This is a genomic window from Streptomyces mayonensis (assembly GCF_018982965.1).
In the GTDB taxonomy this organism is placed as follows: domain Bacteria; phylum Actinomycetota; class Actinomycetes; order Streptomycetales; family Streptomycetaceae; genus Streptomyces; species Streptomyces mayonensis.
The window spans coordinates 56,725-113,045 of the sequence record NZ_JACBYP010000006.1; the positions used below are offsets into that span (position 1 = coordinate 56,725).

At 71.8% G+C, this 56,321-nt stretch carries 51 protein-coding genes and 1 pseudogene (2 of these 52 only partly in view); 28 read left to right on the plus strand and 24 right to left on the minus strand.

The window, feature by feature from the left end:
• From HZS56_RS03605 to HZS56_RS03630, 6 genes are all read left to right on the plus strand, one after another.
• Positions 1–477: the 3' portion of a F0F1 ATP synthase subunit delta gene (locus HZS56_RS03605; protein WP_216719243.1), read on the plus strand. The gene continues 339 nt to the left of window position 1, outside the view; the window shows 477 of its 816 coding nt (coding positions 340–816); its start codon lies off the left edge, out of view; it ends in the stop codon at positions 475–477.
• Between the two features lie 177 nt (positions 478–654).
• Complete coding sequence (atpA, locus tag HZS56_RS03610; protein ID WP_216719183.1) at positions 655–2,244, plus strand: F0F1 ATP synthase subunit alpha; 1,590 nt, start codon at positions 655–657, stop codon at positions 2,242–2,244.
• A 21-nt stretch (positions 2,245–2,265) separates the two neighbouring features.
• Entirely contained in the window at positions 2,266–3,183 is a 918-nt protein-coding gene (locus HZS56_RS03615; RefSeq protein ID WP_216719184.1) for a F0F1 ATP synthase subunit gamma, read from the plus strand.
• Positions 3,183–4,619, plus strand: coding sequence for a F0F1 ATP synthase subunit beta (atpD, locus tag HZS56_RS03620; protein WP_216719185.1), 1,437 nt, complete (start codon positions 3,183–3,185; stop codon positions 4,617–4,619). The genes HZS56_RS03615 and atpD overlap by 1 nt, the downstream gene beginning before the upstream one ends.
• Before the next feature lie 128 nt (positions 4,620–4,747).
• Complete coding sequence (locus HZS56_RS03625; RefSeq protein WP_064729863.1) at positions 4,748–5,122, plus strand: F0F1 ATP synthase subunit epsilon; 375 nt, start codon at positions 4,748–4,750, stop codon at positions 5,120–5,122.
• A gap of 144 nt (positions 5,123–5,266) precedes the next feature.
• Positions 5,267–5,713 carry a DUF2550 domain-containing protein gene (locus tag HZS56_RS03630; protein WP_216719186.1) on the plus strand — a complete coding sequence of 149 codons (447 nt, stop codon included), beginning with the start codon at positions 5,267–5,269 and terminating at the stop codon, positions 5,711–5,713.
• Positions 5,714–5,867: 154 nt separating this feature from the next.
• On the opposite strand, the gene HZS56_RS03635 is transcribed toward HZS56_RS03630, so the two are convergent.
• The 3 genes from HZS56_RS03635 to HZS56_RS03645 form a co-directional block, all read right to left on the minus strand.
• Positions 5,868–7,691, minus strand: a complete 1,824-nt coding sequence (locus HZS56_RS03635; protein WP_216719187.1) for a glycoside hydrolase family 18 chitinase — start codon at positions 7,689–7,691, stop codon at positions 5,868–5,870.
• Between the two features lie 134 nt (positions 7,692–7,825).
• The gene (locus HZS56_RS03640) at positions 7,826–8,467 is read right to left on the minus strand and encodes a response regulator (RefSeq protein WP_216719188.1); all 642 of its coding nucleotides are present in this window, start codon (positions 8,465–8,467) and stop codon (positions 7,826–7,828) included.
• Positions 8,464–9,678: a sensor histidine kinase gene (locus tag HZS56_RS03645; protein ID WP_216719189.1), complete on the minus strand. Its 1,215-nt coding sequence runs from the start codon at positions 9,676–9,678 to the stop codon at positions 8,464–8,466. The genes HZS56_RS03640 and HZS56_RS03645 overlap by 4 nt, the downstream gene beginning before the upstream one ends.
• A 152-nt stretch (positions 9,679–9,830) precedes the next feature.
• Here HZS56_RS03645 and HZS56_RS03650 point away from each other — a divergent pair, with 152 nt between their 5' ends.
• Positions 9,831–10,421, plus strand: a complete 591-nt coding sequence (locus tag HZS56_RS03650; RefSeq protein ID WP_216719190.1) for a hypothetical protein — start codon at positions 9,831–9,833, stop codon at positions 10,419–10,421.
• Complete coding sequence (locus HZS56_RS39030) at positions 10,418–10,705, plus strand: DUF5708 family protein (protein ID WP_374201066.1); 288 nt, start codon at positions 10,418–10,420, stop codon at positions 10,703–10,705. Before HZS56_RS03650 ends, HZS56_RS39030 begins: the two co-directional genes overlap by 4 nt.
• On the opposite strand, the gene HZS56_RS03655 is transcribed toward HZS56_RS39030, so the two are convergent.
• Genes HZS56_RS03655 through HZS56_RS03665 form a run of 3 tightly spaced genes read right to left on the minus strand, consistent with a single transcriptional unit; the run spans position 10,609 to position 12,776 of the window.
• A complete protein-coding gene (locus tag HZS56_RS03655) occupies positions 10,609–11,181 on the minus strand; it encodes a cob(I)yrinic acid a,c-diamide adenosyltransferase (RefSeq protein ID WP_216719191.1) in 573 nt (190 codons plus the stop codon). The two genes, HZS56_RS39030 and HZS56_RS03655, sit on opposite strands and share 97 nt — an antisense overlap.
• A 13-nt stretch (positions 11,182–11,194) precedes the next feature.
• Positions 11,195–11,944 (minus strand): ABC transporter permease, encoded by a 750-nt coding sequence (locus tag HZS56_RS03660; RefSeq protein WP_216719192.1) that lies wholly within the window; start codon positions 11,942–11,944, stop codon positions 11,195–11,197.
• A 49-nt stretch (positions 11,945–11,993) separates the two neighbouring features.
• The gene (locus HZS56_RS03665) at positions 11,994–12,776 is read right to left on the minus strand and encodes an ABC transporter ATP-binding protein (protein WP_216719193.1); all 783 of its coding nucleotides are present in this window, start codon (positions 12,774–12,776) and stop codon (positions 11,994–11,996) included.
• Positions 12,777–12,856: 80 nt separating this feature from the next.
• Here HZS56_RS03665 and HZS56_RS03670 point away from each other — a divergent pair, with 80 nt between their 5' ends.
• The 4 genes from HZS56_RS03670 (at position 12,857) to HZS56_RS03685 (ending at position 18,009) form a co-directional block, all read left to right on the plus strand.
• Positions 12,857–13,498: a TetR/AcrR family transcriptional regulator gene (locus tag HZS56_RS03670; RefSeq protein ID WP_216719194.1), complete on the plus strand. Its 642-nt coding sequence runs from the start codon at positions 12,857–12,859 to the stop codon at positions 13,496–13,498.
• Between the two features lie 138 nt (positions 13,499–13,636).
• Positions 13,637–14,485, plus strand: a complete 849-nt coding sequence (locus HZS56_RS03675) for a 3-hydroxyacyl-CoA dehydrogenase family protein (RefSeq protein WP_216719195.1) — start codon at positions 13,637–13,639, stop codon at positions 14,483–14,485.
• Between the two features lie 190 nt (positions 14,486–14,675).
• Complete coding sequence (locus HZS56_RS03680) at positions 14,676–14,999, plus strand: STAS domain-containing protein (protein WP_216719196.1); 324 nt, start codon at positions 14,676–14,678, stop codon at positions 14,997–14,999.
• 415 nt (positions 15,000–15,414) lie between these two features.
• Positions 15,415–18,009, plus strand: coding sequence for an ATP-binding protein (locus HZS56_RS03685; RefSeq protein ID WP_216719197.1), 2,595 nt, complete (start codon positions 15,415–15,417; stop codon positions 18,007–18,009).
• Positions 18,010–18,099: 90 nt separating this feature from the next.
• Here HZS56_RS03685 and nucS read toward each other — a convergent pair whose 3' ends face one another.
• The gene (gene nucS / locus HZS56_RS03690) at positions 18,100–18,771 is read right to left on the minus strand and encodes an endonuclease NucS (protein ID WP_216719198.1); all 672 of its coding nucleotides are present in this window, start codon (positions 18,769–18,771) and stop codon (positions 18,100–18,102) included.
• A 281-nt stretch (positions 18,772–19,052) separates the two neighbouring features.
• Here nucS and HZS56_RS03695 point away from each other — a divergent pair, with 281 nt between their 5' ends.
• Entirely contained in the window at positions 19,053–19,445 is a 393-nt protein-coding gene (locus tag HZS56_RS03695) for an SCO5389 family protein (protein ID WP_216719199.1), read from the plus strand.
• A gap of 148 nt (positions 19,446–19,593) precedes the next feature.
• On the opposite strand, the gene HZS56_RS03700 is transcribed toward HZS56_RS03695, so the two are convergent.
• The gene (locus HZS56_RS03700) at positions 19,594–20,622 is read right to left on the minus strand and encodes an LLM class flavin-dependent oxidoreductase (protein WP_216719200.1); all 1,029 of its coding nucleotides are present in this window, start codon (positions 20,620–20,622) and stop codon (positions 19,594–19,596) included.
• Positions 20,623–20,875: 253 nt separating this feature from the next.
• Between HZS56_RS03700 and HZS56_RS03705 the strand changes: the two genes are divergently transcribed.
• Positions 20,876–21,208: an Rv1322 family protein gene (locus tag HZS56_RS03705; RefSeq protein WP_216719201.1), complete on the plus strand. Its 333-nt coding sequence runs from the start codon at positions 20,876–20,878 to the stop codon at positions 21,206–21,208.
• Between the two features lie 787 nt (positions 21,209–21,995).
• Here the strand turns inward: HZS56_RS03705 and HZS56_RS37995 are convergent.
• The 6 genes and pseudogenes from HZS56_RS37995 to mce form a co-directional block, all read right to left on the minus strand.
• A pseudogene (locus HZS56_RS37995) lies at positions 21,996–23,213 on the minus strand (ABC transporter ATP-binding protein); the annotation flags it as partial.
• 200 nt (positions 23,214–23,413) lie between these two features.
• Positions 23,414–24,184, minus strand: coding sequence for an ABC transporter permease (locus tag HZS56_RS03715; protein ID WP_216719203.1), 771 nt, complete (start codon positions 24,182–24,184; stop codon positions 23,414–23,416).
• Between the two features lie 2 nt (positions 24,185–24,186).
• Positions 24,187–25,176 carry an ABC transporter ATP-binding protein gene (locus HZS56_RS03720; protein WP_216719204.1) on the minus strand — a complete coding sequence of 330 codons (990 nt, stop codon included), beginning with the start codon at positions 25,174–25,176 and terminating at the stop codon, positions 24,187–24,189.
• Positions 25,177–25,280: 104 nt separating this feature from the next.
• Positions 25,281–26,213: a coiled-coil domain-containing protein gene (locus HZS56_RS03725; protein WP_216719205.1), complete on the minus strand. Its 933-nt coding sequence runs from the start codon at positions 26,211–26,213 to the stop codon at positions 25,281–25,283.
• A gap of 207 nt (positions 26,214–26,420) precedes the next feature.
• Complete coding sequence (scy, locus tag HZS56_RS03730) at positions 26,421–30,401, minus strand: polarized growth protein Scy (protein ID WP_216719206.1); 3,981 nt, start codon at positions 30,399–30,401, stop codon at positions 26,421–26,423.
• A 233-nt stretch (positions 30,402–30,634) separates the two neighbouring features.
• The gene (mce, locus tag HZS56_RS03735) at positions 30,635–31,075 is read right to left on the minus strand and encodes a methylmalonyl-CoA epimerase (RefSeq protein WP_216719207.1); all 441 of its coding nucleotides are present in this window, start codon (positions 31,073–31,075) and stop codon (positions 30,635–30,637) included.
• Positions 31,076–31,224: 149 nt separating this feature from the next.
• Between mce and HZS56_RS03740 the strand changes: the two genes are divergently transcribed.
• Positions 31,225–32,469 (plus strand): acetyl-CoA C-acetyltransferase, encoded by a 1,245-nt coding sequence (locus HZS56_RS03740; RefSeq protein WP_216719208.1) that lies wholly within the window; start codon positions 31,225–31,227, stop codon positions 32,467–32,469.
• Between the two features lie 60 nt (positions 32,470–32,529).
• A complete protein-coding gene (gene meaB, locus HZS56_RS03745) occupies positions 32,530–33,486 on the plus strand; it encodes a methylmalonyl Co-A mutase-associated GTPase MeaB (RefSeq protein WP_216719209.1) in 957 nt (318 codons plus the stop codon).
• Between the two features lie 193 nt (positions 33,487–33,679).
• Here meaB and HZS56_RS03750 read toward each other — a convergent pair whose 3' ends face one another.
• Complete coding sequence (locus HZS56_RS03750; protein ID WP_216719210.1) at positions 33,680–34,483, minus strand: PepSY domain-containing protein; 804 nt, start codon at positions 34,481–34,483, stop codon at positions 33,680–33,682.
• Positions 34,484–34,607: 124 nt separating this feature from the next.
• Here HZS56_RS03750 and HZS56_RS03755 point away from each other — a divergent pair, with 124 nt between their 5' ends.
• Positions 34,608–35,330 (plus strand): response regulator transcription factor, encoded by a 723-nt coding sequence (locus tag HZS56_RS03755; RefSeq protein ID WP_374201067.1) that lies wholly within the window; start codon positions 34,608–34,610, stop codon positions 35,328–35,330.
• Positions 35,327–36,811 carry a sensor histidine kinase gene (locus HZS56_RS03760; RefSeq protein WP_216719211.1) on the plus strand — a complete coding sequence of 495 codons (1,485 nt, stop codon included), beginning with the start codon at positions 35,327–35,329 and terminating at the stop codon, positions 36,809–36,811. The genes HZS56_RS03755 and HZS56_RS03760 overlap by 4 nt, the downstream gene beginning before the upstream one ends.
• Before the next feature lie 95 nt (positions 36,812–36,906).
• Here HZS56_RS03760 and HZS56_RS03765 read toward each other — a convergent pair whose 3' ends face one another.
• The 4 genes from HZS56_RS03765 to HZS56_RS03780 form a co-directional block, all read right to left on the minus strand.
• Positions 36,907–37,383, minus strand: a complete 477-nt coding sequence (locus HZS56_RS03765) for a MarR family winged helix-turn-helix transcriptional regulator (RefSeq protein WP_216719212.1) — start codon at positions 37,381–37,383, stop codon at positions 36,907–36,909.
• 102 nt (positions 37,384–37,485) lie between these two features.
• On the minus strand, positions 37,486–38,262 hold the full coding sequence (locus HZS56_RS03770) for an AIM24 family protein (protein WP_216719213.1): 777 nt from the start codon (positions 38,260–38,262) through the stop codon (positions 37,486–37,488).
• Positions 38,259–38,909: an AIM24 family protein gene (locus tag HZS56_RS03775; RefSeq protein ID WP_216719245.1), complete on the minus strand. Its 651-nt coding sequence runs from the start codon at positions 38,907–38,909 to the stop codon at positions 38,259–38,261. Before HZS56_RS03775 ends, HZS56_RS03770 begins: the two co-directional genes overlap by 4 nt.
• A gap of 1 nt (position 38,910) precedes the next feature.
• Positions 38,911–39,543, minus strand: coding sequence for an AIM24 family protein (locus tag HZS56_RS03780; protein WP_216719246.1), 633 nt, complete (start codon positions 39,541–39,543; stop codon positions 38,911–38,913).
• 251 nt (positions 39,544–39,794) lie between these two features.
• Here HZS56_RS03780 and HZS56_RS03785 point away from each other — a divergent pair, with 251 nt between their 5' ends.
• The 5 genes from HZS56_RS03785 to icmA all read left to right on the plus strand — a co-directional run bounded on the left by HZS56_RS03785 (position 39,795) and on the right by icmA (position 43,434).
• On the plus strand, positions 39,795–40,139 hold the full coding sequence (locus HZS56_RS03785) for a DUF3817 domain-containing protein (protein ID WP_216719214.1): 345 nt from the start codon (positions 39,795–39,797) through the stop codon (positions 40,137–40,139).
• The gene (locus HZS56_RS03790; RefSeq protein ID WP_216719215.1) at positions 40,136–40,429 is read left to right on the plus strand and encodes an MTH1187 family thiamine-binding protein; all 294 of its coding nucleotides are present in this window, start codon (positions 40,136–40,138) and stop codon (positions 40,427–40,429) included. Before HZS56_RS03785 ends, HZS56_RS03790 begins: the two co-directional genes overlap by 4 nt.
• 294 nt (positions 40,430–40,723) lie before the next feature.
• On the plus strand, positions 40,724–41,233 hold the full coding sequence (locus tag HZS56_RS03795; protein ID WP_216719216.1) for a MarR family winged helix-turn-helix transcriptional regulator: 510 nt from the start codon (positions 40,724–40,726) through the stop codon (positions 41,231–41,233).
• 65 nt (positions 41,234–41,298) lie between these two features.
• Positions 41,299–41,640: a DUF3817 domain-containing protein gene (locus tag HZS56_RS03800; RefSeq protein WP_216719217.1), complete on the plus strand. Its 342-nt coding sequence runs from the start codon at positions 41,299–41,301 to the stop codon at positions 41,638–41,640.
• Positions 41,641–41,733: 93 nt separating this feature from the next.
• Positions 41,734–43,434 carry a coenzyme B12-dependent isobutyryl-CoA mutase large subunit gene (gene icmA / locus HZS56_RS03805; protein WP_216719218.1) on the plus strand — a complete coding sequence of 567 codons (1,701 nt, stop codon included), beginning with the start codon at positions 41,734–41,736 and terminating at the stop codon, positions 43,432–43,434.
• Between the two features lie 31 nt (positions 43,435–43,465).
• Here the strand turns inward: icmA and HZS56_RS03810 are convergent, their stop codons facing one another.
• Positions 43,466–44,476 (minus strand): GlxA family transcriptional regulator, encoded by a 1,011-nt coding sequence (locus HZS56_RS03810; RefSeq protein ID WP_253913675.1) that lies wholly within the window; start codon positions 44,474–44,476, stop codon positions 43,466–43,468.
• Positions 44,477–44,546: 70 nt separating this feature from the next.
• Between HZS56_RS03810 and HZS56_RS03815 the strand changes: the two genes are divergently transcribed.
• Entirely contained in the window at positions 44,547–45,533 is a 987-nt protein-coding gene (locus tag HZS56_RS03815; RefSeq protein WP_216719219.1) for an NADP-dependent oxidoreductase, read from the plus strand.
• A gap of 376 nt (positions 45,534–45,909) precedes the next feature.
• Here the strand turns inward: HZS56_RS03815 and HZS56_RS03820 are convergent, their stop codons facing one another.
• A complete protein-coding gene (locus HZS56_RS03820; RefSeq protein ID WP_216719220.1) occupies positions 45,910–46,548 on the minus strand; it encodes a TetR/AcrR family transcriptional regulator in 639 nt (212 codons plus the stop codon).
• A gap of 233 nt (positions 46,549–46,781) precedes the next feature.
• On the opposite strand from HZS56_RS03820, the gene HZS56_RS03825 reads away from it, so the two are divergent.
• From HZS56_RS03825 to HZS56_RS03840, 4 genes are all read left to right on the plus strand, one after another.
• Positions 46,782–47,759, plus strand: coding sequence for a tetratricopeptide repeat protein (locus HZS56_RS03825; RefSeq protein WP_216719221.1), 978 nt, complete (start codon positions 46,782–46,784; stop codon positions 47,757–47,759).
• Between the two features lie 814 nt (positions 47,760–48,573).
• Positions 48,574–49,206 (plus strand): DUF6230 family protein, encoded by a 633-nt coding sequence (locus HZS56_RS03830; protein WP_216719222.1) that lies wholly within the window; start codon positions 48,574–48,576, stop codon positions 49,204–49,206.
• Positions 49,207–49,322: 116 nt separating this feature from the next.
• Entirely contained in the window at positions 49,323–49,976 is a 654-nt protein-coding gene (locus HZS56_RS03835) for a DUF6114 domain-containing protein (protein WP_216719223.1), read from the plus strand.
• Positions 49,966–51,423 carry a hypothetical protein gene (locus HZS56_RS03840; protein WP_216719224.1) on the plus strand — a complete coding sequence of 486 codons (1,458 nt, stop codon included), beginning with the start codon at positions 49,966–49,968 and terminating at the stop codon, positions 51,421–51,423. The genes HZS56_RS03835 and HZS56_RS03840 overlap by 11 nt, the downstream gene beginning before the upstream one ends.
• Before the next feature lie 120 nt (positions 51,424–51,543).
• On the opposite strand, the gene pyk is transcribed toward HZS56_RS03840, so the two are convergent.
• The 3 genes from pyk to pta all read right to left on the minus strand — a co-directional run.
• Positions 51,544–52,974: a pyruvate kinase gene (pyk, locus tag HZS56_RS03845; protein WP_216719225.1), complete on the minus strand. Its 1,431-nt coding sequence runs from the start codon at positions 52,972–52,974 to the stop codon at positions 51,544–51,546.
• A 73-nt stretch (positions 52,975–53,047) separates the two neighbouring features.
• A complete protein-coding gene (locus tag HZS56_RS03850) occupies positions 53,048–54,322 on the minus strand; it encodes an acetate kinase (RefSeq protein WP_308407983.1) in 1,275 nt (424 codons plus the stop codon).
• Positions 54,319–56,321 carry the 3' portion of a phosphate acetyltransferase gene (gene pta / locus HZS56_RS03855; RefSeq protein ID WP_216719226.1) on the minus strand. The gene runs 151 nt beyond the window's last position, so the window shows 2,003 of its 2,154 coding nt (coding positions 152–2,154); its start codon lies beyond the right edge, outside the window; it ends in the stop codon at positions 54,319–54,321. Before pta ends, HZS56_RS03850 begins: the two co-directional genes overlap by 4 nt.

The following is a 56,321-nucleotide window of genomic DNA, read 5'->3' on the forward strand; positions in this document are numbered from 1 at the left end:
CGGGGCCGGCTCGACAGCGTCGAGGACGAGCTGTTCCGGTTCGGCCGGATCGTCTCCTCGAACACCGAGCTGCGCGCCGCGCTGACCAACCGGTCGGCCACCGCGGCGGCCAAGGGCGAGCTGCTGCGCGGCCTGCTCGGCGGCCGTGCGGAGCGGACCACCGAGCGGCTGGTGACGCGCCTTGTCACCGCGCCGCGGGGACGTAGCCTGGAGTCGGGACTCGAATCCCTGTCCAAGCTCGCCGCCGAGCGGCGGGACCGGATGGTCGCCGTCGTCACCTCGGCGGTGCCGCTCAGCGACACGCAGAAGCAGCGCCTCGGCGCGGCCCTCGCGAAGGTCTACGGCCGGCCGATGCACCTCAACCTCGACGTCGACCCCGAGGTCGTCGGCGGGATCCGGGTGCAGGTCGGTGACGAGGTCATCAACGGCTCCATCGCGGACCGCCTGGAGGACGCCGGCCGCCGGCTGGCGAGCTGACGCCCCGCGACAAGAGCCAGCGACAAGAGCAGCGAAAACAGCACAGCAAGCAGTACGTACTTACGACGGCCCTGGTTGGGCCGTGCAGAGGATTCACCTCTTACTGGGGGGAGTCCCGAAACGTGGAATACCCCCCAAGTGAAACTTCGGGCCCAACAAGGAGAGCAGGGAACTCAGATGGCGGAGCTCACGATCCGGCCGGAGGAGATCCGGGACGCGCTGGAGAACTTCGTCCAGTCGTACAAGCCGGACGCGGCCTCGCGCGAGGAGGTCGGTACGGTCACCCTGGCCGGTGACGGCATCGCGAAGGTCGAGGGTCTGCCCTCGGCCATGGCCAACGAGCTGCTGAAGTTCGAGGACGGCACCCTCGGCCTCGCCCTCAACCTCGAGGAGCGCGAGATCGGTGCCATCGTCCTCGGTGAGTTCAGCGGCATCGAGGAGGGCCAGCCGGTCAGCCGTACCGGCGAGGTCCTGTCGGTCGCCGTGGGCGAGGGCTACCTCGGCCGCGTCGTCGACCCCCTCGGCAACCCGATCGACGGCCTCGGCGAGATCGAGACCGAGGGCCGCCGTGCCCTCGAACTGCAGGCCCCCACGGTCATGCAGCGCAAGTCGGTGCACGAGCCGATGGAGACGGGCTACAAGGCCGTCGACGCCATGACCCCGATCGGCCGCGGTCAGCGCCAGCTGGTCATCGGCGACCGCCAGACCGGCAAGACCGCCCTGGCCGTCGACACGATCATCAACCAGCGCGACAACTGGCGCACCGGCGACCCGAACAAGCAGGTCCGCTGCATCTACGTCGCCATCGGCCAGAAGGGCTCCACCATCGCGTCCGTGCGCGGCGCGCTGGAGGAGAACGGCGCGCTGGAGTACACGACCATCGTGGCCGCCCCCGCGTCCGACCCGGCCGGCTTCAAGTACCTGGCGCCGTACACCGGCTCGGCCATCGGCCAGCAGTGGATGTACGAGGGCAAGCACGTCCTGATCATCTTCGACGACCTGTCGAAGCAGGCCGACGCCTACCGCGCCGTGTCGCTGCTGCTGCGCCGCCCGCCGGGCCGCGAGGCCTACCCGGGCGACGTCTTCTACCTGCACTCCCGTCTGCTGGAGCGCTGCGCCAAGCTCTCCGACGCCGAGGGCGCCGGTTCGATGACCGGTCTGCCGATCGTCGAGACCAAGGCCAACGACGTCTCGGCGTTCATCCCGACCAACGTCATCTCCATCACCGACGGCCAGTGCTTCCTGGAGTCCGACCTGTTCAACGCCGGTCAGCGCCCGGCCCTGAACGTCGGTATCTCGGTCTCCCGCGTCGGTGGCTCCGCCCAGCACAAGGCGATGCGCCAGGTCTCCGGCCGACTGCGCGTGGACCTCGCCCAGTACCGCGAGCTGGAGGCGTTCGCCGCCTTCGGTTCCGACCTGGACGCGGCCTCGAAGGCGCAGCTGGAGCGCGGTCAGCGCATGGTCGAGCTGCTGAAGCAGAACCAGTACGAGCCGATGGCCACCGAGGACCAGGTCGTCTCCGTCTGGGCCGGTACCAACGGCAAGATGGACGAGGTGCCGGTCGCCGACATCAGCCGCTTCGAGAAGGAGCTGCTCGAGTACCTGCACCGCCAGGAGCAGGGCCTGATGACCTCCATCAAGGAGGGCGCCAAGATGTCGAACGACACCATCCAGGCCATCGACGACGCCGTCGCCGCGTTCAAGAAGCAGTTCGAGACCTCGGACGGCAAGCTGCTCGGCGAGGACGCCCCGTCCGCCGCCAAGTGACGTAAGGAAGGGACCTGACTCATGGGAGCCCAGCTCCGGGTCTACAAGCGTCGCATCCGATCCGTCACCGCGACCAAGAAGATCACCAAGGCGATGGAGATGATCGCCGCCTCGCGTGTCGTCAAGGCGCAGCGCAAGGTGGCGGCCTCCACGCCGTACGCGCGGGAGCTCACCCGCGCGGTCACGGCGGTCGGTACCGGGTCGAACACGAAGCACCCGCTCACCACGGAGGCCGAGAACCCGTCCCGCGCCGCGGTCCTGCTCTGCACGAGCGACCGCGGTCTGGCCGGCGCCTTCAACTCCAACGCCATCAAGGCGGCGGAGCAGCTGACCGAGCGCCTCGAGCGCGAGGGCCGGCAGGTCGACACGTACATCGTCGGCCGGCGCGGTCTGGCCCACTACAACTTCCGCGAGCGCAAGGTCGTGGAGTCGTTCGCGGGCTTCACCGACGAGCCCTCGTACGCGGACGCCAAGAAGGTCGCGGCACCGCTGATCGAGGCCATCGAGAAGGACACGGCCGAGGGCGGCGTGGACGAGCTCCACATCGTCTACACCGAGTTCGTCTCGATGATGACGCAGACGGCGGTCGACTCCCGGCTGCTGCCGCTGAGCCTCGACGAGGTGGCCGACGAGTCGGGAGCGAAGGACGAGATCCTTCCGCTGTACGACTTCGAGCCGTCGGCGGAGGACGTCCTCGACGCCCTGCTGCCGCGCTACGTCGAAAGCCGCATCTACAACGCGCTGCTGCAGTCGGCTGCCTCCAAGCACGCCGCCACGCGGCGCGCGATGAAGTCGGCCACCGACAACGCGGGCGAGCTGATCAACACGCTCTCCCGTCTTGCCAACGCGGCCCGCCAGGCCGAAATCACCCAGGAAATCAGCGAGATCGTCGGTGGCGCCAGTGCCCTGGCCGACGCGAACGCGGGGAGTGACAACTAATGACCACCACTGTTGAGACCGCGACGGCCACGGGCCGCGTCGCCCGGGTCATCGGCCCGGTCGTCGACGTGGAGTTCCCCGTCGACGCGATGCCGGACATCTACAACGCGCTGCACGTCGAGGTGGCCGACCCGGCCAAGGAGGGTGAGCTCAAGACGCTGACCCTCGAGGTCGCCCAGCACCTCGGTGACGGCCTGGTCCGCACCATCTCCATGCAGCCCACCGACGGTCTGGTCCGCCAGGCCGCGGTGACCGACACGGGCGCGGCCATCTCCGTCCCCGTCGGCGACTTCACCAAGGGCAAGGTCTTCAACACCCTGGGTGAGGTCCTCAACGTCGACGAGACCTACGACGGCGAGCGCTGGCCGATCCACCGCAAGGCGCCGAACTTCGACGAGCTCGAGTCGAAGACCGAGATGTTCGAGACCGGCGTCAAGGTCATCGACCTGCTGACCCCGTACGTCAAGGGCGGCAAGATCGGTCTGTTCGGCGGTGCCGGCGTCGGCAAGACGGTGCTCATCCAGGAGATGATCTACCGCGTCGCCAACAACCACGACGGTGTCTCCGTGTTCGCCGGTGTCGGCGAGCGCACCCGTGAGGGCAACGACCTCATCGACGAGATGAGCGAGTCCGGCGTCATCGACAAGACCGCCCTGGTCTTCGGCCAGATGGACGAGCCGCCGGGCACCCGTCTGCGCGTCGCGCTGGCCGGCCTGACCATGGCCGAGTACTTCCGTGACGTCCAGAAGCAGGACGTGCTGTTCTTCATCGACAACATCTTCCGCTTCACGCAGGCCGGTTCCGAGGTGTCGACCCTGCTCGGCCGCATGCCCTCCGCGGTGGGCTACCAGCCGAACCTGGCCGACGAGATGGGCCTCCTCCAGGAGCGCATCACCTCGACCCGCGGTCACTCGATCACCTCGATGCAGGCGATCTACGTCCCCGCGGACGACCTGACCGACCCGGCCCCGGCCACCACCTTCGCCCACCTCGACGCGACGACGGTGCTCTCCCGTCCGATCTCCGAGAAGGGCATCTACCCGGCCGTGGACCCGCTGGACTCGACGTCCCGCATCCTCGACCCGCGGTACATCGCGGCGGAGCACTACCAGGCCGCGATGCGCGTGAAGAACATCCTGCAGAAGTACAAGGACCTGCAGGACATCATCGCGATCCTCGGCATCGACGAGCTGGGCGAAGAGGACAAGCTCGTCGTCCACCGCGCCCGCCGCGTGGAGCGCTTCCTGTCCCAGAACACCCACGTCGCCAAGCAGTTCACCGGCGTCGACGGGTCGGACGTCCCGCTGGACGAGTCGATCGCGGCCTTCAACGCGATCTGCGACGGCGAGTACGACCACTTCCCGGAGCAGGCGTTCTTCATGTGCGGTGGCATCGAGGACCTGAAGAACAACGCCAAGGAGCTGGGCGTCTCCTGAGCCGCGGCTCGCGGTGAGCCCACGGCTCACACCGGAGGGGACGGGCGCGTCCCGTCCCCTCCGACACGCCCCTTAGACTTGTAACCAACACCCGGCTCTCCCGCCGGGTGGTGACCCGAGGAGCCACCTTGGCTGCTGATCTGCACGTCGCGCTGGTCGCGGCCGACCGAGAGGTCTGGTCCGGCGAGGCCACTCTGGTCGTCGCGCGCACCACGTCCGGCGACATCGGCGTCATGCCCGGTCACCAGCCGCTGCTCGGTGTGCTGGAGTCGGGCCCGGTGACCATTCGTACGAGTGACGGTGGGACGGTCGTCGCCGCCGTGCACGGCGGTTTCATCTCGTTCGCCGACAACAAGCTGTCGCTGCTGGCCGAGATCGCCGAGCTGTCGGACGAGATCGACGTCCAGCGGGCGGAGCGGGAGCTCGAGCGCGCGAAGGCGGAGGGCGACGCCCACGCCGAGCGCCGTGCGGACGTCCGACTGCGCGCGGCGGCGGGACGCTGATCCACAGCACAGTGCGATAGCGTCCTCCTGTGTGACGTCACTCAGCCGCGGCTGGGACCGGAGTGATCCGGACCCGGCCGCGGCTGAGGCAGATCCGGGTGGTTTTTCCGTTCCGTTACCTAGGAGACGAGGAGGTCGGTGTCGATGGCCCTCGCTCTGACTGTGTGCGGAATCGTTGTCGCCCTGGTGGTGATCGGGCTCTTCGTCTTCGGTCTGCGCCGCCGGCTGATCCAGCGTTCCGGCGGCACCTTCGACTGCTCCCTGCGCTGGGACGCCCCCAAGGAGGCCGACAGCGGCGGCAAGGGCTGGTCCTACGGGGTGGCCCGCTACAGCGGCGACCGGGTCGAGTGGTACCGCGTCTTCTCCTACTCCCCGCGCCCGCGCCGGGTGCTGGAACGCTCCGCCATCGAGGTGGCCGGCCGCCGGGTGCCGGACGGGGAGGAGGAGCTGGCGCTGCTCTCCGACGCCGTGGTCCTGACCTGTCTGCACCGCGGCACCCGGCTGGAACTGGCGATGAGCGAAGACGCCTTGACCGGGTTCCTCGCCTGGCTGGAGGCGGCCCCGCCCGGCCAGCGCGTGAACGTGGCCTGACCCGGCCGGGGCTCGGCACGCGGCGGGAGGGCGCCCGGCGCCGCCCCGCCTGCCCGCGGGCTGACTGCCGACGACGGCCGAAGCGCCCCCGGACGACGTCCGGGGGCGCTTCTGTGGGGGGTGGCGGTGACGGGCCGGCGGCTGCGGCCGACTGCTACTTCAGGCCGTTGCTGATGGCGCCGACCAGTTCGCCGTTCGAGGAGTCGCCGCTGAACTCCCAGAAGAACGCGCCGCCCAGGCCCTGGTTCTTGGCCCAGGTCATCTTGCCCGCGATGGTCGACGGGGTGTCGTAGGACCACCACTGGTTGCCGCAGTGCGCGTACGCCGTGCCCGCCACGGTGCCGGTGGCCGGGCAGGAGTTCTTGAGCACCTTGTAGTCCTCGATACCCGCCTCGTAGGTGCCGGGGGCCGCACCGGTCGCCGTGCCGCCGGGCGCGGACTGGGTGACGCCGGTCCAGCCGCGGCCGTAGAAGCCGATGCCCAGCAGGAGCTTGGCGGACGGCACGCCCTTGGCCTTGAGCTTGGCGATCGCGTCCGCCGAGTTGAAGCCGGCGGCCGGGATGCCGGAGTACGAGGTGAGCGGGGAGTGCGGGGCGGTCGGGCCGGTGGTGGCCCAGGCGCCGAAGTAGTCGTAGGTCATCACGTTGTACCAGTCGAGGTACTGGGCGGCGCCGCCGTAGTCGGCCGCGTCGAGCTTGCCGCCGGAGGAGCCGTCGCCGGTGATGGCGGCGGTGACGAGGTAGTCCTTGCCGAACTCGCTGCGCAGCGCCTGGCTGAGGTTTTTGAAGGCCGCGGCGCCCGAGGTGTCGCAGGTCAGGCCGCAGGCGTTCGGGTACTCCCAGTCGATGTCGATGCCGTCGAAGACGTCGGCCCAGCGCGGGTCCTCCACGACGGCCTTGCAGGACTTGGCGAACGCGGCCGGGTTCTGCGCCGCCTGGCCGAAGCCGCCCGAGTAGGTCCAGCCGCCGAAGGAGTACAGGACCTTGATGTTCGGGTACTTCGCCTTGAGCTGCCGCAGCTGGTTGAAGTTGCCGCGCAGCGGCTGGTCCCAGGTGTCGGCGGTGCCGCTGACGGACTGGTCGGCGGTGTACGACTTCTCGTACGCGGCGAAGGTGTCGTCGACGGTGCACTGACCGTTCTTGACGTTGCCGAACGCGTAGTTGATGTGCGTGATCTTCGAGGCGGAGCCCGAGGTCACCAGGTTCTTGACGTGGTAGTTGCGCCCGTAGACGCCCCACTCGGTGAAGTAGCCGAGGTTGACCTTGCCGCTCGGGCCGGGCTCGTTCCCGCCGTCGCCGGTGGTGCGGACCTTGACCGCGCCGCTGACCGGGCCGGTCTGGTCGGCGGTGTCGCGGGCCTGGACGGTGTACGAGTAGTCGGTGCCCTTGCTGAGGCCGGTGTTGGTGTAGGTGGTGCCGGTGACGGTGGCGACCTTGGCGCCGTCGCGCAGGACGTCGTAGTTCTTGATGCCCTTGTCGTCGGTGGCGGCCGACCAGGACAGCTTCACCGAGGTGTCGGTGATGTCGGAGGCGGTGGGGGTGCCGGGCGCGGAGGGGGCGGCGTCGCCGGGGACCGAGCCGCCGTCGCAGCTGCCGCCGTTGAGCCTGCAGTTGGAGGGGGAGCCGGGGCCGCTGCCGTTGAAACCGAAGGAGACCGAGGCGCCGGGGGCGAGCGTCCCGTTCCAGCCGGTGTTCTTGGCGGTCCAGTGGTCACCGGAGTTGGTGACGGTGGCGTCCCACGCGGAGGTGACCTTGGTGCCGGAGGGGAAGTCCCACTCGACGGTCCAGGAGTCGAGGGTGGAGGTGCCGGTGTTCTTCACCGTCCAGCTGCCGCCGAAGCCCGTGCCCCAGTCCGAGGTCTTGGCGAAGACGGCCGTCGCACTCGTGGCCGCCTGGGCCTCGCCCGCGAGGCCGACCAGAGTGGCCAGCGGGAGCGACAGGGTCGCGAGGAGTGCCGCGGCTCTGTGTCTGAAGCGCATGCTGCGCCTCCTTATGTGGTTGTCGGCGCGGGCCGACTGAGCCATCGGCCCGCAGTGCCGCGAATATAGAAAGGTCTGGACCTTAGGTCAATAGGTCTGGACCAGTGCTCGCGCAGCTCCGGCCGCCGCTCTCCTCAGACGCCCAACTCCTGTGCCAGCACCGCCGCTTGCACCCTGCTGCGCAGTCCGAGCTTGCCCAGCAACCGGCTGACATGCGTCTTCACCGTGGCCTCCGCCATGTCCAGCCGCTCGGCGACCGCCGCGTTGGACAGGCCCTCGCCGAGACACGACAGCACCTCGCGCTCCCGCCGGGTCAGGTCGCGCAGCACCGACGGATCGGTGGCCGGCTCGCGGACCGGTTTCGCCGCGAACTCGGCGATCAGCCGCCGGGTGACGGCCGGGGCCACGATGCCCTCGCCGGACGCCACCGTGCGCACCGCCGCGATCAGGTCCTTGGCGTCCGTGTTCTTCAGCAGGAACCCGGCGGCGCCCGCCCGAAGGGCCCCGAAGACGTACTCGTCCAGGTCGAAGGTGGTCAGCACCAGCACGTCGGCGAGTCCCTCCCCGACCACCGTCCGGGTCGCCGACACGCCGTCCAGGCGGGGCATCTGCACGTCCATCAGCACCAGGTCCGGCCGCAGCTCGCGGGCGAGGGCCACCGCCTGCTCGCCGTCCGCGGCCTCCCCGGCCACCTCGATGTCCGGGGCGCTGCCCAGGATCAGCACCAGCCCCGCGCGGACGGCGGACTGGTCCTCGGCGACGAGGACGCGGATCATGCGGGGTCTCCTTCGGTCGGGGGCTGGGCGGCGGTCAGGGGCAGCGTGGCGCACACGGACCAGATCCTGTCGCCCGCCACGTCGGGCTCCGGCGCCGGCCCCGCCTCGAACGTGCCGTGCAGCAGCGCGGCCCGCTCCCGCATGCCGACCAGACCGGCGCCGGAGCCGGGGGCGCGCGGGGTGTCGCGGTCGCCGTACGGGCTGGTCACCCGGACCCGCAGGGCGTCCGCGTGCCGGGCGAGCCGGACGTGGACCGGGCCCTTCGAGGCGTGCTTGAGCGCATTGGTGAGGGACTCCTGCACGATCCGGTACGCGGCGAGTTCGACCGGCGCGGGCAGGTTCTCGCCGTGCGCCGCGTCCAGGGTGACGTCGAGCCCGTTGGCACGGGCGCCCTCGACCAGTGCGCCGAGGCCGTCGAGGGTGGGTGCGGCGGCGGGTTCGGTGTCACCGCCGTCGTCCCGCAGGATGCCGATCAGGCGTCGCATCTCGGCCAGTCCCGCCACGCTGTTCTCCCGGATCACGCCGAGCGCCTGCCGGGTGGTCGCGGCGTCGTCCAGGGAGAGCGCGGCCGTGGAGTGGATGGCGATCGCGGAGAGGTGGTTGGCGACCATGTCGTGCAGCTCGCGGGCCATCCGGGAGCGCTCCGCGGTCACCGCCTGGACCCGGTCCATCTCGGCGAGGAGCGCGGTCTGCTCGGCCCGCAGCAGGGCGGCGTCGGCGGCCTCGCGGTGGTTGCGCACGATCAGGCCGGTGGAGGCGGGTGCGAAGGACACGATCCCGACGCCCACGCCGATCAGCAGCGCCTCGGGCGTCCGCCACAGCGCGAACGGTACCACGGTCCCGGCCACCGTGAGCAGCCCGGTGATCCACGGGATGCGCCGGGCGGAGGCGGGCGGGCCGTAGAGCACGGCGGCGTACATCACGTCGGTGTACAGGATCACCGTGACCAGGCTGCCCTGGGTCACCGTGTCCGCGGCCAGCGCCGCGGTGCCGACGAGCAGGCCGGTGCGCGGAGCGTCACGGCGCAGCAGTTCGCAGCCCGCCATGACGACGAGCGGGACCAGCAGCGGCCAGCGGCCGTCGAACAGCACGAGCGGCTCGCCGGCGGGCCGCACGCCCAGCCCGATGGCCCACAGCAGCAGCCCGCCCAGCACTCCGCCCACGGCGACACAGACGTCGAAGCGGTGCGGGCGGGGGAGTCGTACGGCCATACCACCATCCAACACGGCCCGCGCCCCGCCCGCCTGGTCCCGCGGAACGGTCCCGTGCTGCATCTTTCGATGTACCGGAGGTTCGTCACCGGCGACGACGAAAGCGGCGGATTCCGGCGGGAGCCTGGAAGGGCGAACGAAGGGAGTGTGTCGTGGTCGTCGCGTTGATCATCATCTGCGAGGTCGGTTTCTGGGTGCTCCTCGCCCTCGGTCTCGGCGCCCGCTACCTGCTGAGGTGGCGGCGCACCAGTGTCGTCCTGCTGCTGTGCGAGCCGGTACTGGAACTGGTGCTGTTCGCCGCCACGGCGTGGGACCTGAAGAACGGCGCCGAGCCGGGCTGGGCGCACGGTCTGGCGGCGGTCTACATCGGGTACACGGTCGCCTACGGCCACTACACGATCCGCTGGCTCGACGGCCACGCCGCCCACCGCCTGGCCGGCGGCCCGCGACCGGCCGGGCCCCCGCGGTACGGCATGCCCCGCGCCCGGCACGAGGGCGCCCTGTGGCTGCGCACCCTGCTCGCCGCGGCCGTGGCGACGGCACTGCTCCAGGGCGCGGTCTGGTACGTCGGTGACGGGGGCGACGTCTCGTCCCTGCGGTCCTTCCAGTGGACGGCGCTGCGGGCCGCCGCCCTCCACGGCCTGATCGCCCTCACGTACCTGGTCTGGCCGAAGAAGGCCCCGGCGGGGACGGCAGGGCTTCCCGTGGAGGCGCGGACGGAGAAGGAGGGGGCGCGCCGATGAGGTACCTGTCCGAGCGGAACCTGTGGGAGGGCGCGGCCACCCTCGTGGCCGGCCTCGCCCTGTGGCTGTTCGCCGGGGACGTGGAGGTCCCCGTCGTCGACCTGGCGAAGGCCGGCGTCGTGATGATGTGCGTCGGCGGCGCGCAGACCGGGTGGGGCGTCGTCCGGTCCGCGCGCCGGCTGAACGGTCAGCGTTCGCCGCCCGGCACCCACAGCACGTCGCCGGTCTCCTTGTTGGCGACGCGCGCCAGGATGAAGAGCAGGTCGGAGAGGCGGTTCAGATAGGTCGCCGTCAGCGGGTTCATCGACTCGCCGTGGACCTCCAGCGCCGCCCACGTGGAGCGCTCGGCCCGGCGGACCACCGTGCACGCCTGGTGCAGCAGGGCCGCGCCGGGGGTGCCGCCGGGCAGGATGAAGGAGCGGAGCTTCTCCACCTCGGGCAGGTAGCGGTCGCAGTCCGCCTCCAGCCGGTCGACGTAGAACTGCTCGACCCGCAGCGGCGGGTACTGAGGCTCTTCCACCACCGGCGTCGACAGGTCCGCGCCCACGTCGAACAGGTCGTTCTGGACGCGGACGAGGACCTTGACGACCTCCTCGGCCAGGCCGCCCAGCGCGATCGCCGTGCCGATCACCGCGTTGGCCTCGTTGGCGTCGGCGTACGCGGAGATCCTGAGGTCGGTCTTGGGGACCCGGCTCATGTCACCGAGGGCCGTGGTGCCCTGGTCGCCGGTGCGGGTGTAGATGCGCGTCAGGTTGACCATCGGGCCAGCGTAGTCAGGCTCCGGCGGTGCGGAAGACGCGTGTGCCCACGGTCACGGCCAGCGCGGTGAGGGCGAGGCCGACCAGGACGCCGTACAGCATGTGGGCCGTCGCGTAGCTGCCGACGTAGGCGTCCCGCATCGCGTCCACCAGATGGCGGAACGGCATCAGGCGCGAGAGCACGTCCAGCCACGCCGGGCCCAGGGACATCGGCAGCATCAGGCCCGACAGCAGCATCGAGGGCATCGTCAGGGCGTTGATCGTCGGCCCGAACTCCTGCGGCGTACGGACCTTCATCGCCAGCGCGTACGACAGGGAGGCCAGCGACACCGTGAGCAGGGCGACGAAGGCGAAGCCGATCAGCACACCGGGCAGTGGCGCGCGCAGGCCCATCACCAGCGCCGCCAGCACCAGCAGCACCGCCTGGAAGGCGAAGACGGTGGCGTCCCGCAGCACCCGGCCGAGCAGCAGCGCCAGGCGGCTGACGGGTGTCACCCGCATCCGCTCGACCACGCCCTGGCTGTTCTCGACGATGAGCGAGAAGCCGGCGAAAGAAGCGCCGAACAGGCCGAGTTGGAGCAGCAGGCCGGGCACGAGCACCTGCCAGGAAGTGCCCTGCCCGCCGAGCGGCAGCCCGGTCAGCAGCGGGCCGAAGAAGAGCAGGTACAGCAGTGGCATCAGCACGCCGAACAGCAGCGCGAAGCGGGAGCGCAGGGACTGGCGCAGATAGCGGCCGTAGATCAGGCCGGTGTCGTGGAGCAGCATCGGGATCTTCCGGTTCTCGAGGTGGGGACGGACGGCTGCGTGCGGGGCCTCACACCGCCACGGGCGTCGTGTCGGCCGGGGCGGCCCCGCGGCCGGTGATCGCGAGGAACGTGTCCTGGAGCGGGGCGTCGGGAGAGCCGCCGTACTCCCGCTTCAGGGCGGCCGGCGTGCCCTCGGCGGCCACGGTGCCGCCGTCCACCACGACCAGGCGGTCGGAGAGGGCGTCGGCCTCGTCGAGGTAGTGGGTGGTCAGGAAGACCGTCGTGCCGTGCTCGTCGCGCAGCCGCCGGACCAGGTCCCACAGGTCGGCCCGGCTGCCCGGGTCGAGACCGGTGGTCGGCTCGTCCAGGAAGAGCACCCGCGGCCGGTGCGTGAGCGCCATCGCGATGTCCAGCCGGCGCCGCTGACCGCCCGAGAGCGCACCGCACCTGCGGTCGAGCAGCCCGGCGAGGTCCAGGTCCCGGGCCAGTTCCTCGGCCCGCTCGGCGGCCCGCGCCCGGGACAGCCGGTACAGGCGGCCCTGGGTGACCAGTTCCTCGCGCACGCTGATCTGCGGGTCCACCCCGCCCGACTGCGCCACGTACCCGCAGGCCCGGCGCACCCCCGCGGCGTCGGATGCCAGGTCGTGCCCGGCGACGGTGGCGGCGCCGCCGGTAGGGGCGAGCAGTGTGGTGAGCATCCGCAGGGTGGTCGTCTTGCCGGCGCCGTTGGGGCCCAGGAAGCCGAGGATCTCGCCCTCGCGGACGGTGAGGTCGATGCCCCGCACGGCCTCCACCGGGCCGCCTTTCGTCACGAAGGTACGGGCCAGTCCGGCCGCGCTGATGATTGCCATGCCTCCCAGAAAAACAGAGTCACTTAAATTTTGCAACGGCCCCAAAGTTTCAGTGCGTCCAGTGAAGCTAGGATTGCGGCATGGCCGAGGGACTCAGGGAACGGAAGAAGCGGCAGACCCGGCAGTACATCTCCGATGTCGCCACGGGGCTGTTCCTGGAGCGCGGCTTCGAGGCCGTGACCGTGGCGGAGGTCGCGGACGCCGCCGACGTCTCCGTCAACACCGTCTACAACTACTTCCCGGCCAAGGAGGACCTCTTCCTCGACCGCTCCAAGGGTGTGGTCGACCGGCTCTCCCGCTGGGTGCGCGGCCGGCGCGACGGGGAGTCGGCAGCGGGCGCCGTCCTGCGGGAGCTGCGCGAGGAGGTCGAGTCGGTCTCCCCGCGCGTCGGCCTGATGGAGGGGTACGCCGCGTTCATGAAGGTGATCCAGGACTCGCCCGCGCTGCGCTCACGGATGTGGGCCACCGGGCAGGAGGTGCTCCTGAACCTGGAGCGGACCCTGCGCGAGGAGACCGGGGCGGCCGAGGACGACATGGCACCCGTTCTGATGGCCGGTCAGATCAACTGGCTGCACGGGACGGTCATCGCGACCATCGGGCAGCGCATGGTCGACGGCGGGAAGCCGTCGGAGGTCTCCCGTGACGTGATGCTGCTGCTCGACGAGATGGAGGGGCTGCTGAGCGAGAAGGTGCTCAACTACGCCGTACGGGGCGTCCGGTGACACCCGAATGGCGCCCCACGGTGTGATGTCCGTCATGTGAGACGTGACGCGCGTTACTAACGGGTCACACAGCCCGTCACTCCCGCTAATCTCCGGCCCAGAGACGAGAATCAGCGCGTATTTCAGGGGAGTCGCACAGTGGCACGCAAGCTCGCCGTCATCGGGGCCGGTCTCATGGGATCGGGCATCGCCCAGGTCTCCGCTCAGGCGGGCTGGGACGTCGTCCTGCGGGACGTCACCGACGGGGCGCTGCGCCGCGGGACCGACGGCATCAAGGCCTCCTACGACAAGTTCGTCGCCAAGGGGAAGCTCGACGCCGACGACGCCGGGGCCGCCCTCGCGCGCATCACGGCGACCACCGACCTGGACGCGGCCGCGGACGCGGACGTGGTCGTCGAGGCCGTCTTCGAGAAGCTCGAGGTCAAGCACGAGATCTTCCGCACCCTCGACAAGCTGGTGAAGGACGGGGCGATCCTCGCGTCCAACACCTCCGCCATCCCGATCACGAAGATCGCGGCCGTCACCGAGCGCCCCGAACGGGTCGTCGGCACCCACTTCTTCTCGCCGGTACCGATGATGCAGCTGTGCGAGCTGGTGCGCGGCTACAAGACCAGCGACGAAACCCTCGCCGCCGCACGGGAGTTCGCCGAGTCCACCGGCAAGACCTGCATCGTCGTCAACCGCGACGTCGCCGGTTTTGTGACCACCCGGCTCATCTCCGCCCTCGTCGTCGAGGCCGCGAAGCTCTACGAGTCGGGCGTGGCCACCGCCGAGGACATCGACCTCGCCTGCAAGCTGGGCTTCGGCCATGCCATGGGACCGCTGGCCACCGCCGACCTCACGGGCGTCGACATCCTGCTGCACGCCACGGGCAACATCTACACCGAGTCCCAGGACGAGAAGTTCGCCCCGCCGGAGCTGATGCGCCGGATGGTGGACGCCGGTGACATCGGCCGCAAGAGCGGGCAGGGCTTCTACAAGCACTGAGGTCACGCCGGCCCCGGCAAACGTCACACGCCGGGGTGAATTCGGTATCGGTTCGCTTACAGGCGGCAACCTCCGGTCGTTTCGGCCAGTCAGAGGGTGCAACACCTGATATCGCCGAGAGACCACACGCGCAGAACGCACCGCAGAGACGACAGAGACGACAGAGAAAGACGCACGCCGGGGAGCGCATATGCACATCAGGGGCGACCACGTCGAGCTGGTCGTCGGGGGCCGCCTCGACGTCCGCAGCGCGGCGGACGCCCGTACGGTCCTGCACTCGGCCGTCGACGACGGAGCCGGCGATCTGGTGCTCGACCTGTCCGAACTGGACTCCTGGGACGCCACGGGACTCGGCGTGATCATGGGAGCCCACCGGCGGGCCGGCCGCTGCGGCCGGCGCCTGGTGCTGCGCGACGTACCGCCGCAGATGCAGCGCCTGCTGGTGGCCACCCGGCTGCACCGGATCCTCGCCATCGAGGGCGGCATCGGCGTGGAGACCCTGCCCCGGGTGTGAGGACGCCCCGGCCCGGGGGCAGGCCGGCCCGCACACCCCGGCAGCCGGCCGCCCCCCCCGCACCTGAACGGTCGGGAACGGTCCCGGTCGGCCGGTGACGGCAGGTGAGCGGTTGCGGAACGGTCGGTGACGGCAGGTGAGCGGTTGCGGAACGGCACTGATCGGCACGCGAGCGGTTCCGACAAACACCCGACGCGGGCCCGACCCGCGCAATCCTCACGAGACCGTGACGTCTCGGACGGGCCGACACCCCGGACTGTCGGAGATACTGGACGAAGGTTTAGGGTCTGGCTGCCCGCCCTTTTGCAACCCACCGGCGGGCCCGGACCAGAAGCGACAGCGCGGTGTGCGGCAAGGCCGGGAGGGTGGCCCCGCCCGGGGCCCTGCACACGACGCTTTTGGGGGGCTTGAACCAATGGACCCGAACAGCCGGGGACCTGAGGAGTACGGCCAAGACGGCGACCACCAGGCGCCGCGCCCGCGCTCGCCCAGGGACCCCTTCACACCCGACTTCGGCCAGCCCGCGCCCGCGCTGGCCCGCACCGTGCAGCTCGTCTCCGGCGACTTCCTGCTCACGGTCAACCCGGTGGACGGCAGCGAGATCGAGGTCTGCCCGCCCGTCGAACGCCCCGCCCGGCCCGAGAAGCTCACCGCGGCCGAGCGCGCCGAAACGGAGCGCGCCGGACGGCCACCCGTCCCGCCGGGACCGGTCCGCACGGTCCTGGGCCTGCTGGCCCGCGAGGACGAGCGCGAACGCCTGGTGCGGCTGCTCGCCCGCGGCCGCTCCGTCCGCCTCACCGGCCCCGGCGGCTCCGGCCGCAGCAGCCTCCTCGACCTCGTCGCCGAGGACTGCGCCGGTCTCGCGCCCGACGGCGTCGTCCGCCTGAGCGGCTTCCACCGCACCGTCGACGACCTGCTCCACGACCTCTTCCACGCCGTCCACCGCGCGCCCCTGCACCGACCGGGCCGCCAGGAACTGCTCGGGCACCTGAGCGAGGTGGGCGCGGTCGTCGTCCTGGACGACGTCGAGTTCGGCGGAGCCGCCCTCGACGAACTCCTCGACGCCACCCCGGAGTGCGCCTTCCTGTTCGGCGCGACCCCGGACGTGCCCGCACCCTCCGCCGACTCGGCCGTCGAGGAGGTCTTCCTCACCGGACTGGACCGCTCGGACGGCGTGGAGCTGCTGGAGCGCGCCGCCGGCCGCACCCTCACCGAGGAGGAGGCCAACTGGGCGGGCGACCTCTGGTTCGAGTCCGAGGGCCTGCCGCTGCGCTTCGTCCAGGCCGGTGCCCTGCTGCGCCGCCGCGACCGGCTGCGGGCCGGCGCCGACGCGGTCGACGAGTTCGGCGTCTTCGCCGGGACACGCCCGGCCGACGACACGCCCTACGAGTCCACCGAGTCCGCCGACGCCGACGAGGCGCCCCTGCCGTCCCTCGGCGAGGCCGCGGCGCCCGCCCCGCTGCTCGCCTCCCGGCTCAGCTCCTCCGCCCGCGCCACCCTGGAGTTCGCCGTCGCGCTCGGCGGCGAGGTGCCGCACCAGGCGCACCTGCCCGCCCTGGTCGGCGACACCCACGCCGACGCCGCCCTCGGCGAACTGGCCGACTGCGCGCTGATCTCACCGGTCGGCTCCCGCTACCGGCTGGCCGCCGGCGTGCTCACCCAGCTGGAGAGCGCCGGGTACGCCGACGACGCCCCGGCGCGTGCCCTGTCCGCCGCCCAGCACTACTCCTGGTGGGCCGGGCACCCCTCGGTCACCCCGGAGAGGGTCTGCGCCGAGGCCGACGCCGTGCTCGCCGCCCTCGCGGCGCTGGTGCCGGCGACGACCCGGACCGCGGACGACGAGGAGAGCACCGCCGTCCAGCTCGCCCGCACCGCCGCGCCGGCCTTCGCCTCCGGGCTGCACTGGAGCGCCTGGGAACGGGCGCTGCGCTCCGGCACCGAGGCCTCCCGGCTCTCCGGCGACGTCGCCGAACAGGCCTACTTCCACCACGAACTCGGCGTCCTCGCCCTGTGCGAGGACCACCTCGACCGGGCCCGCGCCGAGCTGGAGGCCTCCATCGGGCTGCGCGGCGCGCTCTCCGACAAGCGCGGCGCCGTCGCCGGCCGCCGCGCCCTCGCGCTCGTCGCCGACCGGACCGGGGACACCCCGGGCCTGGGCAGCGGCGCCGACGCCTTCGGCGCCGCCGGTCTCGGCGCCGTCGGCGCCGGACCCGGTCCCACGGCGGGCGAGGAGGTTCCCGACACCCGCGACGAGGCGTCGGCATCGCCGTCGGCGGGCGTCCCCGCGCCCTTCCCGCCGCTCCAGCCGCCTCCGCAGTCCCCGACCCTCGTCACCAGCCGCGCGGAGCCCGACGAGCCGTCCCGCACGGTCGGCAGCGGCATCAAGGGCTTCGCCCGCCGCAACCTGGTGGCGGCCGGGGCGGGCGCGCTGCTCGTCGCGGTGCTCGGCACGGTGGTGACCCTCGGCGCCACGTCCGACGGCGGCGCGGGCGACCCCTCCGACGAGGTCGGCGTCAACCCGTCGGCCAGCCAGGGCATCGACGACGGCGACCTCGGCGCCGACCGGCCCTCGGACGACGGGCAGGGCCAGGACACCCCCGACAGCCCCTCCGGCACCGGTGCGCCCAGCACGTCGGACGCCCCGTCGCCGACGAAGTCGGGGCAGCCCTCGGACGGGCCCAGCAGCACCGGCAGCAGCGGCCCCGGCGACGACGACGAGAGCCCGGACGACCCCGGTTCGCCGAACGAGCCGAGCAAGTCGCCGAGCTCCCCGCCGACCGAGCCGACGCCGCCGGACCCGACGGAGAGCGAACCGGACGACCCCTCCACGCCGCCGGACTCGCCCGACCCGAGCCCCACCCAGTCGGAGACGGAGGAACCGCCGCCGTCCCCCGACGACCCGCCCGTCTCCAACAGCGCCAGCGGCACCGCCGGCCCGACCGCCTCGCAGAGCAGCGCGGGAGCGGGCACGCCGACCGGCTCCGACCCGGCGACGGAGCAGATCATCTGACCCCGCCGGGCGGCTGAGACGTGACAACGGAGAAAGGGCCGGGTCCGCGCGTCGGACCCGGCCCTCCCGTACGGCACTAGTGCCGCGGCCTCAGAACAGCCGCAGCTTGTCGTCCTCGATGCCCCGCAGGGCGTCGTAGTCCAGCACCTGGCAGCCGATCCCGCGGTCCGTGGCCAGCACCCGGGCCTGCGGCTTGATCTCCTGGGCGGCGAAGACGCCGCGCACCGGCGCCAGATGGGGATCGCGGTTCAACAGCTCCAGGTAGCGCGTGAGCTGCTCCACGCCGTCGATCTCGCCGCGCCGCTTGATCTCGACCGCGACCGTTGCGCCCTCGGCGTCCCGGCACAGGATGTCGACGGGGCCGATGGCGGTCATGTACTCGCGGCGGATGAGCGTGTAGCCCTCGCCCAGCGTGTCGATGCGGTCGGCCAGCAGCTCCTGGAGGTGCGCTTCCACGCCGTCCTTGATCAGGCCGGGATCGACGCCCAGTTCGTGCGAGGAGTCGTGCAGGATCTCCTCCATCGTGATGATGAGCTTCTCGCCCGCCTTGTTGACGACCGTCCAGACGCCGTCCTCCTCGCCCGTGCCCTCCTTCAGAGTGCAGGGCGGCGACATCCAGTTGAGGGGCTTGTAGGCCCGGTCGTCGGCGTGGATCGAGACGCTGCCGTCGGCCTTGACCAGGATCAGCCGGGGGGCCGCTGGGAGGTGGGCGGTGAGCCGCCCGGCGTAGTCGACGGAGCAACGGGCAATGACGAGACGCATGGTCGGCAACGCTACTCGACGCGCCCGGTGCGACGCGATTCGCCCGCGTGCGTGCGCCCCCGCGGGCTGTCCCACTTCTCCCCTTGGCCCCACCTTGCCCACTGGCCGATTGTGTGCCTACCCGAGGGTGTCCATATCGGCAATCTCCTGGTGCGGTCACGATCGGTTGCTTACGGTATTGAACGGGAGGTCGCGAACTGTGTACGCAGCGTGTTCACGGTCGCGCACTCCCTTTAACTGTCCGGCAACCCCCGCTGATCGGGGGTGCGAGAGGAGAACCCATGTCGCTCGACGTCTCACCGGCCCTACTCGATCAGGCCGAGCGAGGCGAGGTCGACGAAGCAGCCTTCGTCGACTGCGTCCGGACCTCCCTGCCCTACGCATGGGAGATGGTCAGCTCCCTGGTGGCACAGCTGAAGGTCGACGGCGGAGCCTTCGCCGACAACCAGACGCCCCCGCCGGACGAGCAGGCGCGCGGCCAGCTGCTGCGGGCCCTCGCGAGTGACGCCATACGCGGTGCACTGCAGCGGCACTTCGGGGTGCGGCTGGCGTTCCAGAACTGCCACCGGGTGGCGGTGTTCCCGTTGGATTCCTCCGTCGACGAGAAGCTGACCCGCTTCACCTCGGTGCGCAGCCAGATCTTGAACCAGTCGCCCGAACTGCGCGACTGCTGAGGCGTTCGGGGTCGTCCGCTTGCCGCTCCGCACGCGGGAGGTGCGGTGCCACCGGAGCGGCAAGCCCCCTCCCCGGCACTGTGCCCGACCGGAGCGGACCCGACCCGACCCGGTCCGAACGCAGCGGGCAGGGCGCCCGTCGGCCGTCTCAGCGGAGCCGGGGGAGTACCTCGGCCCCGAGCCGTCGTACGTTCTCCTCGGTCGCCGCGAGGTCCCCGGACCCCTCGACGAGCAGGGCGAAACGCGAGACGCCGGTCCGCTCGGCGGTCGCCGCGAGCCGGTCCGCGCACAGCCGGGGCGGGCCCACCGGGTGCAGCCCGCAGAGCAGTTCGGTGTAGGCGTGCGGGTCGCGCATCCGCCGCTCCCGGCCGTCCACCGTGACGTGTGCGCCCAGGCCCTGCCGAAGCCAGCCCGGCATCGCCTTCAGCAGGGTCTCGGCCGCGTCCGTGCGCCGGTCGGCGATCTGGCAGACGCCGGCCGAGACGTGCGCGGCGCCGCGCACCCGGTCCGCCGGGTGCCCGGCGGCGCGGGCGTGGCGCCGCCACAGGGCGACCATCTCCGCCTTCTCCTCGTCGCCGACGTGCATGCCGAGCAGCATCGCAAGGCCCCGCTCGGCCGCCGTCCGCACGCCGGCCGGGGAGGTGCAGGCGACGACGACCTCCGGGCCCGGTTCCTCCGACAGGGACTCCGAGGGGCGCGGGACGACGGGGACCTCGCGGAACCGGAAACGGTCGCCGACGGCGCCGACGGCCGGCTCGCGCAGCCAGCGCACCAGCAGGTCGAGCGACTCCCCGAACCCCTTCTCGTACGCCTCGAGACCCGCGCCGAACACCTCCAGGTCCACCCAGGGCCCGCCCCGGCCCACGCCCAGCGAGAACCGGCCGCCGCTCGTGACGTGCAGCAGCGCGGCCTGCTCGCCGAGCGCCACCGGGTGGACGGTGGGCAGCACGCTGACCGCGGTGCCGACCCGGACCCGCCGGGTGCGGCCCAGCAGCAGCGCGGCCAGCGTCACGGCCGAGGGGCACGTGCCGTACGGCACGAAGTGGTGCTCGGCCAGCCAGACCGTGTCGAGCCCGGCCTCGTCGGCGACCTCGGCCGAGCGGACCGCGCGGTGCAGCGCCTCCCCCTGGCCCTGGCCCGGGAACTGGGCACCCAACACGAAACTTCCTACGCGCATTGCCTTTTCCTGCTTCCTCGGCTCCGACACGGAGCTCCCCCACAGGGCATAACCGCCTGACACGTGCCGAGGACACGGCCGGACGGATGGATTTGCGGATTGTCTGCAGAATCGACCGTTGTGGGAGGGTGTGCGGGCCCGGACGGAGAACCCGTACGGGGGAGTTGCGGTGTTTGGCGGTGTACGCGCACCCTGTCCGTGCCGCGTAGGCTGGATGCCGCCCTGCTTCCTGTATAGCTCCGTGAGGTGTCCTGTGTCCCCGCGTCGCAACCGACCCAAGGGAGCCGGTCCGTCCGGCCGGAGCGCCGAGGACGACGGCGGCGGCCGCTACGGCGGCTGGCAGTCGTCGGAGAGCTGGCAGGGCGAGGACTGGAGCGTACGGCACGTGGCGGGCGCGAGTGCCCAGGGGAAGTCGTACCGCTGCCCCGGCTGCGACCAGTTGATCCCGGACGGTGTCCCGCACGTGGTGGCCTGGCCGGCCCACGCGGGTGTCGACGACCGCAGGCACTGGCACAAGTCGTGCTGGAACGCGAAGGACCGCCGCACCACGCGGGTGCAGCGGTCCCGTAACGCGCCGAGGTTCTGAGCGGCCCCCGTCAGACGTCCCGCCGCTCCAGCAGGGCGAAGGCACCGGCGAACACGACCGCCGTCACGCCGAGCACGATCCACAGCGGGTCCCAGCCCGAGGGCCCGGAATCGGAGAGCGAGTTGGCGTAGAAGATGCTCATCTGGTTCGGGATCGAGTACTCGAACAGCGCCTGCTGCAGCCCCTTGAGCGACTCGGCGAACATGAACAGCGCGATCACCAGCGGGGCGAGCAGGACACCGATCATGATGGTGATGGCGCCCGCCGAGTGCCGGATGACGGAACCGACGGCCAGCGAGAGCAGCCCGAGCAGCGCGACGAAGAGCGACACGCCGACGGTGCCCTTCAGCCACTCCGAGCCGGTGGGGTCCGCCGCGCCGCTGTCCTCCAGCATGGTCACGTGGGCCAGGCCGACCAGCGTCGAGGAGGCCAGGGTCACCACGAACGCCACCAGGAAGAACACGACCGCCTTCGCCGTGAGCACCCGGCCGCGGCTCGGGCAGGCGGTCATCGTCGTCCGGATCATGCCCGTGCCGTACTCCGAGGCGCTGGTCAGCACTCCGAGCGTGATGATGCACATGCTGCCGAGGAGCAGGCCGAAGAAGCCGAGGCTCAGCGGGCTCTCCCCGGCCAGGTCGGAGGACGAGCCCGCCACCACGGCGCCGGTCAGCAGCCCGATGCCGACGACCAGCAGCACGAACACGCCGATCGTCCACATCGTCGAGCGCACCGACTTGATCTTCGTCCACTCGGAGGCGATCGCGTGCACGAGGGTCGTGCGCACCACCGGGATCGGCGACGTGTAGGTCGGGAACGGCGAACCGGGCGCCTGGGGCGGCTGCGGGGCCTGCTGGGCCGGCGGCGGCTGCTGGGCCGCGTACGGGTTGGCCGTCTGCTGTCCGCCCGGTACTCCGCCGGGCATCGCGCCGGGCGCCCCCGGGGCGCCGTACGGCCCCGCCGGGGCCTGGCCCGGCGCGCCCTGCTGGGGCGGCGGCGGGGCGTACCAGTCAGGCTGACCCTGCCCGGGAACCGGCATCGGCGGCTGCTCGCCCGGCGCCAGCGGCTGCTGGAGCCCGGCCTTCTGGTCGGTGGTCGACCGGTAGTCGACGGCGCCCTGCGTCATCCGCATGTACGCCTCCTCCAGGGAGGCCTGGTGCGGCGACAGCTCCCACAGCCGTACGCCGGTGTCGTGCGCGATGTCGCTGATCCGGGGGAGGACGAGGCCGGTCACCCGCAGCGCGCCGTCCTGCTCGGGCAGCACGTGGCCGCCCGCCTCGGTCAGCGCGGCGGTCAGCTTCTCGCGCAGCTGCGGTTCCGGGTCCGGCGTCCGCACGCGGGCGAAGTCGGCGGAGTTGGCCGAGATGAAGTCCTTCACGCTCATGTCGGCCATCAGCTGACCGCGGCCGATGACGATGAGGTGGTCGGCGGTGAGCGCCATCTCGCTCATCAGGTGCGAGGAGACGAAGACCGTGCGCCCCTCGGCGGCGAGCGCCTTCATCAGGTTGCGCACCCAGTGGATGCCCTCGGGGTCGAGGCCGTTGACCGGCTCGTCGAAGAGCAGGACCTGCGGGTCGCCCAGGAGGGCGGCGGCGATGCCGAGCCGCTGGCCCATGCCCAGGGAGAAGCCCTTGGAACGCCGCTTGGCCACGTCCTGCAGGCCGACCACGCCGAGCACCTCGTCCACCCGCCGGGCCGGGATGCCGGACAGCTGGGCGAGGCTCAGCAGGTGGCTGCGGGCGGACCGGCCGCCGTGCACCGCCTTGGCGTCGAGCAGCGCCCCGACGTGGCGCGCGGCGTTCGGCAGCCTGCGGTACGGGTGGCCGCCGATCGTCACGTGCCCCGCGGTGGGGTTGTCCAGGCCCAGGATCATGCGCATCGTCGTCGACTTGCCCGAGCCGTTGGGCCCGAGGAAGCCGGTGACGGCGCCGGGCCGTACCTGGAAGGACAGGTTGTACACAGCGGTCTTGTCGCCGTAGCGCTTGGTCAGGCCGACTGCTTCGATCATGCTCCGCACCCATCGGAAGGTTCAGGGACAGCAGGGCACACGCCCCCGTAAGGGTAAGGAGGATATCCAGGTCCCAACGGTTCCGTTCAAGCCCGGGCAAAATCCGACGCTCCCGGGACCCGGCCGGAACATCCTCGGAACCCTTTCCGGGCGTCCCTGCTCCTCAGGACGTTCCAGGCGTCCCTGCCCTCCGGAACGTTCTAGGCGTCCCTGCTCTTCAGGACGGCGTACCCGCCGGCCAGCGCCGCGATCACCCAGAGCACCATGATGCCCAGGCCGCCCCACGGACCGTACGGCACGTCGTCGTCGAGGGGCGTGACCACCTGCATGATCCTGCTGCCGGCCTGGTCGGGCAGGAACCGGCCGACCTTCTCCGTCGCCGGGACGTTGCCCAGGATGTTGGAGATCAGGAAGAAGAACGGCATCAGGATGCCCAGCGACAGCATCGGGGAGCGCAGCATCGCGGCGACACCCATCGAGAACATCGCGATGAGCGTCATGTAGAGACCGCCGCCGAACACCGCGCGGAGCACGCCGGGGTCGCCGATGGACGCCTTGAGGTCGCCCAGCATCGCCTGCCCGAGGAAGAAGGCGGCGAAACTGGTGATCATGGAGACGACCAGGGCGAGGACCGTGGCCACCAGGATCTTGCCGGCCAGGAACGTCCCGCGCCGCGGCACGGCCGCCAGCGAGGTGCGGATCATGCCGGAGCTGTACTCGTTGCCCACGACCAGCACGCCGAACACGATCATCGCCAGCTGGCCGAGGCTGGTGCCGGCGAAGCTGACGAAGGTCGGGTCGAAGGAGAGCTGGTCCCGCTCGCTCAGGCCGGAGAACTCGTTCTTCGACAGCGCCGAGATCAGCATGCCGAGGGCGATGGTGACGACCACGGCCAGGCCCAGCGTCCACACCGTGGACGCGACCGACCGGATCTTGGTCCACTCGGACCGGACGACCTGTGCCGCCGCCATGCTCAACCCCTCTTCCAGTCGCTGCCCCACGGCTGCTGCGGTGGCCGGCCGGGCGGCTGCTGCCCGGGGACCGCGCCGGGCGGCTGTCCGTCGTGCGCGTGGTACTCCACCGACTCCGCGGTCAGCTGCATGAACGCCTCCTCCAGCGAGGCCCGCTGCGGGCTCAGCTCGTGCAGCACGATCTGGTGGCGCGCCGCCAGCTCCCCGACGGTCTGCGACGTGTCGCCGTCCACCTCGAGCACCTCGGCCTCCGGCCGGGCGACCCGGATGCCGGCGCCGTGCAGCGCGTCGAGCAGCTGTTCGCGCTGCGGGGTGCGGATCCGGACGTAGCTGCGCGAGTTCTCCGCGATGAAGTCGGCCATCGAGGTGTCCGCCAGCAGCCGCCCCTGGCCGATGACCACCAGGTGGTCGGCGGTCAGCGCCATCTCGCTCATCAGGTGGGAGGAGACGAAGACCGTACGGCCCTGGGCCGCCAGCGTCTTCATCAGGTTGCGGATCCAGTGGATGCCCTCGGGGTCCAGCCCGTTGACCGGCTCGTCGAACATCAGCATCCGCGGGTCGCCGAGGAGCGCGCCGGCGATGCCGAGCCGCTGGCCCATGCCGAGCGAGAAGCCCTTGGTCTTCTTCCGGGCGACCGCCGTGAGCCCCACCGTGTCCAGCACCTCGCGGACCCGGCTCGCCGGGATGCCGTTGCTCTGCGCGAGGCACAGCAGGTGGTTGTAGGCGCTGCGCCCGCCGTGCCAGGCCTTGGCCTCCAGGAGCGCGCCGATGTACGTCAGCGGGTCCTTGAGCTGGTCGTAGTGCTTGCCGTCGATCCGCACGTCACCGGAGGTGGGCCGGTCCAGGCCCAGCACCATCCGCATGGTCGTCGACTTGCCCGCACCGTTGGGGCCGAGGAAGCCCGTGATGATGCCGGGTCGGACGGTGAAGGAGAGATTGTTGACCGCCACCTTCTCGCCGTACCGCTTGGTCAGCCCCTCGAGCTCGATCATGGCGCCCACGCTAGAACGGGACGAGGCCCACTGCCACCCCAGTGGCAGAAGGCCTCGTCCTTCGTTCGTACCCCTCGGTACCGCGTCAGTGGCTGTACGACCCGTCAGCGGGACTGCTGGGCCGGCACCCCGCGGGCGACCGACTCGTCCTCGGCCGGCGAACCGGCGGCCACCGCGGCGCCCGTGAGGGACGCCAGCATCTCGCGCACGTTCGTCAGCTGCGCGTTGATGGAGTCGCGGCGGTTGGTGAGGGCGGCCAGCTCGCGCTCCGACTCCGAACGGATCCGGTCGGCCTTGGCGTTGGCGTCGGCCACGATGTCCTCGGACTGGCGCTGCGCCGTCTCGACGGTCTGGCGGGCGCGGCGCTCGGCGTCCGTGCGCAGCTTCTCCGCCTCCAGGCGCAGCTGCTCCGCGCGGTGCTCGATCTCCGCGAGCCGCTTCTCCGCCTTGGCCTGACGGGAGGCCAGGTCCCGCTCGGACTGCTCGCGGCGCTTGGCGAGGTTCGTCTCGAAGTCCGCGGCGGCCTGCGCGGCCTTGGCGCGGGTCTCCTCGAAGAGGGCGTCGGCCTCGTCGCGCTTGGACTGCGCGTCCTTCTGCGCCTCGGAGCGCAGCTGGGACGCGTCGCCCTTGGCCTTCTCGACGATCCGGACGCCCTCGTCCTCGGCCTTGGCCTTGCGCTCGGCGGCGTACGACTCCGCGTCGTTGCGCACCTGCTGGGCCGAGGACTCGGCCAGCTCACGGTGCTGCTCGGCCGCGCGCCGGGCCTCCTCGCGCAGGTCCTTCGCCTCTTCCTCGGCGAGCCGCAGGATCTTCTCGACCCGGGCACCGAGACCGGCGTACGACGGCTCGGCGTCGTTGACCTGGGCCTGGGCGTTCTGAGTCTCGAGGTGGAGCTCCTCGATGCGCTTTTCCAGAGCGGTGATGCGGGACAGAGCGCTGTCACGGTCGGAGACGAGCTTGGAGATACGTTCGTCCACCTGAGCGCGGTCGTACCCACGCCGCACAAGCTCGAAGCCGTAGGGGGAAGTGTCGCTCATGGGGTTCCTGTCGAAAGAGACCGGGTGAGGTGATAGAGGGAATCCTAGGCGCCAATGCGGTGTGTCATCGAGCGGATGCACGTTTGATACGGAGAATGACACCTCTTTTGAGTGGCTGAGCCGCGGACGGCTTGCCAAAGTTCTGGTCAAGGGTCCAAGCAGGACTCGGCCAAAGATCTCCAGGAGACACCGAATCCGCCCTGAAGGCTAGCTGTCTGACGACTTGCCACCCGAACGTGGGGCGCCCACCGTCGCTCCGGCCTTCACCCCGTTGTCCTTGCCGCCCCCCGGCGCCTCGAAGGACTCCAGCGCCTCGAGGACGTCCTGGACCCGGGAGATCTCCGCGTTGATGTCCTCGCGGCGCCGCACCAGGACCTCCAGCTCGCGTTTGCCCTCCTCGACCGTGCGCCGGGCCTCCTCGACCGCCTCGGCCTTCAGCTCATCGGCCTCGCGCACCAGGGTGGCCTTCTTCTGCTCGGCCTCCTTCAGCAGCCCCTCGGCCTTCTTGACGGCGGCGATGCGCACCTTGCCGGCCTCGGAGTTGGCCTCCGACACCAGCTCCTTGGCCTTCGCGCCCGCCTTGGCCAACTGCTCCTCGGCGGCCTTGATGAGCGCGTCGCAGCGGTCGCCGGCCGACTTCATCGTCTCGGCGGCCTCGCGGCGGGCCCGCTCGTGCAGCTCCTCGATCTCGGAGGTGAGCCGCTCGCGCAGCTCCTCCGCGCGCTCCCTTATGGCGGTCGCGTCCCGGCGGGCGCCGACCAGCAGCTCGTCCGCGTCCGTACGGGCCTTCTCCACCCGGGTGTTGCCCTCGACCGTGGCCTCCGAGACGATCCGGTCGGCCTCCGTGCGGGCCGCGCCGACCATCGTGTCGGCCTGCGACTCGGCGTCCGCGGTGGTCTTCTGCGCCTGCTGCTGCGCCTCGGTGAGCAGCTTGTCGGCCTCGGCGGTGGTCTCCGTGATGAGCGTGTCGACCTGCTCGGCCGCCTCCGAACGCCGCTTGTTGGCGTCCTTGCGGGCCTCGTCGAGGGTGCGCTCGGCCTCCTCGCGGGCGGCCGCGGTGACCCGCTCGGCCTCCGCCGCCGCCTCGGCCCGCACCCGCTCGGCCTCGGTGCGGATCCGCTCGGCGTGCTGCTGCGCGGAGCCCACGGTGTCCGCGGCCTCGGCCCGCAGCCGCTCCGCCTCCCCGGTGGCCTCCGAGACCAGCTGCTCGGCCCGGGAGCCGGCCTCGGCGCGGACCCGGTCGGCCTCGGTGACCGTCTCCTCGGTCAGCCGCTCGGCCTCCGTGCGCGCCTCGGTCCGCACCCGCGCGGCCTCGTCCGCCGCCTCGGTGCGGACCCGCTCCGCCTCCGCGACGGTCTCCGTGCGCAGCCGGTCGGTCTCCGCCACCGTCTCCGTGGTCAGCCGCTCCGCCTCGGAACGCGCCTCGGTGATCAGGGTGTCCGCCTGCGTCGCCGCGTCGGACCGGATGCGGTTGGCGTCCTCACGGGCGTCCGCCCGGGTGCGCGAGGCGGACTGCTCGGCCTCCGCGATGGCGTCGGAGGCCTCCGTACGCACCCGCTGGGCGTGCTCGGAGACGTCCGCGCGGATCCGGTCGGCCTCCGTGATGGCCTCGGACACCGTCCGCTCGGCCAGCGTCTTGGCGGCCTCCGTCTCCTCCTGCGCCTCGTGCCTGAGGCGCCCGGCGTCCTCGCTGGCCCGCTCCCGCTCCGCGTAGGCGTCGGCGCGGACCCGGTCCGCCTCCTCCTCGGCCTCGCGCCGGGTGCGCTCGGCCGCGTGCTCGGCGGCGCTGCGCAGCCCGGTGATCTCCTCCTGGGCCTGCTCGTGCAGCCCGGCGACCGACTCGCGCACCTGGGCCGCGTGCTGCTCGGCGGCCGACACCATCTCGGTGGCGCGCCGGTCGGCCTCCTCGACCAGCCGGGTCGCCTCGGCCTGTGCCTCCTCGACGCGGTTGCGCGCCGAGGCCAGCAGTTCCTCGCTCTGCTCGCGGGCCCGCTCCCGCTCCTGGTCGGCCTCCTGCCGGGCGGAACCCAGCAGCTCCTCCGCCTCGCGGCGGCGCCGGGCGGCCTCCTCCTGGGCGGCGGCCAGCGCCTCGGACGCCTCGGCCGCGATGCGCTCGGCGGCGGTCTGCGCCTCCGCCCGCACCCGGTCGGCGCTCTCCTGCGCCTCCGACTTCAGCCGCTCCGCCTCGCTGGACGCCTCCGAACGCAGCCGTACGGCGACGGACTCGCCCTCCGCGCGGGAGGCGGACGCGTCGGCGGCGGCCTCGGTGCGCAGCCGCTCGGCCTCCGTCTCGGCCTGCTGCTGGAGCGTCCGGATCCGCTCCGCCGCCTCCGTGCGCAGCCGCTCGCTCTCCTCGGCGGCCTCGCGCCGGATCCGCTCGCCCTCCTCGCGGGCCTCGGCCAGTGCCTCCTCGGCGGCCGTGCGGCGCTCCTCCGCCTCGGTGTGCAGCCGCGTCAGGTCCTCGGCGGCCTCCTCCCGGCGGGCCTCGACGGCGCGCTCGGTCTCCTCGCGCAGCTCGCGGGCGGCCCGCTCGGCCTCCGCCTGGAGTTCCTCGGCGCGCTCGGCGGCCTCCGTGCGGTGCCGCTCGGCCTCCGCGCGGGTGCGCTCCAGGGTCTCCTCGGCCTGCCGGCGCAGGGTCGTCGCCCGCTCGATGGCCTCGGTGCGGACCTTCTCGCTGTCCGTCGTCGCGGTCTGCCTGAGCTCGTCCGCGTCCGCCTTGGCCTTGGCGAGCAGCTCCTCGGCGGACTTCGCCGCCTCCTCGATCTGCGCCACGGCCTCCTTGCGGGCCTCGGCGCGGATCTTCTCGCCCTCCGCGACCGCGTCCGCCCGCAGCTGCTCGGCCTCGCCGCGCAGCCGGCGCGCCTCCTCCTGCAGCTCGACGGTCTTGGCGCGGTACTCCTTGGTGTCGTCCTTCGCCGCGCCCTTGAGCTGCTCGGCGATGTCGTGCGCCTCACCGCGCAGCCGGTCCGCCTCGGCCTCGGCCTCGGTGCGGATCCGCTCGGCCTCCTCGGTGGCGGCCTTCGTGGTCCGCCTGGCGTCCTCCGACGCCTTGTTCAGCACGTCCTCGGCGGTCTTGGCGGCCTTGGACAGCTGGGTGGCCGACTCCTCGGCCGTGATCGTACGGGCCTTCTCGGCGGCCTCGGCGACGATCCGCTCGGCCTCGGTACGGGCGTCCGCGACCACCTGCTCGGCCTCGGACCTGGTGTTCTCGGCGTCCTTGGTGGCCTCGCCGACCAGCCGGGCCACCTGCTCCTTGGCGGTGCGGGTGCGCTGCTCGTTGGTCGCCTCGGCGCTCGACAGCGCCTTGGCCGCGGCGTCCTCGGCCTCGGCGACCACCTTCTCGGCCTCGGCCTGCGCCTTGCGCAGCGCCTCCTCGGCCTCGGACATCCGCTGCTCGGCGGCCCGGCTCAGCTCCTGGGACTGGCGGCGGGCCGACTCCGACTCGTCGGCGCTGGAGCTGCGCAGCTGTTCCGCGTGGTCGGTGGCCTCCTGGGCCTGCGTGGACGCCGCGTTCAGCAGCCGTTCCGCGTCGGCGCGGGCGCGGCGCAGGAGCTGCTCGGCCTCCGCGCGGGCGCCCTCGGCGTCGCCGCGCAGCCGCTCGCGGGCCTCCGAGGTCAGCCGCTCGGCCTCCGCGCGGGCCGCGGCCAGGGCCTGCTCGGCCTCGGTGCGGGACTCGTCGAGCAGGCGGCGGGCCTGCTGCTCGGTGCGGGCGCGCAGCTGCTCAGCCCAGGAAACGTTCTCGTTGACGTGCGACTCGACGGTCTGCCGGCGCTCGGCCAGCTCCTGGTCCAGCTGCTGGCGGCGGGTCACCGCCTCCTGGTGCAGCTCGGCCTGGAGCCGGGCGGCCTGCTCGGCGTGCTCCTGGAGGATGCGCTGGGTCTGCGCCCGGGCCTGGCTCAGCTCCCGCTCGGCGTCGGCCCGCAGCTGGTCGGCCTGCGTCTGCGCGTTGCGCAGCAACTGCTCGGCCTGGTACCCGATGTCGCCGCCGTCGAAGGCGGGCCGGGACATGATGGTGCGCCGCGCCTCGTGCAGCTTGGCGCGCAGCACCTCGACCTGGTAGCCGAGGTCCTCGGCGTGCTGGATCGCCTTTTCCCGCTCGGTCTTCAGCCGCTTCATCTCGGCCTCGAACCGAGAGAGGTGGTCGACGTCAGCCGCCGGCTCTCGCTCCTGGCTCTCGTAGCCCCGCACTGCGCGGTCCCATCCGTCCCCTGGTCGCAAGTCTTCCCGTACCAGCTCCGTCCGTCCGCCGGACGGGGCCACCGGGGAATGGTGTCAGATCAACGGCGGGGCATGTGCTGCTGCCCCGTCGCCCGCCCCCCGAAACACGACCCCGGCGATCCCGCCGTCGCCGACGACAGGACCGGGTCACCCTGGACTGAGCGGCGACCGCGCCCAACCCTACCGGCCCCTATGTACGGGAGTCAGTGCTCAGGTGACTCAACAGCCGCCGATGTGACGAGTTCTGTCAGTACGCCATGGCAGTCCTTGGGGTGCAGGAAGGTGATCCGCGACCCCATCGAACCCCGGCGCGGCTCGTCGTACAGAACGCGTACGCCCTTCTCGCGGACGTCCGCGGCGTCCGCGTCCACGTCCGCGGTGCCGAAGGCGATGTGGTGGACGCCCTCGCCGTTCCTGGCGAGCCACTTGCCGACCGCCGAGTCCTCCCGGGTGGGTTCGAGGAGCTGGAGCCAGGAGGCGCCGCCGTCCGACGTACCGTTGATCCGGATCATGGCCTCGCGGACCCCCTGCTCCTCGTTGACCTCGGTGTGGGACACCTCGAAGCCGTAGGTGGCACGGTAGAAGGCGACGGTCGCGTCGAGGTCGCGGCAGGCGATTCCGATGTGGTCGATTCGCGTCAGCATGGACTCAGTGCAGCGCTCGGGAGGTGGTTACGCAACGTGCGCGCGATCACACCGACAGCCCGGTGACGGGCGGGATACCGCTCAGTACATTCGAGTAAACCCTCGTTCACTCCTCGGCCTGTGCGGGCCGGAAAAGGGGATCGCAGCCCATGTCTTCCGCAGCAGCATCCGGAACCCCCGAAACCTCGGCAACCTCTCCCACGCACGGCACGACCTCCGTCATCGTCGCGGGTGCCCGCACTCCGATGGGGCGGCTGCTCGGCTCCCTGAAGTCCTTCTCCGGCGCCGACCTCGGCGGCTTCGCGATCAAGGCCGCCCTCGACCGCGCGGGGATCGGCGGCGACCAGGTCCAGTACGTGATCATGGGCCAGGTGCTCCAGGCCGGCGCCGGGCAGATCCCCGCCCGCCAGGCCGCGGTCAAGGCCGGCATCCCCATGAACGTCCCGGCGCTCACGGTCAACAAGGTCTGCCTCTCCGGCCTCGACGCCGTGGCACTCGCCGACCAGCTCATTCGCGCGGGTGAATTCGACGTGATCGTCGCCGGCGGCCAGGAGTCCATGACCAACGCCCCGCACCTGCTGCCGAAGTCCCGCGAGGGCTACAAGTACGGCGCGGTCGAGATGATCGACTCCATGGCGCACGACGGACTGACCGACTCCTTCGAGAACGTCGCCATGGGCGAGTCGACCGAGAAGCACAACACGCGGCTCGGCATCGCCCGCCCCGAACAGGACGAGATCGCCGCCCTGTCCCACCAGCGCGCCGCCGCCGCCCAGAAGAACGGCGTCTTCGAGGCCGAGATCACCCCCGTGGAGATCCCGCAGCGCAAGGGCGACCCGGTGCTGTTCAGCCAGGACGAGGGCATCCGCGGCGACACCACCGCTCAGTCGCTGGCCAAGCTGCGCCCGGCCTTCGCCAAGGACGGCACGATCACCGCGGGTTCCGCCTCGCAGATCTCCGACGGCGCGGCGGCCGTGGTGGTCATGAGCCGGGCCAAGGCGGAGGAGCTCGGCCTGGAGTGGATCGCGGAGATCGGCGCCCACGGCAACGTCGCGGGGCCGGACAACTCTTTGCAGTCGCAGCCGTCGAACGCCATCCGGCACGCCCTGAAGAAGGAGGGCCTGGAGGTCGGCGACCTCGATCTCGTCGAGATCAACGAGGCCTTCGCGGCCGTCGCCGTGCAGTCAATGAAGGACCTCGGCGTATCCACTGAAAAGGTGAACGTCAACGGCGGTGCCATCGCCCTGGGCCACCCGATCGGCATGTCCGGCGCGCGGCTGGTCCTGCACCTGGCGCTGGAGCTCAAGCGGCGCGGCGGCGGGGTCGGCGCTGCGGCGCTGTGCGGCGGGGGCGGTCAGGGCGACGCGCTGATCGTGCGGGTGCCCGGCGCCTGAGCGCGCGGTACGGCTGAGAACGTGGCGAAACAGAGCTGAGCGGAGCTGAACGGAGCTGTGATGCAGGACGTCTCCTCGCTGGTGGCCCAGGCCCGAGAAGGCCGACCGCGGGCCGTGGCCCGGCTGATCTCCCTGGTGGAGGGGGCGTCCCCGCAGCTCAGGGAGGTCATGGAGGCCCTCGCGCCGCTCACCGGCAACGCGTACGTCGTCGGTCTGACCGGCTCACCGGGCGTCGGCAAGTCGACGTCCACCTCGGCGCTGGTGACGGCGTACCGCAAGCAGGGCAAGCGGGTCGGCGTCCTCGCCGTCGACCCGTCCTCCCCCTTCTCCGGCGGCGCCCTGCTCGGTGACCGCGTCCGGATGTCGGAGCACGCGTCCGACCCCGGCGTCTACATCCGCTCGATGGCGACCCGCGGCCACCTCGGCGGCCTCGCCTGGGCCGCGCCGCAGGCGATCCGGGTGCTCGACGCGGCCGGCTGCGACGTGGTCCTCGTCGAGACGGTCGGCGTCGGCCAGTCGGAGGTCGAGATCGCCTCCCAGGCCGACACCTCCGTCGTCCTCCTCGCCCCCGGAATGGGCGACGGCATCCAGGCGGCCAAGGCCGGGATCCTGGAGATCGGCGACGTCTACGTGGTCAACAAGGCCGACCGGGACGGCGCCGACGCGACCGCCCGCGAGCTCAACCACATGCTGGGCCTCGGCGAGGCCCGCGCCGCCGGCGACTGGCGCCCGCCCATCGTCAAGACGGTCGCCGCGCGCGGTGAAGGCGTCGACGAGGTCGTCGAGGCGCTGGAGAAGCACCGCGCGTGGATGGAGGAACGCGACGTCCTCACCGGACGCCGCCGCGCCCGCGCCGCCCGCGAGGTCGAGACCATCGCCGTCACCACCCTGCGCGAACGCATCGGGGACCTGCACGGCGACCGCCGCCTCGGCGCCCTGGCGGAGCGCATCGTGACGGGCGACCTGGACCCCTACCGGGCAGCGGACGAACTGGTGGCGGGCCTGACGAACGGCTGACGCCGGGCCCCGGCACCGGGGTGCGACGCCGGGCTGCGGCCGGCCCGCGCCACGGTCGGCCGGGCTGCGGCCGGTTGTGCTGTGACGGACCGGGCCGCGGCACCGGGGTGCGGTCGGCTGGGCTGTGACGGACCGGGCTGCGGCCGGCCGCGGTGTGACGGACCGGGCTGCGGCCGTGCCGCGGCTGGTGCGGTCAGTCGTCGTCCGGGTCGGCCGTGACCTCGCCGGTCCTCAGGTCCACCCGCCAGTCCTGCTCGCCGTGGCCGGAGGAGCGCGTCTCGACCTCCCAGGCCGCCTTGCCGCGGTCGGCCCCTCCGGTTCCGTCGTCGCCGTCCTCTCCGTCGTCGTCCAGGTCCACGGACGTCACCGTGCCTTTGCCCGCCGCGGCCTGTGCCGCCTCTGCGGCGGTGACGGAGGCGCCCCGCAGCGCCGACCGCACCTCGGCCGTGTCGTCGTCGTCCTCGTCGTCGGCGTGGGAGCCGAGGACCTCGCCGGTGGCGGGGTCGACCCGGACGCTGTGCCAGGTGCCGTCGCCGGAGACGATGTCGAGCTCCCAGACCGCGCGCTCACGGCGGTCGCCGCGGTCGTCGTCGCTGTCATCGCCATCGCCATCGCCATCGCCATCGTCGGCGTCGCCATCGCCATCGCCATCGTCGGCGTCGCCGTCGCCGTCCGCGTCGTCCAGTTCGGCCGAGACGGCCGTGCCCGGCGTGTCCCGCAGCGCGGCGGCGACGGCCTCGGCCGCGGTCACCTTCGCGTTCGCCCCGGACCCGCGGCCCGAGCCGTCGCGACTGCTGCCGACCTCGCCGTCGTCCCGGTCGTCGGAGTCGTCCCCTGCGCCGCCGTCGTCCCGTACGCCGCCGTCGTCGGACACGCTCGCGTCGGCCCGGGGCGCCGTGCCCCTGCCGTCGTCCCCCGACGTCGCCAGCGCGGTCGCCGTACCGCCTCCGACCAGTGCGGCGGCGGTGACGGCGGCGATCACGATGTTGCGCCTCATGCGTTTTCCTCCGAGTCGTCCTGAGTCCAGTGGTTTTCGATGACTTCACTGTCACGGACCGACGCTGAGGCCAGGCTGAAGCCGCCTGAAGGGATCTTCAGCCGGCCTTTGGGACTCTTGACGCATGCACCCGCCCGTCACCCACCACCACCCTGTTCGAGACGCTTCGCGCCACCCCTTTCGATTCCTGATCGTGGAGGACGAGAAGCGTCTCGCCGTGTCGCTCGCCAAGGGCCTCACCGCGGAGGGGTACGTCGTGGACGTCGTCCACGACGGCCTGGAGGGGCTGCACCGGGCCGGCGAGGGCGTGTACGACCTCGTGATCCTCGACATCATGCTGCCCGGCCTCAACGGCTACCGCGTCTGCGCCGCCCTGCGCGCCGCCGGACACGAGGTGCCGATCCTGATGCTCACCGCCAAGGACGGCGAGTACGACGAGGCGGAGGGCCTGGACACGGGGGCCGACGACTACCTCACCAAGCCCTTCTCGTACGTCGTCCTCGTCGCCCGCGTGAAGGCCCTGCTGCGGCGGCGGGGGCAGGGCGGCGGCGCCTCCCCCGTGCACGTCCACGGCGACCTCAAGGTGGACACCGCCGCCCGCCGGGTGTTCCTCGGCGAGGACGAAGTGACCCTCACGGCGAAGGAGTTCGCGGTCCTGGAGCAGCTCGTGGTGCGGGCCGGGCAGGTCGTCTCCAAGGCGCAGATCCTGGAGCACGTCTGGGACTTCGCCTACGACGGGGACCCCAACATCGTCGAGGTCTACGTCAGCACCCTCAGGCGCAAGCTGCGGGCCGAGCTGATCCGGACCGTGCGCGGCGCCGGCTACCGGCTGGAGGCCGGGCGGTGAGCCGCCCCTTCGCCTCCGTGCGGGCCCGCGCCACGCTCGCCGCGACCCTGGTCGTCGCCGTCGCCCTGATCGCGGCCGGTACGGCCGTCCTGCTCTCCCTGCGCTCCAACCTGCTCGGCGAGGCCGGCACCCAGGCGGAGCGCTCCGCGCGGGAGGTCGCTACAGAGCTGGCCGTCGGCACGGCGTACGGCGAACTGTCGCTGGACGTCGACGACCGGCCGGTGCAGGTCGTCGACGAGGAGGGGAGACTGGTCGCGGCCAGTGAGGACCTGGAGCGGATCAGTGGCACGGGCGTCGACGCGGTGAAGCCGCAGCCGGCCGCACCCGCCCCCGCCGACGGCGAGGACGGCGGCGCGGACGACGACGCGGACGACGACGATGACGACTCCGCCGAGTCCCTCGAAGCCGGCGAGATCGGCGCCCGGACCACCGTCAGCGACGGCTCGGCCACCATCGACGGCGACACGGAGGACTACCGGTTCGCCGCCGTCCCCGTGGAGACCGAGGACCGCGGCCGGCTCACCGTGTACGCCGGTGCCCCGCTCTCCGCCGAACACGGCGCCGTGAACACCGCGCTGACCGTCATGCTGATCGGTTTCCCGGCGCTGCTCGCGGTCGTCGCGTGGGTGACCTGGCTGGTCACCCGGCGTGCGCTGCGTCCGGTGGAGGGGATCAGACGCGAGATGGCCGCGATCACCGCCAGCGAGGACCTGGCCCGCCGGGTGCCGGTGCCGGGCACCCACGACGAGGTGGCCAGGCTCGCCTCGACCACCAACGAGACACTGACCGCCCTGGAGTCCTCGGTGGAGCGGCAGCGCCGGTTCGTCGCCGACGCCTCGCACGAACTGCGCAGTCCGATCGCCTCGCTGCGCACCCAGCTGGAGGTCGCCGCGGCCCACCCCGAGCTGCTGGACCTGGACGGGGCGGTGGAGGACACCGTACGGCTGCAGCGGCTCGCCGCCGACCTGCTGCTTCTCGCGCGACTCGACGCGGGGGAGCGGCCCGCGGACGTCCGGGTCGACCTCGCGGCGCTCGCGCGGGAGGAGGCCGAGGGGCGCCGCGGGGTGAGCGTGCGGGCCGACCCGGGCGTGACGGTGGCCGGGGCGCGGGGGCAGCTGGGCCGGGTGCTGGCCAATCTGCTGGACAACGCACAGCGGCACGCCCGTTCGACGGTGGAGGTGTCCGTGCGGCGGGACGCCGCGCCGAGGGAGGGGGACACGGTCGGCGGGGGCGGCAGCGGGGAAGGCGGGGTGGCCGTGGTCGCCGTGGCGGACGACGGCGAGGGGGTACCGGAGGCCGACCGGGAGCGGATCTTCGAGCGGTTCGTACGGCTCGACGCGGCCCGCAGCCGCGACGACGGCGGGGCCGGTCTGGGGCTGGCCATCGCCCGGGACGTCGCCGTGCGGCACGGCGGGACGCTCACGGTGCACGACGCACCGGCAGGCGGCGCCCTGTTCGAGCTCCGCCTGCCGGGTGCCTAGCCAGGAGTGCTGGGGGGTGCCATGGGGTGCCCAGGGGTGCCCCATGGCACCCCCCAGCGGGCCCGGCCCCCGTAATCCCGTCCCCTCAGCTCCCCTCAGCCGCGTCCCCGTTGCCCGCGCAGGTGTTCCGCGATGGGCTTGAGCGCCTTGTCCAGCTCGGTGAGGGTCTCCGGGGCCAGCAGGTCGATGAAGTGCCGGCGGACGGAGGCCACATGGTGCGGGGCGACCCTCCGCATCGTCTCCATGCCGTGCTCGGTGAGGACGGCGTAGAGCCCGCGGCGGTCGGACTCGCAGTTCTCCCGGCGGACCAGGTTCGCGTTCTCCATGCGGGTGATCTGGTGGGAGAGGCGGCTCTTGGACTGCATCGTGGCCGTGGCCAGGTCACTCATCCGCATCCGGTCGTCGTCCGACTCGGAGAGGTTCACCAGGATCTCGTAGTCGTTCATTGTCAGGCCGAACGGCTGCAGGTCCTTCTCTAGCTGGTGCGTCAACAGCCTGTTGACCTCCAGGTGGGTGCGCCAAGCACACTGCTCCGTATCGGTCAGCCAGCGAGTGGCCGTCTCGGTCTCCATGAATGAAGTCTACCTAAAAGGTTGAAAGGCGAACTAGTGAGAGGTCATTCGTGACGGGTGACGGTGCGCACGCGTTCGATGTCACACTCCGCAGATTACCGCTCACAGCCCGAAGCGGCGCTGGAGGTCTCCCAGCTGTCCGGGAAGGCCCGGTGTCCCGGACCGGCCTCCCTGTGCTCCGGAGGATCCTCCGCCGGGCACTCCCGCCTGCTGCGGAGGAGCTCCCACGGACTGCTCCGCCATCAGCGCCTCGCTCGACTGCAGCAGTACCGTCCCCGCTCCCACGAACTCGAACTGGTGCTCCTCCCCGGAAGCCCCGCCGAGCCCCGTCATCGCACGTAGACCGCCCAGCAGGCCGGTCATGTACCCGTGGTCGTAGTGGTGGCACGGAGAGGGGCAGTCGGCCCAGCCGACCAGGGCCTGCGGGTCGACCCGGATCGGGGGTTCCATGAACACCACCGGGCCGTTGGACGCGGCCACGAACTTTCCGGTTCCGATGAGTGTCAGAAAGCCCGGCACAATCGACTGTTTGAGAGCGAGACTTGGCTGAAAAGCGAGCAGGTTGCCTGAGCGAATGGTCAGGTTGCCGTCCTCGAGGTCGTAGGAATTGACGTCGAAGGCCCGGTCGGCGAGGAGCATCTTGCCCGAGCCCTCGGCCACCACCCAGTCGCTCGCGTGCAGAGGCGAATGAAACGACGTGCGCGTCAGGTGGTCCAGTCGGCCGTGTCCGATGCCGTTGAAGTCGATCGTCCCGTAGTAGGCGATCATCTTCCCCTTCTGCAGGAACCACTGGCTCCCCTTGAGCTCCACGCAGAAGGTGTACGCGTTGACGTTGTCGTCGGCCGGCAGCGTCGCCGGATCGTGGTGGACCGTGCTCACAGTTTCTCCTCCGACGCCTGGACGAACACCGTGCCGCTGCCGCTCAGCTCCAGCTGGAACGCCTCGCCCGAGCCGCGCCCCACCATGTCCCGCCAGCCCAGGGCGGTGGACAGTTTGTTGCGCACGTCCCCGTGGTGGGCGACGTACGCCTGCGGGTCGACGCGCACCGGACGCTGCGGGGTGATGGGCACCTCGAAGACGCCGCCGTGAGCCATCACCGCCACCGAGCCGTGACCCCTCAGTGAGGTGGTGAACAGCCCCTGCCCGCTGACCTGGCCGCGCACCATGCCCATCACCCCGCCCTGCGACCCGAGGAACACCGTGCTCTGCTCCAGGGTGCCCTCGAAGGCGAGGAGGCGGTCCGCCTCCACGTACAGGGTGTCGCCCGAAAGGTTGATCACCTGGACGTGGTGGCCGCCGTGCCCGAAGAAGACCGTGCCGCTGCCCTCGACGGTCATCAGGGGTGTGTCCTCGTTCGCCACCCGGCGCCCGATCATCGACATGACGCCGCCCCGGCCGCCCGTCAGGTTCGGGGTGAAGGAGACCTCGCCCTGGTAGGCGAGCATGGCGCCGCGCTGGCTGAACAGCCGCTGCCCGGGGGAGACGACCGCCCGGACCATCTTGGAATTGATCTCCTCGAAGGCCATCTCACACATCCCCCGCGATCGTGTTCCGCTCGCTCGGCTGCACGTACACCAGCCCGTCGCCCTCGAAGCGGATCTGGAAGGCCTCTCCGCCGCCCTCCCCGAACAGCGTGCGGAACGTCACGCCCGACTGGAAGGACTGCCGCAGATTCCCCTGGTGCGCGACGTACGCCCCCGGGTCGACGGTCAGCGGGTACTGCGCGCCGACCCGCAGCACCACCGCCGGGCCGTCCGACATGATCGCCACCTGCCCGTGCCCCTCGACGGTCGTGGTGAACAGCCCGTTCCCCTGCGAGGCGCCGCGCGTGCCGGTGAAGCTCGTGCCGGTACGCAGCCCGGCGTCGGCCGCCAGGAAGTTGCTCGACTCGACGTACAGCTTGTCGCCCTGCAGGCGTACCAGGTTGATCTCCGAGGCCCGGTCCGCGAACCAGCAGGTCCCGTGCCCCTTCACCTCCATCACCGTCATCTGCTCGCCGGTGATCCGCCGGGTCACCATGCCCCGGATGCCCTCACCGCCGCCGGTCAGCTTCTTGAACGCCATCTCTCCGTCGTACGCGACCATCGAGCCGTTCTTCGCCTTCACGGCGTCCCCGGTCATGTCGACGGCGAGCACCTTGCTGTCTTGAAGTCGGAACATCGCCACAAATGCGAAGGTAGCCCCCCGGGCGGGTGGACCGACAGGTCCCGCGGGTGGAGACGGTCCCCGATTCCAGCCCTTAGGGGCCCGAGGGCCGGCGCCACCGGTCCCCGCTGACCCCCTCGCCCGGGCGCGCCGCGAGGTTTGCCACAATGGACGCGCGTTTGTGCGTACGTTCACAAAGCGCGCGGCAGGAGTGCGGCCCAGCGCTCCCGATCCGCCTCTCGCTCCTCCTCCACCGAAGGTGACCCGTGGACCTCAAGACCGCCAGTGCCCTCCGCCGCCTCCGCCTGGTATCGGCCCCCGAGGCGATCTCGTTCCTCCTCCTGCTGGTCTGCTCCGTCCTGAAGCGGACCAGCGACTTCAACGCGGTGCCGGCCATGGGCATGATCCACGGCGTCCTCTTCGTGCTGTACGTGGTCTTCTGGGCGGACGCCTGGAACCGGGCCAAGTGGCCGCTGAAGAACGCCGCCCTCTACTTCGTCCTCTCGGTGCTCCCGACCGGCGGCTTCTTCGCGGACCGCAGGCTCAAGCGCGAGGCCGAGGACGCGGTCATCGCCACCCGCGCCCGCCGCGAGGGGGTGGTGGGCGCATGATCGTCGCCTTCTCCGTGACGCCGCTCGGCGTCGGCGAGGACGTGGGGGAGTACGTCGCCGACGCCGTCCGCGTGGTCCGCGAGTCCGGCCTGCCCCACCGTACGGACGCCATGTTCACGTCGGTGGAGGGCGAGTGGGACGAGGTCATGGACGTCGTCCACCGCGCGGTCGCCGCCGTCGAGGCCCGGTCGCCGCGCGTGTCCCTGGTCCTGAAGGCGGACATCCGCCCCGGGGTGACGGACGGCCTCACCTCCAAGGTGGAGACGGTGGAGCGCCACCTCGCGCAGTAGCCGCGCGCGGAGGGCGGTGTCCGGTGGGCCCGGCCCCCGGTCCCCGGTTGCCGAGACCGGCCCGGGGTTCACTGGCCCCCTCCCGCGGCCTGCCCGCCCGGCGGACGGGTGGTCGCTTCGGTGGCCGTCTGGCCGCAGGAGTGGGGACTGGGCACTTTGTCCCGGCGACACGCCGCACGGAACGGCGTGTCGCCGGGACAAAGTGCCCAATCGGCCTCGCCCCGCGTCCGGCGCCGGTATCGAAAGGCGAGACGGGGCTGACCGGTATGTGACCGGCCGGTAAGGTCTGGTGCCGTGTCCAAGCCCCTCAGTCTCTCCTTCGACCCCATCGCCCGCGCCGACGAACACTGGAAGCAGCACTGGGGCGGTGCGCCGTCCATGGCCGCGATCACCTCGATCATGCGGGCGCAGCAGATCCTGCTGGCCGAGGTCGACGCGGTGGTCAAGCCGTACGGGCTGACGTTCGCGCGGTACGAGGCCCTGGTGCTGCTCACCTTCTCCAAGTCGGGCGAACTGCCGATGTCCAAGATCGGCGAGCGCCTCATGGTGCATCCGACCTCGGTGACGAACACCGTCGACCGGCTGGTGCGCTCCGGCCTGGTCGACAAGCGCCCCAACCCCAACGACGGCCGCGGCACGCTCGCCACCATCACCGACAGGGGCCGCGAGGTCGTCGAGGAGGCCACCCGCGACCTGATGGCGATGGACTTCGGCCTGAGCGCGTACGACGCCGAGGAGTGCGGCGAGATCTTCGCGATGCTGCGACCGCTGAGGGTCGCCGCGGGGGACTTCGAGGACGAGTGAGCGGGCCGGGCGGGTCCCTCGACCCGCCCGAAGATCGCGCGAATCGTGCCGTTACGCTCGTAGCCATGAAAAAGAGCGTGCTGACCCGCTACCGGGTCATGGCGTACGTCACCGGTGTGCTGCTGATCGCGCTGTGCCTTGGCATGATCGCCAAGTACGGGCTGGATCTGGGCGGCGCCGCCGACTTCACCCAGGTCGTCAGCATCGCCCACGGCTGGCTGTACGTGATCTACCTGGTCTTCGCCTTCGACCTGGGGTCCAAGGCGAAGTGGCCGGTGAAGAAGCAGCTCTGGGTGCTGCTCGCCGGGACCGTTCCGACAGCCGCGTTCTTCGTGGAGCGCAAGGTCAGCCAGGAGCTGGAGGCCAAGGTCGCCGCCGCCGAGGCGCCCGCTGCCGCAAAGGCGTAACCGGGGCGTCGAGAGCCCTTCCACCGCCGTGCGCAGACCCGTACGGCGGTGCGCCATCGACAATTACTTGGACGTCCTAGTAAATTTGAAGACATGGACGCTCACGCCATAGACGAGGGCCGCCGTCGCTGGCAGGCCCGGTACGACGCGGCACGCAAGCGCGACGCGGACTTCAGCACGCTCTCCGGCGATCCCGTGGAGCCGGTCTACGGGCCCCGGCCCGGGGACGAGTACGAGGGCTTCGAGCGGATCGGCTGGCCGGGGGAGTACCCGTTCACCCGCGGCCTGTATCCGACCGGGTACCGGGGGCGCACGTGGACGATCCGGCAGTTCGCCGGGTTCGGCAACGCGGAGCAGACCAACGAGCGGTACAAGATGATCCTCCGCAACGGCGGCGGAGGGCTGTCCGTCGCCTTCGACATGCCGACGCTGATGGGCCGCGACTCCGACGACCCGCGCTCCCTCGGCGAGGTCGGGCACTGCGGGGTGGCCGTCGACTCGGCCGCCGACATGGAGGCGCTGTTCAAGGACATCCCGCTCGGGGACGTCACCACCTCCATGACGATCAGCGGACCGGCCGTACCCGTCTTCTGCATGTACCTGGTCGCCGCCGAGCGGCAGGGCGTCGACGCGGGCGTGCTCAACGGCACGCTGCAGACCGACATCTTCAAGGAGTACATCGCCCAGAAGGAGTGGCTCTTCCAGCCCGAGCCCCACCTGCGCCTCATCGGCGACCTCATGGAGTACTGCGCGGCCGGCATCCCCGCCTACAAGCCGCTGTCGGTCTCCGGCTACCACATCCGCGAGGCCGGGTCGACGGCCGCACAGGAGCTGGCGTACACCCTCGCCGACGGCTTCGGGTACGTGGAACTGGGGCTCAGCCGGGGGCTGGACGTGGACGTCTTCGCGCCCGGGCTCTCCTTCTTCTTCGACGCGCACGTCGACTTCTTCGAGGAGATCGCCAAGTTCCGCGCGGCGCGCCGGATCTGGGCGCGCTGGATGCGCGACGTGTACGGAGCGAAGAGCGAGAAGGCGCAGTGGCTGCGGTTCCACACCCAGACCGCCGGTGTGTCGCTGACCGCGCAGCAGCCGTACAACAACGTCGTACGGACCGCCGTGGAGGCGCTCGCGGCCGTGCTCGGAGGCACCAACTCCCTGCACACCAACGCGCTGGACGAGACCCTCGCCCTGCCCAGCGAGCAGGCCGCCGAGATCGCCCTGCGCACCCAGCAGGTGCTGATGGAGGAGACCGGCGTCGCCAACGTCGCCGACCCGCTGGGCGGTTCCTGGTTCGTCGAGCAGCTGACGGACCGGATCGAGGCCGACGCCGAGAAGATCTTCGAGCAGATCAAGGAGCGGGGGCTGCGGGCCCACCCCGACGGGCAGCACCCGATCGGCCCGGTCACCTCGGGCATCCTGCGCGGCATAGAGGACGGCTGGTTCACCGGTGAGATCGCCGAGTCCGCCTTCCGCTACCAGCAGGCCCTGGAGAAGGACGACAAGAAGGTGGTCGGCGTCAACGTCCACACCGGCTCCGTCACCGGCGACCTGGAGATCCTCCGGGTCAGCCACGAGGTCGAGCGCGAGCAGGTGCGGGAGCTGGCCGAGCGCAAGGGCGCCCGCGACGACGCGGCCGTGCGCGGTGCCCTGGACGGCATGCTCGCCGCGGCCCGCTCCGGCGGCAACATGATCGGGCCGATGCTGGACGCGGTGCGCGCGGAGGCGACGCTCGGTGAGATCTGCGGCGTGCTGCGCGACGAGTGGGGGGTGTACACGGAGCCGGCCGGCTTCTGACCGGCTCAGTTTCTGACCGACTCCGTACGGCTCACTCCGCGGCGCGGAAGGTGCGGCGGTACGCCGACGGGGCGACCCCCGCCCGGGCCGCCAGGTGCCGCCGCAGCGAGGTCGCCGTGGCGAAGCCGACCTCGTGGGCGACCCGCTCCACCGGGAGGTCGCTGGACTCCAGCAGGTGCTGCGCCCTGCGCAGCCGCTGCTGGGTCAGCCAGCGGCCGGGGCTCAGACCGGTCTCCTCCCGGAAGCGCCGGGCGAAGGTGCGGGTGCTCATCGCCGCGTGCGCGGCCATCTCGTCCAGCGACAGGGGCTCCGCCAGCCGCCCCAGCGCCCAGTCGCGGGTCGGACCGGTGCCGGCCGTGCTTGCCGGGGGCAGCGGCTGCTCGATGTACTGCGCCTGCCCGCCGTCCCGGTAGGGCGGCACGACGCAGCGGCGGGCGACGTGGTTGGCCACCTCGCTGCCGTGGTCCTGGCGCACCAGGTGCAGGCAGACGTCGACTCCGCTCGCCGCCCCCGCCGAGGTGAGCACGTCGCCGTGGTCGACGAAGAGCACCCCGGCGTCCAGCTCCACCTCGGGGAACAGCTCCCGGAAGTGGTCGGCGAGCGCCCAGTGGGTGGTGGCCCGCCGCCCGTCCAGGAGACCGGCGGCAGCCAGCAGGAAGGCGCCGGTGCAGATGGACACCAGCCTGGCGCCGGGCCGGACGCGGGACAGGGCGGCCAGGGCCCGAGGGTCCGCGGCGACGGCCGACGCGGCGGTGACGGCGTACGGCGGAATGACCACGGTGTCCGCCTCCGCCAGCACCTCGGGGCCGTGCCCCGGCGTGACGGTCAGGTCCGAGTCGGTGCGCACGGGGTGTCCGTCCACGCTCGCGGAGCGCACGTCGTAGCGGCCGTCGGCGGAGCCCAGGACGCGGTGCGGGATGCCGAGTTCGAAGGGGTAGACGCCGTCCAGGGCAAGGACGACGACGCGGTGGGCGCCGGGCCGCGGGACGGGGCGCATCCGGCGCTCCAGTTCGGCCGTGCGCGCGGCGGGGTCGGTGAGCATGGCACAAATGTATCGGAGGATGACCTTCTTGCCATGGCCCCGGGGCACGCCCCCCGGCGAGGATCGGGGCATGACCACGACGGACACCCCCGAGAACCCCGCCGCCGCTTCGGACGGCGCCCCCGTGATGCTCGCCCTGCACCAGACGGTGCTCGGCGGCCCCGAGGTGCTGGAGCCGACCGAACTGCCGCGGCCCGAGCCCGGCCCCGGCGAGATCCTCGTCGCCGTGCACGCGGCCGGACTCAACCCCACGGACTACAAGCACCGCGCCGCGAAGCTCTTCCTGCCGCCCCCGCCGTTCACCCTCGGGTGGGACGTCTCCGGCACCGTGGTGGAGGCCGGCTTCGGCGTCACCCTCTTCCGGCCGGGCGACGAGGTCTTCGGCATGCTGCCCTACCCGTACGGGGCCGGCTCCCACGCCGAGTACGTGACCGGCCCGGCCCGCGCCTTCGCCGCCAAGCCCGCCGGGACCGACCACGTCCAGGCGGCCGCCCTGCCGCTGGCCGCGCTCACCGCCTGGCAGGCCCTCGTCGACACCGCGGACCTGCGGGCCGGACAGCGGGTGCTGATCCACGCGGCGGCCGGCGGCGTCGGCCACCTCGCCGTGCAGATCGCCAAGGAGCGCGGCGCGCACGTCACCGGCACGGCGAGCGCCCCCAAGCACGCCTTCCTGCGCGAGCTGGGCGCCGACGCCTGCGTCGACCACCGCACCGAGGACTTCACCGACACCGGTGAGCGCTACGACGTCGTCCTGGACGCCGTCGGCGGCGACACCGCCCTGCGTTCCGTGGACGTACTGCGCCCCGGCGGTGTCGTCGTGTCCCTGCTCCCGGTGGACGCGGACACCCGGGCCGCGGCCGAGAAGGCGGACGCCCGGGCCGTCGGCATGCTGGTCGAGCACGACCACGCCGGAATGAGCGCCATCGCGTCCCTCGTCGAACGGGGCCTGCTGCGCGCCCACGTCTCCGGCACCTTCCCGCTCGCCGAGGGCGCCCGGGCCCACGCCCAGGGGGAGACCGGCCGTACGACGGGGAAGCTGGTCCTCACCGTGCGCTGAGCGGACGCGGGGTCCCCTGCCGGAACGCCGATCGGCCGCGTCCTCCGGGGCGCGGCCGGTCGACGGGGGCCTGTGGGGCGCGCCCGTATGCACGGGCCCGGGGCCGGGTCCCGCGGAGGCGCCGCCGGGGCCGTGCCCACCTGGCCGCGCCCCGGTTTCGCCCGGGCCGTGCCCGGCGGAGTCGGCGCCCGCTGCGGCACGCGCGGTGGGGTCCTGTCGCGGGGTCCTGTGGAGGTGGGCAGGTTTCGGGGTGGCGGGGTGTGTCGTGCCGGGTTCCGGTTCCGGTGCTGACCGGGATGTGTCCTGCCGGGTTCCGGTCCGGTCCTGCCGGGTCCAGGTTCCGGTGCTGTCCGGGGCGTGGCCGGGCGGTCGGAGGCTACGTCGGCGTGGCCGGTTCCTGGGCCGTGCCGGCCAGGCCCGTCAGCAGTACCCGGGACAGGTCGCGCACCCACTCCTCGTCCGCGGCGCCGGCGCTGACCAGGGTGCGGTGCACCACCGCGCCCGCGACCAGGTCGAAGATCAGGTCCACGGTGCGTCCGGCCTGGGCGGCGTCCGGCTCGGGCGGCAGCTCGCCCCGGGCCTCGGCACGGGCCCTGCCCTCCAGGACCAGACGCTTCTGCCGCTCCACGATCGACGTGCGGATGCGCTCGCGCAGCGCGTCGTCGCGGGTGGACTCGGCGACCACGGCCATCAGGCCGCTCTTGGCCTCCGGGCGGGCCAGGATCGTCGCGAACTGCAGCACCACGCCCTCGATGTCGGCGGCCAGGGAGCCGCTGTCGGGCAGTTCCAGCTCGTCGAAGAGTTCCGCCACCGCGTCCACGACCAGTTCGTTCTTGCCCGCCCAGCGACGGTAGAGCGTCGTCTTTGCAACCCCGGCCCGCGTTGCCACGTCTCCCAGGGTGAGCTTCGACCAGCCGAGGTCGACCAGCGCGGCCCGCGTCGCGGCCAGGATCGCGGTGTCCGCCGCGGCACTGCGCGGGCGTCCGGCACGGCCGGCGGGGGTGCTGCTCTGCATGCCCCGACCATAACCGGCGGGTTCTGTGCGGCCGTGAGGGAGATCACCGGGGAGGACTGTTCCGGCAGCCCCTTCCGGTATTACGCTACGAGCCGTAGCGAAAGCACGGGTGCGCCCGTGCCCCAGCGACGACCACGGGCGTGGGGTGGGGACCCGGCGCCCAACAGCACACGTCCGGGCGGGCTTTCGACCCGCTTTTCACACGCGCGCGCAGGACGGGGGAGGATAGACCCATGCAGCCACGGAACATGTCCATGAGCGGGGTCGTCGACCTCGCCGCGGTGAAGGCGGCCCAGGAGGCCAAGACGAAGGCGGAGCAGGCGCGCGCCGAGGCGGCCAGGACCGGCGGCGCGGGCGCCGTCTCCCCGGCCGACCTCGTCATCGACGTCGACGAGGCCGGCTTCGAGAGCGATGTCCTGCAGCGGTCCACCGAGGTCCCGGTCGTCATCGACTTCTGGGCCGAGTGGTGCGAGCCCTGCAAGCAGTTGAGCCCGGTCCTGGAGCGGCTGGCCGTCGAGTACAACGGGCGTTTCCTGCTCGCCAAGATCGACGTGGACGCCAACCAGACGCTGATGCAGCAGTTCGGCGTCCAGGGCATCCCCGCCGTCTTCGCGGTCGTGGCCGGGCAGGCGCTGCCGCTCTTCCAGGGGGCCGCGGGCGAGGCGCAGATCCGCCAGACCCTGGACCAGCTGGTGCAGGTCGGCGAGGAGCGCTTCGGCCTGACCGGCCTCACCGTCGACCCCGAGGCCGAGCCCGGTGCCGCGCAGGCCGCCGCCCCGGAGCGCCCGGCCTCACCGCACGACGCCGCACTCGAGGCCGCCGTGCGGGCCCTTGACGCGGGCGACCTGAGCGGCGCCGTCCAGGCGTACAAGAACGTGCTGGCCGACGAGCCGGCCAACACCGAGGCCAAAGTGGGCCTGGCCCAGGCCGAGTTGCTCCAGCGGGTGCAGGACGCCGACCCGCAGCGGGTCCGGCAGGAGGCCGCGGACAAGCCGGGCGATGCCCAGGCGCAGATCGCCGCGGCCGACCTGGACCTGGTGGGCGGTCACGTGGAGGACGCCTTCGGCCGCCTGGTCGACGCGGTGCGCGTCACGGCGGGCGACGAGCGCAACGCCGTACGGGTGCGGCTCCTCGAGCTGTTCGAGGTGGTCGGTGGGGACGACCCACGGGTGGCGGCGGCACGCAGGGCGCTCTCCCGCGCCTTGTTCTAGACGGGTACCGGGTCCGGACGGGCGCCGGGTCCCGGGCGGGTGCCGGCAATCGGACGCGCACCGAAACCCGGGCGGGTGCCGGCGCTCGGACGAGCACCGGAATCCGGACGGGGACCGGCAACCGGACGAGCGCCGGAATCCGGGCGGGTGCCGGATTCCGGTTCGGGGCCGGTGCGTCGTCCGTTGGCCGGCCGTTCAAACGCTCGTCCGGTGTGACCCGTGTGAAGGAGCTGTCGACGAGTCGTCACTGCGGCCGCGCTTTACCAAAACTTGGTAATCGCGGCCGCTGTTACTGGCAGTAAGTCCAGTGCGTCGATCTGTCGGAGTCTGTCCGCCGATCCATGGTTTTGTTCCGGCCTCGGGGCGCACCCAGCGTCGCCGTTCGGAGGCGGTGTGTCGTCCTCCGGTTATCCGTCCGTTACTAGCCAGTAACGAACCCCCTTGTGCCGAGGGCGAGAATGCACCACGATCGGCGACGCTCGGTCCATTCCCGTTCCCCGAAAGCCAGTCGGGTCGCGGGTGCTCCTGGGTCCCCACCGAGCAGGGTCGGTTGCAGTGGAGCCGGCCCTTGGGCAGGGGGGTCTTCGTCCAACCGGCGAAGCCTGCCCAGCAGGGTTGTGCGTGATGCGTGTCAGGCGCGACCAGTGGTTGTCGCTCGGGGGTGATCGCCGGTGATCCGGGGCGCGTGGTACGTGCCGCCGAGCGCAGGCGCTCTCCTTCCCGAGGACGTAGCACTTCTCCCATCCCTGCCAGCCGCGCCGCCGAACCGGAGGCCGGACGAGGCCAGGAGATGTACGTCCGAGAAGGAGGAAATATGGAGTCCCAGGTGCGTGGCGGGACCAGATGGAAGCGGTTCGCTGTGGTCATGGTGCCCAGCGTCGCCGCGACGGCTGCGATAGGTGTCGCGCTCGCGCAGGGCGCTCTCGCGGCGTCGTTCAGCGTCTCCGGGCAGTCGTTCAAGGTGACGGCGGACCGGCTCGACGGCACGGGCTTCTCCCAGTACGGGGCGGTCGACCAGGGCTACACGCTGAAGGGCGAGAAGGCGGCTCACCCCGTCGCGGTCTCGGCGTTCAAGTCCGCGACGATCAAGAACCTGTGCCAGTCGGTGGTCACCCCGGACATCCCGCTGATCGGTTCCGTCAGCCTCACGCTGAAGGCCGGCGGTGGTGAGAAGCCGGTCGAGGCCGAGAACCTGTACATCGACATCGAGGACCTGCAGGCCGATGCCACGTTCCGCAACATCGACATCGGTGTCGCGGCCAAGGACGCCGACAAGGGTCCCGGCATCAAGAAGGGCGACACCACCAACCCCAACGGGTTCGCCCAGCAGGCCGACACGGCCACGCTGACCGGTGTGAAGCAGACGGCGTGGGCGACCACCGCCGGAACCTTCAAGCTCAGCGGTCTGAAGATGTCGCTGTCCAAGGGTGTCAAGGAGTGCTACTAAGCGCTCCCTGAAGGGCGGGGGAGCCACGGCGCCCCCGCCCGTCCACTCTCCGGCCGCGTCGTCGCACGCGGTCCACGTCTCCACCACAGCAAAGCCGTACCAGGGAGCTGTTTTCCATGAGCGCCGAGACTCCTGCCGCAGCCGGCCAGTTCACCCGCCGGAGGCTGCAGTTCCGTGCCTGGCGAGGCGGGCGGCCGTTCTGGGCCGGCCTGTTCATCGCGCTCGGCGGCCTCCCCATCGCCTACTTCCCGTACGCGAACCTCCAGATCGGTCACCTGACGCTGGCGATGGCCACCACCGCGGGCGCCGGGTCGCTGATCATCGGAGTCCTGCTGGTCGTCCTGGGCATCAGCCTGTGGTTCCAGAAGCACGTCCGGGTCTTCGCGGGTGTGGCGGCGATCCTGCTGGCGCTGGTATCCATCCCCGTGTCCAACCTCGGCGGTTTCCTGATCGGCTTCCTGCTCGCACTGGTCGGCGGCGCGATGGCCGTGTCCTGGGTGCCGGGCGAGCCGCCGCAGGCCGAGCCGCCGGCCAAGGGCGGGGAGACGGACGACACGCCCGAGGGTGCGGCCCCCGGCGCCCCCGCCGACGACACCGCGTTCCCCGGCTTCCCGGAGCCCGGCACGCGCGGGGCCGACGGCGCGGTGCCGAAGCCGAGGGACGGGATGGACGACGGGAGTCCCGCGCAGGCCTACGCGGCACTGCGGGCGAACGATCTGTCAGGAACGAGCCCGGCCAACGGGGCGAACGGGAGGCACAGTGCCGGCTGACGAGGTGACCCGCGGGGCTGACGTGGAGTCCTCCCGCGTGAGAACCGGGCCGCGCCACGCGGCACCCAAGAAGCCGTTGTTCACCAGGTTCCACATGCCGGCCGGCAAGGCGATAGCCATCGCAGCGATGCCCACGGCCGTCCTGATGGGGATGGGGTTCACCCCGACGCTGGCCATCGCCGACGGCAACGAAGCGGCGCCGCCGACCTCCAACAGCCTGACGGCCGACGAGTACAAGGACTGCGTGGCGGCCCTGGAGGACGCCGGGAAGGACCCGTCCGGGTCGCCGTCGCCGTCGGCCACCGACGAGGCGGACAAGGGCGACGAGGGCGGCAAGGACGCCGACGAGGACGGCAAGGACGCAGACAAGGGCGACAAGGACGACAAGGGCAAGGACGGCGCCGAGAAGCCCGGCGACTCGGCCTCCGGTGCGGACGCGGGCAAGGACCGGTCCTCTTCGTCGGATTCAGGTTCCGACGACGAGGACGGCAAGGACGGCGCGTCCGAGCCCGCCCCGAGCCCGTCCGAGTCCCAGGGCCAGGGTTCGGCCGGCGCGAGCGCCGCGGAGCCTTCCCCCTCCGAGTCGGAGAAGGGCGGCCTGCTCGAGGGCATCGGCGACGCCCTCGAAGGCATCTTCACCGGCGGCAAGAAGGACGGGGAGAGCGCGAGTCCCACGCCCACCCCCTCGGCGTCCGAGAGCGCCGGCGACGACGCCTCCGACGCCGTGAAGGAGACCACCGGCAAGGTCACCGACACGGTGGAGGACACCGTGTCCGGCGTGACCGACAAGGCGTCGGAGGCGGCCGAGGACACCAAGGACACGGTGGACAAGGCGGCCGAGGCGGCGAAGGAGGCGGCCGACAAGGCCGAGGAGGACGCGGAGAAGGCCAAGGAGGACGCCGAGAAGGCCAAGGACGACGCCACCGGGACGCCTTCCCCCGGCGCCTCCGGGAGTGCCGGCACGGACGCGGACGACTGCCCGGTCGCCACCGACGACGAGGGCGGCGTCGACAACAAGGTGCCGCTGCCGGACGACCCCTGGTACCTCAACGCCAGCTCGCTGCTGCTGAAGGGCGCCTCCTACAAGGGCATCGTCGAGGTGAAGACGGCCAACGGCACCACCAAGAAGGTGCTGAAGTACGTCATCTCCAACGGCACCGACATCGGCGACCTGCACCAGACGGTCGACGACAAGCAGGCCGGCAAGACGTACCACGTCCAGGCGGCCGAGGGCTCGACGTCCACCATCCGCGACGGCGAGACGGTGATGTACACCGAGAGCATCTCGGGCAACCTGCTCGGGCTGATCCCGATCACCTTCGACCCGGACAACCCGCCGCCGCTGGACATCCCGCTCATCTACTTCACGAAGGTGACGGTCGTCCAGGCCGGGCAGTTCGGCGGCACGCTCCACGTACCGGGACTGCACCAGTACACGACGGACTGAGACCGGCGAGGAACACGACGGACTGAGACCGGCGAGGACGCCGGACGGCACCGAGGGCGCCCCCTGTCGCAGGGGGCGCCCTCAGCGTCGTACCGGGCCCGTACGGGGCGGCGGCGTCCGTCAGCCGCGCCGGGTCTCGCCCAGGTGGTGGACGCGGACCATGTTGGTGGTGCCGGGCACGCCGGGGGGCGAACCGGCGGTGATCACGACGATGTCTCCGTCGCTGAACCGGCCCAGACGCATCGTCTCCTGGTCCACCAGGTCGACCATCTCGTCGGTGCTGTGCACGAACGGCACCACGTGCGGCTCCACGCCCCAGCTGAGCGCCAGCTGGTTGCGGGTCGACTCGTCGGTGGTGAAGGCCAGGATCGGCTGCGCCGCGCGGTAGCGCGACAGGCGGCGGGCGGTGTCACCGGACTGCGTGAAGGCCACCAGGCCCTTGCCGCCCAGGAAGTCGGCGATCTCGGCGGCCGCGCGGGCCACCGAACCGCCCTGCGTGCGCGGCTTCTTGCCCGGCACCAGCGGCTGCAGACCCTTGGAGAGCAGCTCGCCCTCGGCGGCCGTGACGATCTTCGACATCGTCTTGACGGTCTCGATCGGATACGCGCCCACGGACGACTCCGCCGACAGCATGACCGCGTCCGCGCCGTCCAGGATCGCGTTGGCCACGTCGGAGGCCTCGGCGCGGGTCGGACGGGAGTTGGTGATCATCGACTCCATCATCTGGGTCGCCACGATCACCGGCTTGGCGTTGCGCCGGCACAGCTCGATCAGGCGCTTCTGCACCATGGGGACCTTCTCGAGCGGGTACTCGACGGCCAGGTCGCCACGGGCGACCATCACGCCGTCGAACGCCATCACGACGCCCTCCATGTTCTCGACCGCCTGCGGCTTCTCCACCTTGGCGACGACGGGGACGCGGCGGCCCTCCTCGTCCATCACCCGGTGCACGTCGGCGACGTCCTTGGCGTCCCGGACGAAGGACAGGGCGACCAGGTCGCAGCCCATGCGGAGGGCGAAACGGAGGTCCTCGACGTCCTTGTCGCTCAGCGCCGGGACGTTGACCGCGGCGCCGGGCAGGTTGATGCCCTTGTGGTCGGAGATGACGCCGCCCTCGATGACGATCGTCTTCACCCGCGGGCCCTCGACCTCGGTGACCTTCAGCTCGACGTTGCCGTCGTTGATGAGCACCTGGTCGCCCTTGGTGACGTCACCGGGCAGACCCTTGTACGTCGTGCCGCAGATCGTCCGGTCGCCCGGCACGTCCTCGGTGGTGATGGTGAACTCGTCACCGCGCACCAGCTCGACGGGGCCCTCGGCGAAGGTCTCCAGACGGATCTTCGGGCCCTGCAGGTCGGCCAGGACCCCGATGGCCCGGCCGGTCTCCTTGGCGGCGGCCCGCACCCGGTCGTAACGCCCCTGGTGCTCGGCGTGGCTGCCGTGGCTGAAGTTGAAGCGGGCCACGTTCATGCCGGCCTCGATCAGCGAGACGAGCTGCTCGTGGGAGTCGACCGCGGGGCCGAGAGTACAGACGATTTTCGAACGGCGCATGGGGCGATCCTATCGGTTTGTTTCGGCGCGGAATATTCCGGCCGGCGGAAAATACAAAAGGGCGGGATGCCGCTCAGGTGAGATTGCCGGAATCGCCGGCACCGGAATCGCCGGCACCGGAATCGCCGGCACCGGAATCACTGACACCGGAACTCCTGACAAGCGCGTAGGTCTGTGTCGCGATCTCCATTTCCTCGTCCGTCGGCACCACCGCCACCGCCACCCGCGCGCCGGCGGGCGAGATCAGCCGGGCCCCGTCCCCGCGTGCGGCGTTCAGCTCGCCGTCCAGTTCCAGGCCGAACCCCTCCAGGCCCGCCACGGCCGCCTCGCGCACCGGTGCCGAGTTCTCCCCGACCCCGGCCGTGAACGCCAGCGCGTCCACACGCCCGAGAACGGCCGAATAGGCCCCGATGTACTTCTTCAGCCGGTGAACGTAGATGTCGAACGCCAGCTGTGCCCGCTCGTCCCCGGCGTCCACCCGGCGGCGGATCTCCCGCATGTCGTTGTCGCCGCACAGCCCGATCAGACCGCTCCTCTTGTTGAGGAGAGTGTCGATCTCGTCGGCGGACATTTCACCAACCCGCATCAAATGGAAGATGACGGCCGGGTCCATGTCTCCCGAGCGCGTACCCATCACGAGCCCCTCCAAGGGCGTCAGCCCCATGGAGGTGTCCACGCAGCGGCCGCCGCGCACCGCCGAGGCCGACGCCCCGTTGCCCAGGTGCAGCACGATCACGTTCACGTCCTCGGGCGCGCGGCCGAGCAGCCGCGCCGTCTCGCGCGAGACGTACGCGTGCGAGGTGCCGTGGAAGCCGTAGCGCCTGATGCGGTGCGCGTCGGCGGTCTCCACGTCGATCGCGTAGCGGGCCGCGGACTCCGGCATCGTCGTGTGGAAGGCGGTGTCGAACACGGCGACCTGCGGCAGGTCCGGGCGCAGTGCCTGCGCGGTACGGATGCCGGTCAGGTTGGCCGGGTTGTGCAGCGGGGCGACCGGGATGAGCCGCTCGATCTCGGCGAGTACGGCGTCGTCGACCACGGTCGGCTGCGTGAAGTGCTTGCCGCCGTGCACCACCCGGTGCCCGATCGCGGCCAGCTCGGGCGAGTCGAGGCCGAGGCCGTCCCTGGCCAGCTCGGCCGCGACCGCCTTCAGGGCGGCGTCGTGGTCGGCGACCGGGTCCGACCACTCGCGGCTCTCGCCGTCCGCAGGCGTGTGCTTCAGCCGCGAGGTCTCCTCACCGATGCGCTCCACCAGGCCCACCGCGAGCCGGTCGCCGCCGCGCATGTCGATGAGCTGGTACTTCACGGACGAGGAGCCGGAGTTGAGGACGAGGACACGGGTGCCGTTCACTGCTCGGACGCCTTCTCGGTGGGGGACTTCTCGGTCGGGGACTGCCCGGTGGGGGACTGGCCGCCCGGGGGCTGCCCGGCCGGGGACTGCTGAGCCTGGATCGCCGTGATGGCGACGGTGTTGACGATGTCCTGGACGAGCGCGCCCCGGGACAGGTCGTTGACCGGCTTGCGCAGCCCCTGGAGCACCGGGCCGACGGCGATGGCGCCGGCCGAGCGCTGTACGGCCTTGTACGTGTTGTTGCCGGTGTTCAGGTCGGGGAAGACCAGCACGCTGGCCTGCCCGGCGACCGCCGAGCCGGGCAGCTTGGTCGCGGCCACCGACGGCTCGACCGCGGCGTCGTACTGGATCGGCCCCTCGATGCTGAGGTCCGGGCGGCGCGCGCGGACCAGCTCGGTCGCCTCGCGCACCTTGTCGACGTCCGCGCCCGTGCCGGACGTGCCCGTCGAGTACGACAGCATCGCGATCCGCGGCTCCACCCCGAACTGCGCCGCCGTCGCCGCCGACTGGGTCGCGATGTCGGCGAGCTGCTCGGCGTCCGGGTCGGGGTTGACCGCGCAGTCGCCGTAGACCAGGACCTTGTCGGCCAGGCACATGAAGAAGACGGACGAGACGATCGCCGCCTCCCGCTTTGTCTTGATGATCTCGAAGGCCGGGCGGATGGTCGCCGCCGTCGAGTGCACCGACCCCGACACCATGCCGTCGGCGAACCCCTCCTGCACCATCAGCGTGCCGAAGTAGTTCACGTCGGAGACCACGTCGTACGCCAGCTCCACCGTCACGCCCTTGTGCGCCCGCAGGGCGGCGTACTTCTCGGCGAAGGAGTCGCGCAGCTCGCTGGCGGCCGGGTCGATCAGCTCGGCGCCGGCCAGGTCGATGCCCAGGTCGGCGGCCTTCTTGCGGATCTGTTCGGCGGGGCCGAGCAGGGTCAGCTCGCACACCCCGCGGCGCAGCAGCACCTCGGCCGCGTGCAGCACCCGCTCCTCGGTGCCCTCGGGCAGGACGACCCGGCGCAGGTCGGAGCGGGCCTGTTCGAGCAGCGAGTGCTCGAACATCATCGGCGTGACCCGGTCGCTGCTCGGCGCGGAGACCCGCCGGCTCAGTTCCGCGGTCTCGACGTACCGCTCGAACAGGCCGAGGGCGGTCTCCGCCTTGCGCGGGGTGGCCGCGCCCAGCTTGCCCTCCAGGGAGAACAGCCGTTCGGCGGTGGGGAAGCTGTTGCCGGTCACCGAGAGTACGGGGGTGCCGGGGGCCAGCCGGCCGGCGAGGGTGAGGATGCCCTCGCCGGGCACCTCGTCCAGGGTCAGCAGCACGCCGGCTATCGGCGGGGTGCCGGCGCTGTGCGCGGCCAGCGTGCCGACGACCAGGTCGGCCCGGTCGCCCGGCGTGATCACCAGGCAGCCCGGGGTCAGGGCGGCCAGCAGGTTGGGCAGCATGGCCCCGCCGAAGACGAAGTCCAGCGCGTCGCGGGCGAGCCCGGAGTCGTCGCCGAGCACCACCTCGGCGCCCAGGGCGTGGGCGATCTGGGACACGGTCGGCGCGGACAGGGCGGGCTCGTCCGGCACCACCCAGCACGGCACCGGCAGCCGGTCGGTCAGCCGCTCGGCGATCGGGTCCCGGTCCTCGCGGGCGACCCGGTTGGTCACCATCGCCAGGACGTCGCAGCCCAGGGTGTCGTAGGCGCGGAAGGCGTTGACGGTCTCGGCGAGCACGGAGTCCGCGCTCTGCCCGCGGCCGCCGACGACGGGGACGACCGAGGCGCCGAACTCGTTGGCGAGCCGGGCGTTCAGCGAGAGTTCGTCCGGGAACTGGGTGTCGGCGTAGTCGGTGCCGAGGACGAGGACCACGTCGTAGTCCCGGGCGACCAGGTGGAAGCGGCCGACCAGCGCGGACACCAGCTCGTCCGTGCCCTGTTCGGCCTGGAGCGCGGAGGCCTCCTGGTAGTCCATGCCGTAGACCGTCGAGGAGTCCTGCGCGAGCCGGTAGCGGGAGCGCAGCA

Bases quoted from the DNA above. Each gene is read 5' to 3' on its own strand.
- atpA (WP_216719183.1), top strand. From the start codon at position 655: ATGGCGGAGCTCACGATCCGGCCGGAGGAGATCCGGGACGCGCTGGAG.
- HZS56_RS03615 (WP_216719184.1), top strand. From the start codon at position 2,266: ATGGGAGCCCAGCTCCGGGTCTACAAGCGTCGCATCCGATCCGTCACC.
- atpD (WP_216719185.1), top strand. From the start codon at position 3,183: ATGACCACCACTGTTGAGACCGCGACGGCCACGGGCCGCGTCGCCCGG.
- HZS56_RS03630 (WP_216719186.1), top strand. From the start codon at position 5,267: ATGGCCCTCGCTCTGACTGTGTGCGGAATCGTTGTCGCCCTGGTGGTG.
- HZS56_RS03635 (WP_216719187.1), bottom strand. From the start codon at position 7,691: ATGCGCTTCAGACACAGAGCCGCGGCACTCCTCGCGACCCTGTCGCTC.
- HZS56_RS03640 (WP_216719188.1), bottom strand. From the start codon at position 8,467: ATGATCCGCGTCCTCGTCGCCGAGGACCAGTCCGCCGTCCGCGCGGGG.
- HZS56_RS03645 (WP_216719189.1), bottom strand. From the start codon at position 9,678: ATGGCCGTACGACTCCCCCGCCCGCACCGCTTCGACGTCTGTGTCGCC.
- HZS56_RS39030 (WP_374201066.1), top strand. From the start codon at position 10,418: ATGAGGTACCTGTCCGAGCGGAACCTGTGGGAGGGCGCGGCCACCCTC.
- HZS56_RS03655 (WP_216719191.1), bottom strand. From the start codon at position 11,181: ATGGTCAACCTGACGCGCATCTACACCCGCACCGGCGACCAGGGCACC.
- HZS56_RS03660 (WP_216719192.1), bottom strand. From the start codon at position 11,944: ATGCTGCTCCACGACACCGGCCTGATCTACGGCCGCTATCTGCGCCAG.
- HZS56_RS03665 (WP_216719193.1), bottom strand. From the start codon at position 12,776: ATGGCAATCATCAGCGCGGCCGGACTGGCCCGTACCTTCGTGACGAAA.
- HZS56_RS03670 (WP_216719194.1), top strand. From the start codon at position 12,857: ATGGCCGAGGGACTCAGGGAACGGAAGAAGCGGCAGACCCGGCAGTAC.
- HZS56_RS03680 (WP_216719196.1), top strand. From the start codon at position 14,676: ATGCACATCAGGGGCGACCACGTCGAGCTGGTCGTCGGGGGCCGCCTC.
- HZS56_RS03685 (WP_216719197.1), top strand. From the start codon at position 15,415: ATGGACCCGAACAGCCGGGGACCTGAGGAGTACGGCCAAGACGGCGAC.
- nucS (WP_216719198.1), bottom strand. From the start codon at position 18,771: ATGCGTCTCGTCATTGCCCGTTGCTCCGTCGACTACGCCGGGCGGCTC.
- HZS56_RS03695 (WP_216719199.1), top strand. From the start codon at position 19,053: ATGTCGCTCGACGTCTCACCGGCCCTACTCGATCAGGCCGAGCGAGGC.
- HZS56_RS03700 (WP_216719200.1), bottom strand. From the start codon at position 20,622: ATGCGCGTAGGAAGTTTCGTGTTGGGTGCCCAGTTCCCGGGCCAGGGC.
- HZS56_RS03715 (WP_216719203.1), bottom strand. From the start codon at position 24,184: ATGGCGGCGGCACAGGTCGTCCGGTCCGAGTGGACCAAGATCCGGTCG.
- HZS56_RS03720 (WP_216719204.1), bottom strand. From the start codon at position 25,176: ATGATCGAGCTCGAGGGGCTGACCAAGCGGTACGGCGAGAAGGTGGCG.
- HZS56_RS03725 (WP_216719205.1), bottom strand. From the start codon at position 26,213: ATGAGCGACACTTCCCCCTACGGCTTCGAGCTTGTGCGGCGTGGGTAC.
- mce (WP_216719207.1), bottom strand. From the start codon at position 31,075: ATGCTGACGCGAATCGACCACATCGGAATCGCCTGCCGCGACCTCGAC.
- HZS56_RS03740 (WP_216719208.1), top strand. From the start codon at position 31,225: ATGTCTTCCGCAGCAGCATCCGGAACCCCCGAAACCTCGGCAACCTCT.
- meaB (WP_216719209.1), top strand. From the start codon at position 32,530: ATGCAGGACGTCTCCTCGCTGGTGGCCCAGGCCCGAGAAGGCCGACCG.
- HZS56_RS03750 (WP_216719210.1), bottom strand. From the start codon at position 34,483: ATGAGGCGCAACATCGTGATCGCCGCCGTCACCGCCGCCGCACTGGTC.
- HZS56_RS03755 (WP_374201067.1), top strand. From the start codon at position 34,608: ATGCACCCGCCCGTCACCCACCACCACCCTGTTCGAGACGCTTCGCGC.
- HZS56_RS03765 (WP_216719212.1), bottom strand. From the start codon at position 37,383: ATGGAGACCGAGACGGCCACTCGCTGGCTGACCGATACGGAGCAGTGT.
- HZS56_RS03775 (WP_216719245.1), bottom strand. From the start codon at position 38,909: ATGGCCTTCGAGGAGATCAATTCCAAGATGGTCCGGGCGGTCGTCTCC.
- HZS56_RS03780 (WP_216719246.1), bottom strand. From the start codon at position 39,543: ATGTTCCGACTTCAAGACAGCAAGGTGCTCGCCGTCGACATGACCGGG.
- HZS56_RS03790 (WP_216719215.1), top strand. From the start codon at position 40,136: ATGATCGTCGCCTTCTCCGTGACGCCGCTCGGCGTCGGCGAGGACGTG.
- HZS56_RS03800 (WP_216719217.1), top strand. From the start codon at position 41,299: ATGAAAAAGAGCGTGCTGACCCGCTACCGGGTCATGGCGTACGTCACC.
- icmA (WP_216719218.1), top strand. From the start codon at position 41,734: ATGGACGCTCACGCCATAGACGAGGGCCGCCGTCGCTGGCAGGCCCGG.
- HZS56_RS03810 (WP_253913675.1), bottom strand. From the start codon at position 44,476: ATGCTCACCGACCCCGCCGCGCGCACGGCCGAACTGGAGCGCCGGATG.
- HZS56_RS03815 (WP_216719219.1), top strand. From the start codon at position 44,547: ATGACCACGACGGACACCCCCGAGAACCCCGCCGCCGCTTCGGACGGC.
- HZS56_RS03820 (WP_216719220.1), bottom strand. From the start codon at position 46,548: ATGCAGAGCAGCACCCCCGCCGGCCGTGCCGGACGCCCGCGCAGTGCC.
- HZS56_RS03825 (WP_216719221.1), top strand. From the start codon at position 46,782: ATGCAGCCACGGAACATGTCCATGAGCGGGGTCGTCGACCTCGCCGCG.
- HZS56_RS03830 (WP_216719222.1), top strand. From the start codon at position 48,574: ATGGAGTCCCAGGTGCGTGGCGGGACCAGATGGAAGCGGTTCGCTGTG.
- HZS56_RS03835 (WP_216719223.1), top strand. From the start codon at position 49,323: ATGAGCGCCGAGACTCCTGCCGCAGCCGGCCAGTTCACCCGCCGGAGG.
- pyk (WP_216719225.1), bottom strand. From the start codon at position 52,974: ATGCGCCGTTCGAAAATCGTCTGTACTCTCGGCCCCGCGGTCGACTCC.